Source organism: Methylobacterium oryzisoli (assembly GCF_046557895.1).
GTDB lineage: Bacteria > Pseudomonadota > Alphaproteobacteria > Rhizobiales > Beijerinckiaceae > Methylobacterium > Methylobacterium oryzisoli.
This window is the reverse complement of record NZ_JBKIBX010000010.1, coordinates 109,877-163,880: the sequence shown is the minus strand read 5'-3', so window position 1 is coordinate 163,880 and position 54,004 is coordinate 109,877. Positions and strand designations below refer to the sequence as shown.

Here is a 54,004-nt window from a genome sequence, read left to right as displayed (position 1 = left end):
GCTCAGCCCCGAGCAGGAGACCTACTTGCGCGCCGTGAAGACCTCGGGCGAGGCGCTGCTGACGCTCATCGACGGCATCCTCGATTTCTCGAAGATCGAGGCCGGGCGCCTCGACCTCGCGGCGGAGCCCTTCGACCCGGCGGTGCTGGTGGAAAACGTCGTCGAATTGCTGGCGCCCCGCGCCCAGGACAAGGGGCTGGAGATCGCCGCCGACCTCGGCCAGGACCTGCCGCTTCAGGTGATCGGCGACGGCGACCGGGTGCGCCAGATCCTCGTCAACCTCGCGGGCAACGCCGTGAAGTTCACGGAGGCCGGCGGCGTCGGCGTGACGGCGGAATGGTCCGACGAAGGCCTCGTGCTCGCCGTGCACGACACCGGACCGGGCATCCCGGCCGAACGGCTGCCGGCGCTGTTCGAGGAATTCGAGCAGGGCGACGGCAGCGCGAGCCGGCGCCACGAGGGCACCGGCCTCGGGCTCGCCATCACCCGGCGGCTGGTGGACCGGATGGGCGGGCGCCTTGCGGCGACCTCGCGGCTCGGCGAGGGAAGCTGCTTCCGGGTCGTGCTGCCGCTGCCTGCCGCGGGCGGCGCCCGCCCGGCCCCGCCGGCGCTGGAGGGGCGGCGCGTGCTCGTCGCGGCGCCCGACCTGTTCGAGGGGCCCTACCTCGCCCAGCGGGTCGCGCGGGCGGGCGCCGCGACGGTCGCGGCCGGCAGCGAGGCGGCGGCCCTCGCGGCCCTGCGGGAGGACGGCCCGTTCGACGCCGTGCTGGCGGACCGGGCGCTCGGGGACGAGGCGGTGCGGCGCATCGCGGGCGCCGCCCGGCAGGCCGGCGTGCCGCGCAGCCTCGTGCTGCTCTCGCCCTTCGACCGGCGCGACTTCGGCTCGCCCGCCGCCGCCGGGTTCGACCGCTACCTCGTCAAGCCGGTGCGCGCGGCCTCCCTCTACGCGCGGCTGAGCGAGGCGACGCAGCCGGCGCCCGGCCGCCCGGCCCGGCCCGCCGCCGGGTCGGCACGGCCGCGCCCCGGGCAGCCGCGGGTGCTGCTCGCGGAGGACAACGCCATCAACGCGCTCCTCGCCCGCAAGGCGCTGGAGCGGCTCGACGCGGCCGTGACCTGGGCGCCGGACGGTGCCGAGGCCCTGCGCCGGCTCGAAGCCGCGGCACGCGGCGAGGCCGAGGGCTTCGACCTCGCCCTCCTCGACATCCGCATGCCGTGCCGCGACGGGCTCGACGTCGCCCGCTCCCTGCGGGCGCTCGAACGAGAATGCGGCCTGCCGCCGCTGCGCCTCGTCGCCCTCACGGCGAACGTGCTGGCCGAGGATCAGGCCGCCGCCCGCGCGGCCGGCTTCGACGGCTTCCTGTCGAAGCCCCTCGACCTCGCGGCCCTGCCGCCGCTCCTCGACTCCCTGGTGCGGGCGGCGTGAGGCGCGGGCCAAGGACCCGCGGCGAAGAGCTTGCGGCCGCGGGCCGCCGGATTGACAGCGCGCGGGCTCGCGGGCGAGGAGAGCCGCATGGCCGCACCCGCCTCCCCCGACCGGACCCCCGATGCCGCGATCGCCTGGAGCGTGGCGGCGGTGACGCTCGCGACGGTGCTGCTCGCCAACCTCGTGCCGGCCGCCCACCGCGGCGGCGCATTGCCGGCCCAGGACCCGACCTGCCTCGAATGGACCGATTCCTGCGTGGTCTGCTCCCGGCAGGGCGAGGGCGTGGCCTGCTCGATGCCGGGCATCGCCTGCACGCGCGGCGCGCAGGAATGCACCCGCCGCTGACCGGGGCCGTCAGGCGCAGATCAGCGGCGCGTCAGCGCCGCATTGTGCGGATCAGCGGCGCCTCAGCGCCGCATGGCGCGGATCAGCGGCGCCTCAGCGCCGCATGGCACGGACCGAGCGCTCCACCGGCGTGTAGGCGATGCGGGCGTGCTCCTCGCAATAGGGCAGGCCCGCCTTCCGCTTGGCGCAGCAGAAGCGGAATTCGCGGCCGAGCGGGTCGCCGACCGGGAAGCGGCAGGACCATTCCTTGAGGAGCAGGATCGGGTGCAACGGCTCGGGCTCCGCCAGCGGCAGCGGGTCGTTGGCCGGCGCCTCGGTCTCCGTGGCGAGGTTCTTCCGGGCCAGTCCCAGGCGATGGATCTTGCCCATCACCGCGTTGCGGTCCTTGAGGCCGAGACGCTTGGCGATCTCCGTGCCCGTCAGGCTCTCGCTCCACAGCCGCTTCAGTTCCTCGATCCGTTCGTCCGTCCAGGTCGACATCGCCATCCCGTCGCTCACGCGTGGGATGACGTGTCGGGCATCGCCGGGCGGAGTTCCAGCGGGACGAGGCCAGCCTGGCGCGCTATCCACCGGGATTTACCGCTGCGGCACCGCCCCGAGGGGGCGGATCAGTCGTCCCGGTAGACGCGCTCGCGGCGCTCGTGGCGCTCCTGCGCCTCCAGCGACAGGGTGGCGATCGGCCGGGCCTCCAGCCGCTTGAGGGAGATCGGCTCGCCGGTCTCCTCGCAGTAGCCGTAGGATCCGTCCTCGATGCGCGACAGCGCGGAGTCGATCTTGGCGATCAGCTTGCGCTGCCGGTCCCGCGCCCGCAGCTCGATCGCCCGGTCGGTCTCCGACGAGGCCCGGTCGGTGAGATCGGGGTGATTCTCGTTCTCGGTCTGCAGGGCCACCAGGGTGTCCTGGGCCTCGCGCAGAATGTCCTGTTTCCAGCTCAGCAGCTTGCGGCGGAAGTACTCGCGCTGCCGTTCGTTCATGAACGGTTCGGCATCGCTGGGGGCATAACCGTCCTCGATCACGACCTTCGCCATCTCGCCCCTCGGCTCATCGCTGTTATCGCGGCCGTCGCCGTTTGGTGCAGGCGTATAATCGAGCCTGGGTGGCGCGACAACGTGCTGAAGATGTCACGCAAGGTTCGGGCCGGGACCGGCGCCGCTTCGGCGGCCACCTGCTGCAAATCGGCCACGAGTGTGGCCCCTCAGCCGCCTTTGACCAGGATGGCGATCGACTGTCCGAGCGCGGGCGCCTCGGGCCAGGGTGCATCGTCGCCGCTGATGAAGCCGACCGAGGCATAGCCGAGGCGTCTGGCCCAGACTTCGATCGCGTTGCGCTCGATGAACTGGTTGAGATGCGGCACTGTGCTGCGCTTCTGCGCCACCACGGTGTCGTCGAACACGGCCCAATGGAAATCCTTGGCGAATTCGAGAAAGGAAAACACCACACGGCCGCCCGGCCGAAGCACCCGATGCATGTCCTCCAGGTAGATGTAGGTCTCGGCGTGCAGGAGATGCGTGAACACGCTGAAGGCCGAGACCATGTCGGCGCTGGCATCGGGCGCCGGGATGCTGAGCGCGTGGTTGCGCACGAAGCGGTAATCCGGGCACTTGCCGCGGGCGTACTTGAGCAGGGTCTCGACCACGTCGATGCCGAGGTAGTCGATCCGCATCTCCGCCCGCAGGGCCATCGCGAGGCGGCCGGCGCCGCAGCCGAAATCGACCAGCGCGTCGCCGTCCTTGAGGCCGGCGTGGCGCACCACCGCCCGCTCCACCGCTCCGCCCGCTTCGAGGTCGCCGCCCACGGCCCGACGCATGGCCTCGTCGAGCGGGTAGCGCTTCACGAGCTTGCGGACGACGCGCTCGTAATCCTCCACGAAGTGAAACCGCGCCATGCCGTCGCCGCATCCTCGCCGCCCGCCCGTCGGGGCGCGCCGTTCTAGCAGGATCGATCGTCCGCGACAGCTTCGTCTAAAACTGGAAGTAGATGAACTCGAAGTTCGCGTCGTCGCCCACCCGCAGCAGGGCCGCGACGAGGAGGAGCGCCACGGCGGCGGCGAGCGCGGGCCGCGGCGTCAGGCGGTGCACCGCCGCCCAGGCGGTCGGCCCCACCAGGGCGACCAGGATCGCCGGCACGAAGGCGCGCCACTTGAAGCCGTGCCCCACGGGGGCGAACCCGAACAGGCCCTTGAACATCACCAGCGCCGCCTCGAAGTTTTGGGCGCGAAAGAGCACCCAGGTCAGCGCCACGAAGGCGAAGGTGATGAGCCAGCCGAGCGCCGCCGGCATCGGCAGCCCCGCGCGCCGCCACAGCACGCCGAGGCCGAGGCCGAGCCCGTGGGCCGCGCCCCAGGCCACGAAGGTGAGCCCCGCCCCGTGCCAGAGGCCGCCCAGCGTCATGGTGGCGAAGAGCGCGCCGAACTGGATCGCGAGCCCGTGCCGGTTGCCGCCCAGCGGCACGTAGAGGTAGTCGCGCAGGAAGCGCGACAGCGTCATGTGCCAGCGCCGCCAGAAATCGCGCAGCGAGGTGGCCCGGTAGGGCGCGTCGAAGTTCTGCGGCAGCACGATGCCGAACAGCAGCGCCAGCCCCAGCGCCATGTCGGTGTAGCCCGAAAAATCGAAGTAGATCTGGAACGTGAAGGCGAGCGTGCCCTGCCACGCCTCGATCACCGAGACCGCCCTCCCCTCGGCGGCGGCCTGGAAGACCGGGTTGGCGTAGGCGGCGAGCGGATCGCCGAGAAACACCTTCTTGGCGAGCCCGATGCAGAACAGCGTCAGCCCGCGCCCGATCCGCTCCCAGGCGTCCGGGCGGTCGTAGGGCGCCTCGTCGAACTGGTGGAGGATCTCGCTCCAGCGCACCAGCGGGCCGGCCAGCACCTGGGGGAAGAACGCGATGTAGAGGGCGTAGCGCGTCAGGTCCATCTGGGGCGCCCGTCCGGCCCGCAGATCGACGAGGTACATCACGTGATGGAAGGTGAAGAACGAGATGCCGAGCGGCAGCGCCCATGAGAGGCGCAGCGGGTCGAAGCCCGGGATCAGGCCGGCGAGGTCGGCGAGCAGGCCCGCGTACTTGAACAGGGCGAGCAGCGCGAGGTTGCCCGCGACCGCGAGCGGGATCAGCCACCGGCCGCCCCCTGCCCCGAAGCGGCGCGCCACCAGCCAGTTCAGCCCGACCGACAGGACGAGGAGCGGCACGAAGCGCGGGTCCCACCAGCCGTAGAAGACCAGCGACAGGACGACGAGGAGCGGCAGCCGCCATGCCGGCCGCGCCCGGGCCGCGAGCGCGTGCAGGGCGAGGGCGACCGGCAGGAAGCCGATGAGAAACGCGAAGGAGTTGAACAGCATGCGGGCCGGTCCGGGCGGGCGCCCTTGTGGGGGATCGGCCCGGGGGCGTCAACGGAAGGAGCGGCCTTCGCCTCACCCCGCGACGCCGAGCTTCGCCAGTTCCACCTCCGCCCGCAGCTCGATCTGGCCGATCAGGTCGTCGAGGCGCGGGTCGCCGCTGCCGCCCGCGCGCTCGGCGAGGCGGGCCGCGATGGCCTTGAGGTCGCCGGTATTCACCCGTCCGCCGAGGAGCGCGGCCTTGAGGCGGTCGAGGGCGTCGAGGAGGTCGTGGCCGCGCCGGGCGCTGCGGCGGCGGCGCTCGGCCGGGTCGTCGGCCTGGCTCTGGAGGGTGAGGATCGCGTCGAGCCCGGCGAGCGGCGCGGCGCTCCCCGCGCTGGTGGCGGCGCGGGCGGCGGGTTCGGCGCCCGGCGCGAAGCTCTGCGCTCCCTCCGTCGGGCGCTTCGCCCCGGCGGCGCCGGCGGCGTAGGTCGCGAAGCGGGGATCGACGCGCATGACAGGCCTGATTGCGGGAGGGGACCGGGCGTGAGACTCGCCCGTCATGGTGAACGAAGCGTAAAGCACCCGGCAGATCCTGCCGGGCCGGCGCTTTCGGCCGGGCACCAGGGGCCCCGGCGCGCCTGGTGCATTCGAGAAAATTGACGATGGTTCAGTGACTTGATGGAGCGCGGCGCGTGGCACGCTCCTGGCAGGGTGGGATCCTGCCTTCCGTCCCGGAACCATGCCCGATGCGTCTTCTCCTCCTCGCCCTGCTGTTCGCCGCGGCGCTCGTGCCCTCGGGGGCGCACGCCCTGTCGCGGGTGAAGGACCTCGCGACGATCGAGGGGGTGCGCCCCAACCAGCTCGTCGGCTACGGCATCGTGGTGGGCCTCAACGGCACCGGCGACACGCTCAACAACGTGCCCTTCACCCGGCAATCCGTGCAGGCGATGCTGGAGCGGCTCGGCGTCAATACCCGCGGGGCGACGATGCGAACCGCCAACCTCGCGGCCGTGATGGTGACGGCGAGCCTGCCGCCCTTCGCCACGCAGGGCACCCGCATCGACGTCACCGTCTCGTCGCTCGGCGACGCCAAGTCGCTGCAGGGCGGCACGCTCCTCGTCACGCCGCTGCTCGGTGCGGACGGGGAGGTCTACGCGCTGGCGCAGGGCTCGCTCGCCATCGCGGGGTTCCAAGCCGAGGGCGACGCCGCCAAGATCACCCGCGGCGTGCCGACCAACGGGCGCATCGCCAACGGCGCCATGATCGAGCGCGAGGTGGAGTTCAAGCTCAACCAGCAGCGCAGCCTGCGCCTGTCGCTGCGCAACCCCGACCTCACCACCTCGAAGCGGATCGCCTCGGCGATCAACGATTTCATGGGCGCCGACACCGCCGAGCCCACCGATCCCTCGACCGTCACCCTGCAGGTGCCCGTCCGCTACCAGGGCAACATGATCCGGCTCCTCACCGAGGTCGAGCAGCTCAAGGTCGAGCCCGACCAGACCGCGCGGGTCATCATCGACGAGCGCTCCGGCATCATCGTGATGGGGCGCGACGTGCGCGTCTCCACCGTGGCGGTGGCGCAGGGCAACCTGACCGTCACCATCACCGAGCAGCCGCAGGTGAGCCAGCCCGAGCCCCTGTCGGGCGGCGAGACCGTGGTGGTGCCGCGCACCGCCGTGAAGGTCGATACCGGCGACCGCAACAAGCTCGCCCTGGTGCGTGAGGGGGTGAGCCTGCGCGAACTCGTCGACGGGCTCAACGCCCTCGGCGTCGGCCCGCGCGACCTGATCTCGATCCTGCAGGCCATCAAGGCCGCGGGCGCCCTCCAGGCCGACATCGAGGTGATGTGACGGCCCTCCCCGCCCCTTTTCCCGCACGGAGAACCAGCACGATGGTTGCCCTCGCCCCCTTCGCGGCCACCGCCGCGCTCGCCGCCGGCAAGGCGCTCGCCGGCACGGTCGGCGCGGCGCTCAGCCCCGCGGCCTCGTCCCAGACCAAGGTCAGGAAGACCGCCCAGGACTTCGAATCGATGTTCCTGGAGCACACCCTCAACACCCTGAACGGCGGGTCCGGCACCGAGGGGCCGCTCGGCGAGAACGGCACCGGCGGGGGCGTCTACCGCTCGATGCTCAACAAGGAATACGCGGGCAGTATCGTGAAGAGCGGCGGCGTCGGTATCGGCGACCAAGTGATGCGCGAGATGCTGCGGATGCAGGAGGCGGCCCGTGGCGCCGCGGCCTGAGCCCGTGCGGGTGGCCGACCGCGCCACCGCCGACCGCCTGATCGCCGACACCCTGGGGCAGATGCGCGACCTCGCCGGGATCCTCGACCGCGAGAGCGCCCATGTCCGCGCCGGGCGCCTGCGCGAGGGCTTGGCCGAGGAGGAGCGCAAGGCCGCCCTCTCGTCCGCCTACATGCAGGGGCTGGAGGCCGTGAAGGCCAACGCGGTGGCGCTGGCCCGCCTCAGCCCCGGCGGCATCGCCGACCTGCGGGAGGCCCACCGCCGCTTCGCCGCGGCGGTCGAGACCAACCAGATCGTGCTGGCGACGGCCCGCAGCGTCTCCGAGAGCCTGATGAAGTCGCTCTCGGCCGACCTCGCCCGCGCGGCGCAGCCGCAGGTCTATGGCGGCCAGCGGCCGGCGGCCTCGCCCTACGGCGCGGTCCGCGCGACGCCGCTCGTCCTCTCGCGCAGCCTCTGAGGCCGCGGGGCTAAGCAGGTTTCGCAAAAGTGGCCGCCGGTTTTGCGATAAAAACCTGCGGCCAAACAAGAAGCTAAGCGGACGAAGCGTTGGCCTGCCAACGCAAGTCTGCTTAGCGCTCGGTCGAGCCGCCGTGCAGGCGGATGAAGGTCCGCACCGGGCCGAGTTCGGTCGGGGTGCGGGCGTCGATCGACAGGCGCCCGGAGGCCCCCACCGGCGACGGGGCCTCGCGGCCGGGGCGGCGCGGCGCGGTGCCGGCCTCCGCCCGCACCCGCCCGCCGATGCGCAGGCAGGTCTGCGTGCCGCCGAGCGCGGCAAAGCCCGGCCCTTGAGCGGCGCAGGGCGCGGGGATGCGCGGCAGGTCGAGGTCGAGGGCGGCGGCCGGTCCCGCCAGCACGGCGAGCCATGCCCCGAGACACCGCGCTCCGATCGATCCGCCCGCCATCGCCCGCTCCCGCGCCATGCTGGTGGTGTAGCAGGGATCCGGGCGGGGCGCAGTCACGCGTCCGCCTGCGGCGCGCCGCCGGAGAGCGCCCAGGCCACCGCCGCCTCGGCGTGGATCGCAGTGGTGTCGAAGAGCGGCACGGCGCTGTCCTCGGGGCGCACCAGCAGCATGATCTCCGTGCAGCCCAGGATGACGACCTCGGCGCCGCGCGCCACCAGCCGGGCAATCACCGCCCGGTAGGCCTCGCGCGAGGCTGGCAGGACGCGCCCCTGCACCAGCTCCTCGTAGATCACCCGGTGGACGAGGGCGCGGTCCTCCGCGTCGGGCACCAGCACCTCCAGCCCGTGTCGGGCGGCCAAGCGGCCCTTGTAGAAATCCTGCTCCATCGTGAAGGCGGTGCCGAGGAGGCCGATCACCCGCCGGCCGCTCGCCCGGATGCGCGCGGCGGTGGGGTCGGCGATGTGCAGGAGCGGCAGGGCGACGGCGGCCTGAACCTCGTCGGCGAGGCGATGCATCGTGTTGGTGCAGATCACCAGGAGGTCGGCGCCGCCGCGCTCCAGGCGCCGCGCCGCCTCGATCATCGCCGCCGCGGCGAGGTCCCAGCGGTCCGCGTGCTGCAGGGCCTCGATCTCGGCGAAGTCGAAGGACCACATCAGGCAGCGCGCGGAATGGTACCCGCCCAGCCGGTCGCGCACCGCCTCGTTGACGAGGCGGTAGTACACGGCCGAGCTCTCCCAGCTCATGCCGCCGAGCAGGCCGATGATTCTGTGCGACACCGCGATCCCTCCCGTCCCGTCCGACGGCTCGTCCGATGAAGTGGAGGCCGGTTCGTGGCGGACAATGCAAGCCCGTCGGAGACCGTGCACGGCGTCCGTTCCACCAGCACGGTCGACGGCGTGGTGGCTGGGAGTCGCAGGCCTGTCGGAGGCCTTGAAGGGGCGTTCTGCGAGCCCCTTCGTAGACATCTCAGGATCAGACTGCGTGAGCAATATAGTCACACGCACCCCTTTCCCGGACGACTGAAACGAAGTGGAAGGAGATCCGGGATCTAGCAGAGGACATGCCGCGCAGCGGCTCTGCTTTTGCACCGTTGCAGACAGGCGGACGCTTCGCGACGTCTTGCGCCGGATCCCGGATCTCCTTCCGCTGACGCTTCAGTCGTCCGGGAAAGGGTGGAGGATCGGCGCGGACCTGTCCCACCGCACAACGGGGCCGTGTGCAACGGCTTTGTCCCGTGCTCCGCCCTGAAGGGATGCCGCGCGAGGAGAGCCGGCGCGCCCGCCCCGCGGCGTCAGAGATAGTTCACCAGCGACATCTTAGAGAGCATCGAGGTGGTCTGGTAGCTCGCCTGGAGCTGGGTCTGGAGGGTGAGGAGCTTGGCCGCCACCTCCTCCACGTTCGCGTCCTCGATCTCGCCGATCGCGTCCTGAAGCACCTCCCGGGTGGCGCCGTTGTGGCTCTTCTGGCTCTCGATCCGGCTCGCCGCGAGGCTCAGCTCGGTGCTGATCTCCTCGATGGATTGCCGGCCCTCCGGCGGCTTGACCAGGGTCTTGAGGCGATCCGCGAAGGCGCCGAAGCGGGCGTTGTCGCGATCGGAACTGGTGAAGGTGACGCTCGCCAGCACGGCGATGCCGGCGAGCGCGTCGCGCAGGGCCGGCTCGTTGGCCTGCACGCCGACCGCCACCGCCTCGCCCGACGAGACCTGGAGCGTGGCCGTGCGGCGGGCGTCGGGCGCGGTGTCGTCGCCCTTGTACCAGATCAGCGTGCGGCCGGACGGATCGGCCGCGTAGCCGGCGGCCTGGCCGGTGGCGTCGAGGACGACGCGCCGGGGGCTGAGGCCCGGCGAGCCCGATCCGGCGAAGAAGTCCGACGCCGCCCGCGCGGCGGAACTCGCCGCGAGATCCGTCTGCGCGGCGGTGTCGAGGGCGCCCGACAGGGCGGCCGAGAGGTTGGCCGTGGTCTCCGCCACGGTGGTCCCGAGCGCGAAGCTGCCGGTCGCGGCGGTGCCGGGAGCGGCGGCCGTGAGCGTCAGCGTGCGGCTCGTCCCGTCGCGCAGGCCGAGCGTGATGCGCACCGTGTCCCCGACCCGGGGCTGGTCGGCGACCGTGACCGCGACGCTCGCCGGCGTGCCGCCCGTGAGGGCGGCGGAGGCGCCGGGCGGCGTCGCGCTCTGGACGCCGACCGGGACGCGCCCGGCCAGCGCCGCTTCGAGGTTGTCCGCGCTCTCCGCCGCGCTCGCGCCGATCCGGAAGGTGCCGGTCGCGCCCGCCGCGGGTGCGGTGCGCGCCATGAGGTCGACGAAGCCCTGGCTGCCGTCGGGGTTCTGCACGGTCACGCGAACGAGGTCGCCGTCCCGGGGCTGGCTGGCGAAGGCCGCCGCGAAGGCCGGCGCGGTGCCGGGGACCGGCAACGCCGTCAGCGCGGCCGGGTTCGAACTCGCCGCCCCGGTGATCGTGAAGCCGAAATTCGTCCGCACGGACGGGTCCGCGCTCTCCGACAGGGTCACGACGTTCGCCGCGCGGGAGAGCGCGAGGCGGCCCGTCGCGGGGCTGGCGGTGCCGAGATCCGCCCGGCCGCGCTCGGCGATGACCGCCCCGACCCCGTCGCTGCCCGTCGCCGGATCGCCGTTCAGGATCCGGGTCACGGTCTCGACCGGCGGGCGGTCGGTCTCGCGCCCGCCGAAGATGTACTGGTCGGCCGCGCTCTGGTTGAGGGCGTCCAGCATCCCGCCGAGCCGCCCCGTCGCGATGTTCTGCAGGCTGGCGCGCGCGCTCGCTCCCGAGGAGGCGACGGTGTTGCCGATCTCGCTCCAGGTCTGCGAGGCGAGGCTCGCCGCCTGCTGGATGCTGGCGCTGGCGAGCTTGAGGCGCGTCGTGCCGGCCTCGATCGCCGCGTCGTAGCCGTCGAGCGCGCTGATCTGGGCGCGGGCGCTGAGGCTGGTGGCGCGGCCGGCGCCGAGGCCGCCATAGGTCTCGGAGACGCGGCCCGTGGCGAGCTGTGTCGAGAGGCCGTCGAGCTGGCCCTTGAGGCCGAGCAGGCGGCGGGTGTTGAGGTCGCTCGCGGCGGTGCCGGCCGCGTAGGGGGCGATGGTCATCGGCTCAGATCCGCATCAGGGTGTCGAGCATCTCCTTGGCCGCGGTCAGCACCCGGGCGTTGGCGCTGTAGGCGGATTGGAGCTGGATCAGCTTGGACATCTCTTCGTCGATGCTCACGCCGGACTGTTCGGCGAAGCGGCTCTGCGCGGTCGAGAGCGCGATCTGCTGGCCCTCGTCGAGCTGCTGGGCCTGGGCCGCCGCGGCGCCCTGCGCGTCGATGATCGCCTGCGCGAAGGACTGGACGCTGGCGCTGAAGGGCGCGCTGACGCCGCCGATCCCGCTTGCCGCCGAAAAAGTGCGCTTGGCGCCCGTGAGCGCGTCGTAGAGGAATTGCGGCCGCGTGGCGTCGCCGGACGGGGTGCCGTCCTGGTAGGTCACGAGGGCCGAGGTGTCGGCGCTGATCCGCGGATTCACCACCAGGCGCTGGGCGAGACCGGTGAGGTGCGAGCCGCCCTCGAACGAGCCGGTGTAGACGCCGTTGGCGAACCCTGAATCGACGAAGAGCGGCAGCTCCAGGCTGCCGCTGCGGGTGTCGGAGGGACTCGTCGGCACGGTGATCGACGCGGAGGCGCCCGTGAGCGTGACGCCGCCCGACAGGATGCGCACCGCGCCGGCACCGCCCGCGACCGCGCTCACCGTGAAGCCCGGCCCCAGCGCGGCGCCGATGCGGCCGGCGAAGCTGGCGGGACCGCCCGAGATGTCGAAGGTCACCACGAGGGCGGTCGGGTCGTCGGTGAGGGCCGGATCGATCGTCGCCGGGGCGTCGCCGGTGGTCGGCACCAGGAGGACGTTGCGCGGGCCCGAGGCGGTCTGCACGCCGAGCGTGACGGCGTTGCCGGCCTGGAGGCCGGTGAGGTCGATGTCGAAGCCGCTGCCGCCCGCGCCGCTCGCCGCGGTGCCGGCCACGCCGCGGTCGCTCAGCGCCCGGGCGAGCCCGGCCGCGAGGTCGTCGAGCTGGCGCTGGGCCTGGGCCAGGGTGTCGTCCCGCAGGCCGATGCCGGCGGCGATCGAGCCCGAGCGGATCGCCTGGTCGGCGATCAGGTCGATGCGGGTCCCGGCGGGCGTCGTCGCCGTCACGGTGCCGACGCCGCGCGCGGCCGGGTCGGTGGAGTAGATCGCCGCGGGGCCGAGCTGGCTGCGCGCGTCGAAGCTCAGCTGCGTGGCCGAGCCGTGATCCACCAGGGTGACGCCGGAACTCGTCAGCACCGACACCGAGCCGTCGCTCGCCGCATTCGTCTGCACGTCCATGTACTGGGCGAGCTGGGTGATGCGCTGGTCGCGCTGGTCGAGGAGCTCCGCGCCGGTCGCCGCGCTGCCGACGCTGCCCGTGGCGCCGACGATCTTCACGTTGAGGGCGGCGATCTCCTTGAGCAGGGTGTTGGCCGCCGAGACGTCGCTGGCGAGCTGGGCTTCGAGGCCGCCGCGCAGATCCTGCACGCCCTGCGCGATCCCGGCGATCCGGCTCGTCAGGCGCGAGGCGTCGCTGACGACGGCCGTGCGGTTGGTGGCCGCCGTCGGGTTGGCGGCGAGCGTCTGGAGCGAGCGGGTGAAGGCGTTGACCGCGCCGTCGAGCGAGGCCTCGCTGCCCGGCGTGCCGTAGAGAGCATCGATCTGTTTCGTGATGCCGGCGACGAGGTCGGTGTAGGCGGCGCCCGAGGTCTCCAGGCGCAGCTGCTTCTGCGCCGCCGCATCGAGCACCCGGTTGACCGTGCCGGTGGCGACCCCCGCATTGCCCGACTGGGTGACGGGCGTGAGGGTGCGCTTGACGTAGCCCGCCGTGCCCGCGTTGGCGATGTTCTGGGAGACGATGCCGACCTGGGCCTGCGTCACCTGCAGGCCCGCGGTCGCCGTGCTCAGCGCGTTGAAGGTCATCGCACCCGTCCTCGCCCCCGCCCGGCCGCATCATGGCGCGTCGGGGTTGCTTCTTCGTCTCGCTGATCGCGCGGATTGCGACCGATCCGGGACAGGTTCAGCGGATGATGTTGATGAGGTCGGACATCATCTGCTGGGCGGTCGACATCACCCGGGTGTTGGCCGAGTAGGCCTGCTGGGTGATGATGAGCTTCGAGAACTCGTTGGCCGTGTCGGTGTTCGATTGCTCGACGTTGCCGCCGACCACCGTGGTGCCGTTGAGGCCGGTCAGCGCCTCCCCGGATTCGAAGGTGCGGGCGTAGTTGCCGTAGGAATCGGGCTTGAGCGCATCGGGCGCGTTGAACCGCACGATGCCGATCTGCGCCAGCGCGAGGCTGTTGCCGTTCGAGTAGGTGCCGGTAAGCTTGCCGTCGCTCGTCACCGCGAGCGAGTTGAGGCTGCCCGCCGCGTAGCCGTTCTGCTGCAGCGTGTCGGTCTTCACCTGCCCGTTCGCGGCGCCGTACTGGGTCAGGCCGCCCGCGCCGAAGTTCAGGCTGACGGTGCCGAGATTGGTGCCGTCCACGGTCAGGTTCGGGATCGGCAGCGAGCCGCCGACGGGCGAGGTGAGCTGGCCGTTGCCGTTGAAGGTGAAGGCGGTGCCGGCGTTCCGCCAGGTCGAGGCGGCGGAGGTGTCGCCGTTCTGCGAGGCGTAGAACAGGTTCCAGGTGTCGGGCGTGCTGGCGGCCGTGTCGGCATCGGCGACCTTGGCCCAGCGCAGCTGCAGGTTCACGGGCGAGCCGGTGGACGAATAGGTGGTGAGCGAGCCGCCCGAGACGCTCGATCCGAGGAAGGTCGAGGTGTCGGCGCTGGCGACCGTCAGGGTGCCGGTCGCGGTGCCGCTCGTCACCCGCACGTCGCCCCCGGGCAGCGCCGCCAGCGTCGAGGCGCCGCTTGTCGAGGGCGTGCTCGGCAGGTTGGCCGCGTAGGAGATGGCCGTCGTCGCGCGGGCCGGCAACGTCTGGTTCGGGATCTGGATGACGCCCCCGCTCGTCGCCTGCCCGGTCGCCGGGTCGAGGCTCTGGCCCACGAGGTAGGAGCCGGCGCCGTTGACGAGGTAGCCGTCCTTGTCGACCGCGAAGTCGCCCCGGCGGGTGTAGAGGTCGCCGCCCGTGAAGCCGCGCTGGTTGGCCGCATCCGTCGTGGCGGTCCGCACCACGAAGAACCCGTCCCCGTTGAGCCCCATGTTGGTGGAGACGCCGGTCGCCGTCAGGTTGCCCTGGATGGTGTTGGTGAGCTGCGAGAAGGCACCCACCGACCCGCTGGTCTGCTTCTTGACCGGCTCGTCGGCGACGAGATCGACGAAGCTCGTGTCGATCCGCTTGTAGCCGGTGGTCTGGGAGTTGGCGATGTTGCCCGAGATGTTGTCGAGCGAGAACGCCTGAGCCCTGAGGCCGGTGACGGCGGTCTGCAGCGCGTTGAAGATGTCCATCGTGACGGTTCCGAAGCTCGAGCCGGAAGCCCTGCCGCAAGCCCGGTGCCACGCCTAAGTCGTTGATGGCATTGCGGCTCTGAGGCGGATGCGCGGCACGAACTGCCGGGCCGCCCGTGCGAGCCGGCAAAAGCTGCCGCCCTCCCGCGATGCGGCGGGATCGAGGCATGCCGTTTACGCGCTGTTGAGTGCGAGCCCGTATCAGGGGCGGTGGACCCGCGCCGGGAGGGGGCGATGCGCAACAAACGGAACAGCCTCATCCATCTGATCTATTTCTCGCGGGCGCTTCTCTCCGCCGACGCGACGGCCCGCGCGCGCGAACTCGCCGAGATCGCCCGCCAGGCGCAGAAGCGCAACGAGTTCTCGGTCATCACCAGCTTCATGATCGTGGAGCAGGGCTACTTCCTGCAGGTCCTGGAGGGCGAGCGCTCCTCGGTCCAGGACACCTTCGCGCGCATCGCCAACGACCGGCGCCACCGCGACGTCCAGATCGTGGAATGGCGCGAGATTGTGAAGCGCGAGTTCATGACCTCCTTCAACACGGCGCAGCGCACGCCCGCCAGCGAGGCGCTGTTCCAGAAGGCGAATCTGCAGCCGATGCTGCAGCGCGGCACCCCGAAGGCCGCGATCATCTACGGTCTCGCGCGGGCCCTGCAGGCCGACACGATGGCCAAGCAGGGTATCGATCATCTCTTCGTCTGACCTCGCGCGCATTCGCGGGCCGGCCTCACCTGTTAGATCCGCGCCGCGTAGCCATTCCTCAATGTTTTTGGTGTCGCATGACACTCACTCCGCTGCTCTCCCTCCGGGGCAGCGCCTCGAAACCCGGTCCGGTCGAGCTCCATGAACGACGTGCCTCCGATCCTCATCGTTGACGATCAGGTGAAGCTGCTTCGCCTCGTTACCGAACTGATGAACCGTCTCGGATTCCCGGAGGTGGACGGCGTGTCGGACGGGCCGCTGGCGCTGGAGCGGCTACGGGAGCGCAAGTACGGGCTCGTGATCGCCGATCTCGACATGGAGCCGATGGACGGCATCCAGCTCCTGCGCGAGATCCGGGCCGACGACGCGCTGATGAACACGCCCTTCATCCTCACCGAGACCTCGTTCAGCTTCGAGGACATCAACCTCGCGCACCTCGCGGGGGCCGACGCCTTCATCCTCAAGCCCTTCGACCTCGCCCTGCTCAAGACCAAGCTGAAGCAGGTGCTCAACGGCCGGCCGCGCAAGCGCGAGACGCCGGTCACGCCGGTATCGAGCCTCTCGGTCGACTTCCCGATGCTCGGCAAGCTCTGAGCGGCGGGGCGAGGCGCGCAGGCCGTGCTCGGGCGCAGCGCCCGGTCGCCCCCCGTACTCGGCGCACCCGCCGCGCCGCGGCGAGGAGCCATCCGGTCCTCGATCGTTCCGATTCGCGCAAGAGTGTCCGTCCGGATGCGGCCATTCCGGTCCGGGCCGCGGCGGACTACGTCTGGACGATCCGTGCGGCACGCGCGACCGGACCCGGATCACCGCCATGCACCGCTTCCTCGACACCCTGTTCACCCCCGCGGTCCGGGCGCAGCAGGAGCGCCTGGGCTCGCCTTTCGCGCGGATGCACGCCCACCCGGACGAGGTGCCGGCGGACGCCCATCTCGGCGTGCCCGAGGCCGAGTTCCTGGCCGCGCGGGACAGCTTCTATCTCGCGAGCGTGACCGAGACGGGCTGGCCTTACATCCAGCACCGCGGCGGGCCGCCCGGCTTCGTGCGGGTGCTCGATCCCGACACCCTCGCCTGGGCCGAGTTCGCCGGCAACCGCCAGTACATCTCCCTCGGCAACGTCTCGGCCGACGACCGGGTCTCGCTGTTCTTCATGGATTACGCGGCCCGCCACCGGCTCAAGCTGATCGGCCGACTGGCGATGCACGACGCGGCCGAGCGTCCCGACCTCGCCGCCGCGACGAATCCGGGGCTCTACCGCGGCCGCGTCGAGCGGGTGGCGCTCCTGCGCGTCGCCGGCTTCGATTGGAACTGCCCGCAGCACATCACACCGCGCTTCACCGCCGCGGAGATCGAGGCGGCGATGGAGCGGCGGCGTCGGGAGCTCACGCCGGAGTGAGAGGCCCCGGCCGCTACTGGGCGGGGGGGAAGAACTTCGGATCGAGGGCCGCGAGCGCGAGGAGCGGGGCGGGCATCACCACGCCGGCCGCGCGCATCTGCCGGGCGGCGGCGCGGCAGGCCTTCACGTCCCGGGTGGCCGCCGCGGCGTCCACCTGCTCGATCATCGCGGGCGTCGGCTTGCCCGCCGCGGGCGGGGCCGCGGCGCCCGAGGGGGCGGCGGCCTGGGCCTGCCCCTGGGGTCCCGGCGCGCCGGGACCGGTCTGGGCCACGGGGCCGCTGAGGCCCGATTTCTGCTGCGTCTCCCCTGCCCCGGCCGAGGGCAGCTGCGCCTGGCCGCCCTGCGGCGCCTGCACGGCGACCGCCTGCTGCGGGGGCGGCGCGGCGGGCTGCGGCGGCGCGGGCGGGCGCACGAAGGCGACGAGTTCCCGGCAGAGATCCGCCGGAATGCCGCGGGGAGCGGGCTCGCCCGGCTGCTGCGCCAGGGCGGCGGCCGGCAGAAGGAAGGCTGCCGCCGCGAGCGCGGCGCGCACCGATATGACCATGATCATCTCCCTGGCGGAGTCAACGGGGCTCACGAGCCGGCCGTGCCCTTGTGGCCGTCCGCCGCCTCCTTGACGTCGCCGGTCCAGCGCGGGCCGACGAGGTTGGTGCCGGGATGCGAGACCCGGGCGCCCGAGGTCGAGAAGGCCTCGTAGGCGTATTGCTGGTTCGCGCTGAGGAGGTACGACGCGCCCACAGCGAGCGCCACGGCCACCACGACGGCCACCGCGAAGGCTTTCATCTCACACCCTCCTGCCGGACGACCGGCCCTGCCTCATTCCGCCGGCACCTGACCGCGGCCGAGCTGCGGCCCGCTCGCGGTCTTGGCCAGCTGCTCCTTCACCCACAGGTCGTGGTGCACCTTCGCCCAGGCCAGATCGACCTCGCCGCTGCCCATGGCGTCGTAGGCCCCCTCCATGCCGAGGCTGCCGATGTAGATGTGGGCGAGGATCGCCGCGATGAACACCACGCCGATCAGGGCATGCACGCCCTGCACGATCTGCATCCCGTTGATGTCGGTCGCCGCGAAGGGAAACAGCATCATCAGCCCGGTGGCGCCCATGGCGAAGCCGAAGCCGATCACCATCCAGAACACCACCTTCTGGCCGGCGTTGAAGCGCTCCGCGTGCGGGTGCTCGTCGCCGAGGAAGCCGCCGCCCTGGCGGATCCACTGCACGTCGATGCGGTTGGGGATGTTGTCGCGGACCCACACCACCAGCATGAACACCACGCCGAGCATGAACGGCCAGGCGAGATAGACGTGGGCGTACTTGGCCCATTGCGACAGGGCCGCGAAGGCGTCGGGCCCGATCAGCGGCATCAGCAGCCGCTTGCCGAAGATGTAGTTGAGGCCCGAGAGCCCGAGCACGATGAAGCAGGTCGCGGTCATCCAGTGGGTGAACCGCTCGAAGCCGTTGAAGCGCAGGAGCTTGCGCCCGGATTCCTCGGCGTGATCCAGGCGGATGCGCCCGCGCGTGAAGTAGAACAGCGCGAGCGCCGCGATCATGCCGAGGATCGCGAGCCCGCCGATCCAGGGCAGCCACGATTCGCGGAAGGCGCGCCATTCGCGGCCCTGCGGCTGGATCAGGTTGGCCGCCTTGGCGTCCGGAATCGAGACGCGTCCGCCGATGGTGGGCGCTTGGCGAAACAGCAGATCCTCGTTCACCGAGGAGGCGGTGGGGTTGGGCGCGCCGTCCGGCGCGTTCACCGCGTGGGCCGGCTGGGTCAGGCCGACGGACGCCCAGACGAGGGCGGCCATCGCGAGGGTCCCGAGATGCGACGGCTGGCGCATGGCGCGTTCCTTATCAGACATCGTCAGATCGCGATGGTCTCGCGGTAGGCCGTCTTCCAGCCCCAGGCGCCCGAGCCGTAGCCGCGCTTGATCACCCGCTCCTTGTAGATCTGGGCGATCATCTCGCCGTCCCCGGCGAGCAGGGCCTTGGTCGAGCACATCTCGGCGCAGAGCGGCAGCTTGCCCTCGGCCAGGCGGTTCGAGCCGTACTTCTCGTACTCGATGGTCGAGAGATCGGCCTCGGGCCCGCCCGAGCAGTAGGTGCACTTGTCCATCTTGCCGCGCGAGCCGAAATTGCCGACCCGCGGGTATTGCGGGGCGCCGAACGGGCAGGCGTAGAAGCAGTAGCCGCAGCCGATGCACAGGTCCTTGGAGTGCAGCACCACGGCGTCCGCCGTGGTGTAGAAGCAGTTCACCGGGCACACGGCCGCGCAGGGCGCGTCCGTGCAGTGCATGCAGGCCATCGACACCGAGCGCTCGCCCGGCTTGCCGTCGTTGAGGGTGATGACGCGGCGCCGGTTGATGCCCCACGGCACCTCGTGCTCGTTCTTGCAGGCGGTGACGCAGGCGTTGCACTCGATGCAGCGGTCGGCGTCGCAGAGGAACTTCATTCGAGCCATGGCGAAGGCTTTCTTCCCTTAGGCCGCACGGATCTGGCAGAGGGTGACCTTGGTCTCCTGCATGCCCGTGACGGGATCGAAGCCGTAGGTCGTGACGGTGTTGACGCTCTCGCCGAGCACCACCGGGTCGGTGCCCTTCGGGTAGTAGGCCCGCATGTCCTGACCCTGGTACCAGCCGGAGAAGTGGAACGGCATCCAGGCGACGCCCTTCGCCACGCGCTCGGTGACCAGCGCCTTCACCTTGGTCTTGGCGCTGTTCTCCGGCCCCAGCACCCAGACGAACTGCCCGTCCTTGATGCCGCGCTCGGCCGCGTCCTGGGTGTTGATCTCCACGAACATGTCCTGCTGGAGCTCGGCCAGCCACGGGTTCGAGCGCGTCTCCTCGCCGCCGCCCTCGTATTCCACGAGACGGCCGGACGAGAGGATGATCGGGAAGTCCTTGGCGATGCCCTTGTCGACCACCGCCTTCTGCACCGAGAAGCCGAGGTTCGGCATGCGCAGCTGGCGCTCGTCGGGCCGCGTCGGGTACTTGGCGATCAGGTCGGTGCGCGGCGAGTAGATCGGCTCGCGATGCACCGGCACCGGGTCGGGCAGGTTCCAGGCATTCGCCCGCGCCTTGCCGTTCCCGAACGGGCTCACCCCGTGCTCCAGGCAGACCCGCTGGATGCCGCCCGAGAGGTCGGTGGCCCAGCTCACGGCGTCGACGGTGTTGCCGCCGATGCGGGTGATGACCGCCATCTCCTCGGCGGTCAGGTCCTTGTCCCAGCCGAGCTTCTTGAACACCCCCATGGTGAATTCGGGGTAGCCGTCCGTCAGGTCGGAGCCGAGCGAGAAGGAATCCTCGGCCAGCAGCGTCTGGCCGTTGCGCTCGGTGCCGAACCGCGCCCGGAAGGTGCCGCCGCCGTCCTTCACGTGCAGGTTGGTGTTGTAGAGGAGGTGGCTGCCGGGATGGCGGATCTCCGGCTTGCCCCAGCAGGGCCAGGGCAGACCGTAATAGTCGCCGCCCACCTCCGGGTCGTCCTTGGGCGCGCGCAGCGTCACGAGGTCGAACTTGTGCTGGTTCTTCATGTGCGCCTTGAGCCGCTCGGGGCTCTGGCCGCAATAGCCCGTCGACCAGCCGCCGCGGTTGATCTCCCGCAGCAGGTCCTCGGCCTCCGGGACGCCGTCCTTCAGCTTGGTGTTCTTGAACATCCGGTCGGCGAAGCCGAGCTTGGCGGCGAGCCGGTAAATCACCTCGTAGTCGGTCTTCGACTCGAAGGCCGGCTTCACGATCTCCTCGCCCCACTGGAGCGAGCGGTTCGAGGCGGTGCGCGAGCCGTCCATCTCCAGCGAGGTGCAGATCGGCAGCAGGTAGGTGTTGTCGCGCCGCGCATCCATCGCCGCGAAGGTGGTCGGGTGCGGATCCGCCACCACCAGCAGGTCGAGGGCGTTCATGCCCTTCACCGCCTCGGGCAGGCGCGTGACGGTGTTGCCGCCGTGGCCGAACACCATCATGGCCTTGATGATCGAGCGCTGGTCGATCTGGTCGGCCGGCAGGGTGACGGCGTCGAACCAGCGGGTGGAGGTGAGACCGGGGGTCTCCATGTTCTCCTTGCGCGAGCGCGCCTTGCGCCCGCCCACCGACGGCACCTCATCGAAGCGCGACTGCAGCCACTCGTACTCGACCTCCCAGACCCGCGCCCAGTGCTTCCAGCCGCCCTCGACGAGCCCGTAGTAGAGCGGCAGCGACGTCACATCGAGGCCGAGGTCGGTGGCGCCCTGCACGTTGGTGTGGCCGCGGAAGATGTTGGCGCCCGTGCCCGGCTTGCCGACGTTGCCGGTGGCCAGGCACAGGATGCACAGCGCCCGCACGTTGGCGGTGCCCACCGTGTGCTGGGTCACGCCCATGCACCAGATCAGGGTGGCGGGTTTTTCCTTGGCGAAGAGCTCGGCCACGCGCCGGAGCTGCGCGCCCGGCACGCCCGAGACGCGCTCCACCTCGTCGGGCGTCCACTTGGCGACCTCCTTGCGGACGTCCTCCATCGCGTAGACGCGGCTCTTGATGAACTCGCGATCCTCCCAGCCATTCTCGAAGATGTGCCAGAGGATGCCCCAGATCACCGGGATATCAGTGCCCGAGCGCAGGCGCACGTACTCGGTGGCGTGGGCGGCCGTACGGGTGAAGCGCGGATCGATGACGATCAGATTGGCGCGGTTGATCTCCTTGCCCGACAGCACGTGCTGCATCGAGATCGGATGCGCCTCGGCGGGGTTGCCGCCGAGGATGATCATCGTCTTGGCGTTGCGGATGTCGTTGTAGGAATTGGTCTGGGCGCCGTAGCCCCAGGTGTTGGCGACGCCCGCCACCGTGGTGGAATGGCAGATGCGGGCCTGATGGTCGACGTTGTTGGTGCCCCAGAAGGCGCCGAGCTTGCGAAAAAGGTAGGCCGCCTCGTTGGTGAACTTGGCCGAGCCGAGCCAGTAGACCGAGTCGGCGCCGTTCTTCTCGCGGATGACCTTCAGCTTCTCGCCGATCTCGTCGATCGCCTGGTCCCAGGAGATTCGCTGCCATTCCCCGTTGACGAGCTTCATCGGGTACTTGAGGCGCCGCTCGCCGTGCACCAGCTCGCGGATGGCCGCGCCCTTGGCGCAGTGGGTGCCGCGGTTGATCGGGCTCGCCCAGGACGGTTCCTGGCCGACCCAGACGCCGTTGACGACCTCGGCCGTCACCGTGCAGCCCACCGAGCAGTGGGTGCAGATGTTCTTGCGGATCACCGTCTCGGGGCCGATCGCGGAGGAACCCGCGGCCCGCGCCTCGCGCACCGCGCCGAGCCGCAGCGAGCCCGCCGCAGCGAGCCCGCCCGCCACGAGGCCGGATCGCCGCAGGAAGCTGCGCCGGTCGAGGGTCTGGGGCAGGCCGGCCACGACCGCCTGATGCTTCGCGCGGCTCGCCTCGCCGCTCTTGCGCTTGGTCAGCATGGCGATCTCACTTCTTCAGCGTCTCGTAGCCGTTGGTGCGGTAAAAGGCCTTCACGTGGTCGCTCTCGCGATAGCGGGCCTTGGTCTCGGCCGAGCCCGGGTCGTAGGCCTGGGCCTCGGTGGTGGAGAGCGGCGACACGAGGACCCCTGCCGCCGCGACGGTGCCCCCGCCGAGCGCGCGAAAGAATTGCCGCCGACCGACTTGGTCCTTCCTGTCCTGTGGCATCCTCGCTCTCCTGGATCCTTGCATCATGCCTCTCGCCGCGCCCTCAGGCGTCCATCGCGAAGGCTTCGGTCTCGATCCTCACGAAGGTGCGCCCGAGGGCGCCCACCGCGCGGTAGAAGGGTGTCGCGGCGGACGCCTCGACGTCGGAAAACAGCCGGCCCGCCCAGGGCTTGAGGTGCCGGTCGAAGAAGTGCCGCTCGCCGCCTTCCGGCGCCGGGAAGCGGCCGGCTGCGAGCCCCGCCATCACGTCGAACAGGATCGCGATGTGATCCTCCGGCTCGCTCAAGCCCGGGTCGCGCTCGATGCCGAGGGCCATCAGGTCCTCCCGCACCCGCGCCAGCGGACGCTCGTTGAGGAAGCCGGTCAGGTAGTAGGAGGCGTAGGGCAGGATCTTGCCGCGGCCGACCCCGATGAAGAGGTCGAAATAGTCGCGGTCGACCGCGTGCAGGCCGGCCCCGGCGGCGGCGAGCGCGAGCGCCGCATGGGCGCGGCCGAGCGGGCTGTCGCCCCCCTCCAGGCCGCGCAACGCCGCGATGAGATCCAAGCTCGGCGGCCGGCCGAGCACCGCTGCGAGAAGGTCGTACTGGCGCGCGCGCAGCACGTCGATCTCGTCGACCATCGGCGTCTCGTCAGCCACCAACTCGCTCACACCCAGGGCTCGGTCATCACACGCGTACCCGACCGCACGCATTTCCACCCTCGCATCGCGGTCGCATCGCCGCGTTAGCACCGTCCACCTTATACGGAAGTCCACCCCCCGCAATGCTACTTTTTAACGTGTCAAATCGGAATCGCGCCGCCATGACGTCGTTGCCGCAGGGGGTTAGCGCCCGGCTGCGGCGTTTCCGCCGGCTCGGGCCGCCGAACCTCGCCGATCTCGGAAGTGTTCCGCAGCGGCAGGACTGTCGGCTCGGGCAGAACGACGCTGCCGGGGGCGTCTGCCCGCGCTGATTGCACCTGGGAATCCGGAAGTTCGTCTGGTTCTTTTTTGGTCTGGTCGGGATTATCTCGCTCGCTATGCCGTGGGGCTTCGGGCCCCGGCTCGCCGAGGATGCGCGCGACCATCTCCTCGACCCGCTCGCCCGACAGGAGCGGTCCGCTGCCGGGTACGTCGCCCGGAACGTTCCAGTCCCAGGCGTATTCGCGGGCCTCGCTGACGAAGTCCCGGATCGCCGGATCGAGCGACCACATCCGCCGCAACGCCGCGTTGCGCAGAACCGCGGGAACGCCCTCGCGCAGGAACTGCGTCAGGTCGGTCTCGGCCGTCAGCGCGTCGAGGGCGGGCAGCCGCGCCAAGTCCTCGGCGGACAGGTCCTCGGCGGGCAACTCCGTGGTGGCCGCCGCCTCGGGCGCGGCCGTGGTCTCGGGCCGGGAGACCGTCGGGGCCGGCTCGGGCCGGGCCGCCTCGCGCTTGCGCCGCGACCAGCGCGCCAGGAAGTCGCCGCCGCTCATCGGCTCTCGTCCCGCCGGGCGCGCCGGGCCAGGGCCTCGGGATCGGCCCGGTCGCGCTTGCGCTTCTCGAACGGACGCTCGACGTGGTGGGCGGCGTAGTAGGCGCCGAGCCACGCCTGCATCTCGGGCGGCATCGCCACCGCCTCCACGATCTCGCCGATGCCCTCGGCCAGCGCCTCGCCTTCGTAGGGGTCGGCCGTGACGGCGGCGATCTCGTAAGCCTCGGGCCCCACCTCGCGCAGGGCGACCCAGAGCGAGGGCTGGGCCGAGGCGAGGTTGTCGCCGTAATGCGAGGTCTCGGCCGGGTGCAGCTCCACCGTGTGGGAGCCCGCGTAGTAGGTCTCCTCGTCCTCGCCCACCGTCAGCCGGGTCCAGGGCGCCGTGCCGGGGATGCCCGGCAGCGCCGCGACCGGCAGCCACGCATGGCTCGCCCACGGCCCCTTGAGCCGGCGCTTGGCGACGACGATGCCGATCTCGAACTGCCGCGCGATCATGCGGCGTCTCCCTGGAGCGGCAGCCCGGCGACGAGGTTCTGCGGCTTCAGCGTCACGCGCCGGTCGGGCGTCATCGCCAGGAGCAGGTAGACCGGATGCGTGCCCACCCGCGGATCGACGCCGTCGGCTTGGGCGAAGGTGAGCGTGAACAGCGCCAGCACCCGGGCGCGCGCGTCCTCGTCCACCGCCTCGCCCCGCCAAAGGGCGTTGCCGATCCGCGTCGCCTCCGCGTCGAGGCCCACGAACCAGCGCCAGTCCCGGTCCTCGATCCCGGCGCGGGGCGTCACCTGCACCTCGCGGTGCAGGAGATGGCGCACGAACGCCTCGATCACCCGCGCCAGGCCCTCGCGGCTGCGCGGATCGGAGCCGAGGTTGAGCGCCATCGTGAAGGCGTCGGACCGGCTCCAGTAGGTCCAGGCGTTGTCCGCCGTCAGCACGTCGAGGTCGCTGACCGGCTCGCGGCCGAGCATCGCCACCAGGGGCGAGGGCTGCGCCAGCCCCTCGGCCATCGCGATAATCTCGGCATCCGCGAGCAGCAGCGTGCCCTCCCCCGTCGAGGCGATCTGGGGCCGGAAGAAGAGTTCGCCCGCCCGCAGCACGAACGGGTCCTCGCAGCCGTCCAGCGCGTTGCGCAGGATCAGGTGGACGAGCTGGTTGAGGAACAGCGCCGGGGTGCCGCCCGTTCCGCGCCGCACGATGTCAAGATAGGCCGCCTCGATCGACCGCGCCGCCAGCAGCCGGTCGCGGAAGGCGAGCACCACCTCCCAGTTCTCGCGCGCATCCGCGTCCGCGATGGCAGCGATCTCGGCGGCGGCGACGGCCCGGCGCGGCGCGGCCATCAGCCCGGCATGCAGCGCGCGCTCGGCCGCGCAGGCCTCGGGCGGCGGCACGAGTTCGGCGCGCGCCAGGTAGGCGAGCAGCAGCTCGTCGGTGACGGCGAGCCCGCCGCCCTCGGTGCGCCGGGCGAGATGGTGGCCGCTGGAGACCCAGAATTCCGTCACGTCGATCGGCTCCCCATCAGCCCCACGAGGTCGACGTGCTCCTCGGGCTCGTCGCTCTCGAAGAAGTCGAAGGCGCGGGCGTAGGCGTGCTGCCGGTCGGCGCCGGGCACCGCCCCCTCGCGCGGGCGCAGCAGCCGGAACTGCTCGCGGATCTCACCCTCCTCCAGGCTGCGGTGGAGCGCCAGCACGGTGTTGACCGGCGGCTGGCACAGGGAGGCGGCGACCGCGATCTCTTCCCGCGCCGCCGCCCGGGCGTCGTCCAGACTCGGGGCGCCGAGGCGGCTTTGGATCTGCACGGCCAGCGCCTCGACGGCGGCGTCGCGCTCCGCCTCGCTCGCCTCGCTCACCACCACCAGGGTCGAGAAGCCGAAGGAGGCGATGCCGAGGAAGCCTGAGCGGAAGGCGACCCGCTCCTTGGGGGTGAGTTTTTTCGGATCGGCGTCGAAGAACAGGAAGGAGCCGGTCACCGCCCACTCGCCGGGCTCGGCGGCCCGCGCGAAGACCAGGGTGTCGGAGGCGTCGAGGCGCAGGGTCCGGGGCAGCTTCAGGCCGGTCACAGGCGGGGCGCTCCCGTCGCGGGATCGAGCCACGCCGGTGCGGCCAGCGCCTCCCGCAGCGACAGGCGGCTCAGGCCGCGCGCCGAGGTGACGAGCGCGTCGCCGGTCTCGTCGAGGGCGGCCCGAGCCTCCGGCAGCGGCGTCAGGTAGGCGAGGTAGCGCGTGCCCGCGGCCTGGAAGCCGTCCTCCTCCAGCACGGACAACCCCTTCATCAGGTACTGGGCGAAGCTCTCGGCGAGGGCGGGGCCGATCCCGGGGGGAAACGCCTCCTCTTCCAGCGAGGTCGAGCCGGGCGTGTGGCCCGGATCGCCCGCGTGGCGCTTCGCGGCGATCAGCATCGCCGAGAAGACCAGCCAGTCCGGAACCGCCTCCTCGGGGCAGCCCTCCGGCGGGGCGAGGCGCCCGCCGCCGAGGCGCGCCCCGTCGAAGCGCAGCGTGTCGGCCCAGTCGAGGCCGAGCGGCTTGTCGGGCGGCGCGTGGCTGCCGAGCGCGTCGGCGAGCGCGCCCATGCCGATCAGGAAGGCGCGCCGGGCCTGGGCCAGCGGCTCGGCGGGGGCGAGCACCACCGCGACCGCGATCAGCGCCTCGCTCGCCGCGTAGACCAGCGTGCCGGCCGCGTCCTCGGCGCGAGCGCGCCGGCAGGCCTCGGCGTGGACGGCCGTGGGCTCGGCCACGGTGACCAGCGTGAAGGGCGGGGGGAGAAGGAGGGAGGGCTCGGCCGCGGGGGCGGCGCTGATCGGGGTCATGGTGTTTCGGGCCTGCGCCCACATGTCGGTTCGCTGCTTTTGAACAATTCCTATATACGGGGCCGGAATGCCCGCAATGGGGCATTTGCTCCCGCCGCCGAGGATGCCCCCGTGTCGAACCGCGTGGTTTTCGCCTGTTCCTGCGAGGGAACGATGCCCGTCGACGCGGAGGCGATCGCGCGCGGCTGCGGCGTGCGGCCGGAGACGGGCGATCAGCTCTGCGGGCGCGAGCTCGACCGGGTGCGCGCGGCCTTCGCGGCGGGCGGCCCCGTCACGGTCTCCTGCACCCTGAAGGCGCCGCTCTTCGACGAGGTGGCGGAGGAGGTGGGCGCGCAGGAGCACGTGGCCTACGCCAACATCCGCGAGGCCGCCGGCTGGTCGCGGGAGGCCGCGCAGGCCGGGCCGAAGATGGCGGCCCTGCTCGCCGCCGCGGCCGAGCCGCTGCCACCGGTGCCGGTCGTCACCCTGGAGAGCCAGGGCGTGGTGCTGGTCTACGGCCGGGACGAGACCGCCATCGCGGTCGGCCGGCAGCTCGCCGACCACCTCGACGTGACGGTTCTGCTCACGCGGCCGGGCGAGGTCGCGCCCCCGCGCCGGGACGAGTTTCCGGTGCTGCAGGGCACGGTGCGCAGTGCCACCGGGCATCTCGGCGCCTTCTCGCTCGCCATCGACGACTACGCGCTGCCCGCCCCCTCCTCGCGCGGGAGGCTGGTGTTCGGGCCGGCGCGCAGCGGGGCAACCTCCACCTGCGACCTTGTGGTGGACGTGACCGGCAACCCGCCGCTGTTTCCGGCGCACGACCTGCGCAGCGGCTACCTGCGGGCCGATCCGCGCGATCCGGCGGCAGTGGCGCGCGCGGTGTTCGAGGCCTCCCACCTCGTCGGCACCTTCGACAAGACCCGCTACATCGACTTCCAGACCGGGCTCTGCGCCCATTCGCGCTCGCGCATCACCGGCTGCACCCGCTGCCTCGACGTCTGCCCCACCGGCGCGATCGCGCCTGCGGGCGACACGGTGGCGGTGGACCCCTTCGTGTGCGCGGGCTGCGGCACCTGTGCGTCGGTCTGCCCGACCGGGGCCGCCGCCTACACGCTGCCGGCCGCCGACGCGCTGATGCGCCGGCTGCGCACCTTGCTGCGGGCCTACCGCGCCGCCGGCGGGACCGAGGCGGTGGTGCTGCTGCACGACGGCGAGCACGGCGCCGACCTGATCGAGGCGCTCGCCCGCTCAGGCGACGGCCTGCCGGCCCGGGTGCTGCCGCTCGCCGTCAACGAGGTGACGCAGGTCGGCCTCGAGACGATCACCGGCGCCTTCGCGTTCGGGGCCGTGGCGGTGCGGCTGCTGGCGCGGGGCAAGCCGAAGCACGACCTCGCGCCGCTCCACCGGACTATCGCCCGGGCCGAGGCGATCGTGCAGGGCCTCGGCTACGGGCCGGCGGACGGGCGCCCGGTCGTCACGGTGACCGAGACCGACGATCCCGACGCGCTCGGCCGCGACCTGGAAGACGCTGCGCGCGGCACCGCCACCGCGACCCCGGCCGGCCTCGTGCCGGAGGGAGATGCCCGCAGCGTCCTGCGCACCACCCTGCGGGAGCTGCACCATGCCGCGCCGCGGCCCGTGGACCGCATCGCCCTCGATCCCGGCGCGCCCTTCGGCGGGCTCGAGTTCAACACCGAGGCCTGCACCCTCTGCCACGCCTGCGTCGGCGCCTGCCCGACCGGCGCGCTCGCGGACGACCCCGACCGGCCGCGCCTGACCTTCGCCGAGAGCCTGTGCGTGCAGTGCGGCCTGTGCGCCCGCACCTGCCCGGAGGACGTGATCACGCTCGCGCCCCGCCTCGACTTCGCGGCCTGGAGCGCGCCGCGCGTCACCCTCAAGGAGGAGGAGCCGTTCGAGTGCGTGACCTGCGGCAAGCCCTTCGGCACCCGCAGCACCATCGAGCGCATCATCGGGCGCCTGCAGGACAAGCACTGGATGTTCGCGGGCACCGCCGGCCGGTCGCGCATCCGCGCGCTGATGATGTGCGACACCTGCCGGGTCTCGCACGTCGTGACCGAGGGCTTCGACCCGCATACCGCGCCGGGGCCGAAGACCACCGAGGACTACCTGCGCGAGCGGGGGTGAGCCCTCCGGCGCGGTTGCGATCGGAGCGCTTGCCGACGTGCGGGGATCCCCGCTCGTGCGGGTATCTCCTCTCCCCGCACGCGCAGGCCTGTCCGGGGAAAATTCCTCGACAAGGATGGCGCGGGGAACCCTTCTCCCGTGCGGGAGAAGGGCAGGGATGAGGGTCCCAGGAGGGTGCCGCAGTGAAACTGAAACGGTGGTGAGGGGAGCGGAACGGGTCAGGACCAGCAAACAGCCTCAGTGCTGGCAGCGGGCAGCGTCCCGCCTTCTTGCGGCACCCTCCCGGGACCCTCACCCCTGCCCCTCTCCCGCACGGGAGAGGGGTTCCTTGCGCCATCGATTTTCCCCGGACAGCCATGCCGCACGCGGGGAGAGGAGAATGCCCACGCTCTGAGGCATGAATCGGCTGATCCGCGACCATGAGATCGGCGCCTCCGCCCTCCGCTGCCGCCTCTTTGGACTGGCCGCTGCCGGTCCGCCGCGCGATGAAGGGGGCGCCCGGCCCGCACGGGGCGGCGCCACAGAGAGGATGCGGATGCCGACCCATCACGAGATCCCGGCCACGCCGGACACCATGGTGCTGGGCGCCTTCGATGCCCGCTTCCCGCCGGTCCTGACGGTGGAGTCGGGCGACACCGTCACCCTGCATTCCTTCCCGGCGGGGGGCGCGCGCTCTCTGCATCCGGACCCGGCCCGCAACCCGCCCGACTACCTCGCGGCGATCGAGGCGCTGTCGCCCGGCTATGGCCCGCACTTCGTCACCGGCCCCGTCCACGTGCGCGGCGCCCTGCCCGGCGACGTGCTGCAGGTCGACATCCTCGACCTCAAGCTGCGCCAGGACTGGGGCTTCGTCGCCATCATGCCGCTGCTGGGCACCCTGCCGGACGAGTTCACCGAGTACGAGATCATCCACCCCGACATCGACGCCGCGCGCGGGGTCGCCGTGCTGCCCTGGGGCACCGAACTGCCGCTCGACCCGTTCTTCGGCGTGCTCGCCACGGCGCCGCCGCCGGCCTGGGGCCGGGTGGCGTCCCCGGTGCCGCGCGCCTTCGGGGGCAACATGGACAACAAGGAACTGAAGGTCGGCGCCACCCTCTACCTGCCGGTCTTCAACGAGGGAGCGGGCTTTTACGCGGGCGACGGGCACGGCGTGCAGGGCGACGGCGAGGTCTGCGTGACGGCGCTGGAGACCGGACTCACCGGCACCTTCCGGCTCACCGTGCGCAAGGATCTCGGCCTCACGTGGCCCTTCGCCGAGACCCCCACCGACCTGATGGCGATCGGTCTGCACGAGAGCCTGGACGAGGCGATGCGCCAGGCCGTGCGCGAGATGGTGCGCCACGTCTGCGACCGCACCGGCCTCTCGCGCAACCAAGCCTACATGCTGTGCTCGCTCGCCGGGAACCTGCGCATCACCCAGACGGTGGACGGCAACAAGGGCGTGCACATGCTGATGCCCAAATCCGCCCTGCCTCCCATGCGAGCGTGAGCCTCCGCCCGGCGGCCTCCTCCGGTATCCTGCCCGGCCCCGAACCGGGAGGAGACCATGATCGATCCCCTCATCGCCCTCGGCGTCCTCACGGCCACTGCCGTGACGGACGCCGCCTACGTGTTCTTCAACGCCGCCGTGGTGGCGCGACGGCGCATCCCGGCCGCGAACTGGAGCGCGATCTGGTACCTGCTCTCCGCCTTCGCGGTGATCAAGTACACGGAGAACGTCGTCTACGTCGCCTTCGCGGCGCTCGGCTCCTGGCTCGGCGCCTACGCCTCGGTGACGTGGCTGGTGCGCCCCGGCCGTCCGGACCCGCACCCACCGGCCTGACCGGCTATCGGTCCGCGATCCTCGTCACCGGCGGCCCGAACAGCACCGTGTGCATCAGGCGGCCGGGCAGCAGCGTGAACAGGCCGGTGATCACCAGGCCGCCCGCGAACAGCCCGATCATCGCCCAGCGGTGGGCCGCGACGCGGCGCATCCGCGCGTAGCGGACCGCGCGCCAGAGCAGCACCAGCGTGGCCACGGACAGGACGTGGATCCAGCTGAACGGGCCGACCTGCCGCAGGCCGGAGATCCAGAAGGAGCTGAGCGCCACCACCGCCATCAGCCCTACCCAGAGCCGCCCGACCAGCCGGTGCCGGGGCGTGCCGCGCCGGATGGCGAACTGCGCGAACCCGAGGACAAGCGCCCCGACCGCCGCCGCGACGTGGAGCTGGATCACCGGCGGGGCGGCGAGGAGCGGGGCGAGGGTCATGACGGCGCCTCGGACGTGGCGTATGTTGGCAGACGCAACATAGGAGGAATGTGGGCATTGTCAACATCGGGCGGCGCCAAGGCGGCCTATCACCATGGCGACCTGCGCCGGAGCCTGCTCGCGGCCGCGCGGGCGCTGCTGGACCGGGGCGGGCCGGATGCCGTGACCCTGCGGGAGGCGGCGCGCGCCGCGGGCGTGTCGCACAACGCGCCCTACCGCCACTTCCCGAGCCGGGACGCGCTGCTCGCCGCCGTGGCGACGGAAGGATTTTTGGCGCTGCGCGCGCGGCTCGCGGCGGCGCGCGAGGCTGCACCCCCGGCCGGCCGGCTCGTCGCGATCGGCCGGGCCTATCTCGGCTTCGCCGCGCAAGAGCGGGCGGCCTTCCGGCTGATGTTCGGCGGCGCCCTCGATCTGGCCGCGCATGCGGAGCTGCGCGAGGCCGCCGAGGCCGCCTTCACGGTGCTGCGCGACACCGTGGCGGAGGGGGCCGACGCGGCCTCGGTGGAGGGCGCGACGGTGCGCGCCTGGGGGCTGGTGCACGGCCTCGCCACGCTGGTGGCGGACCGGCAGATCACCCCGGAGGCCGCCGAGGCCGGGCTGGCCTGACCACTGCCAGAAGGTCGCATCTCGACAGGCGCCGGGCGCTGCCTAGATCGTCGGCATGCTGCCGCGCCTCCTCCTCGTCCCGTCGCTCCTCGGCCTCGCCTGCGCCTTCGAGGCGCGCGCGCAGGCGCCCGTCCGCAACGCCCTGAAAGGGACCTGCGAAAAACTGATCCTCGGCGGGCGCGACAGCAGCGCGACCTGCACGGACGAACTCGTGAACACCGTACAGGGCCGGCGCACCTCGTTCGACTTCAGCGCCAGCGACGGGACGGTGGTGAGCTTCAGCGGCACCGGCGCCCCGCAGGGTCCGCAGGAGGAATTCGGCGTCGAGGCCTCGCAGCCCGTGAGCGTGCTGATCCTCACCGCGAAGTCGCCGCAGGGCGACGTGATCCGCGACACGCTCTCGACGGTCGGCACCTGCCGCTTCCCGCCCACCGGTCCCGGCACGTCGACGGTGACCTGCACCGCCGACACCCAGCGCGGGCGCTTCGAGGCGACCTTCACCACGCAGGCGGACGCCCCGAAGCCCTGACGGCGCGCCTCAGGCGAGGTCGAACCGCAATTCCCCGAGTTTCTCCAGCCGGCTGACCACCTTGTCGCCGGGCTTCAGCCACACGCGCTTGTCCTGCGGCAGCCCCAGGATCACGCCCTGCGGCGTGCCGGTGAAGAAGATGTCGCCGGGCTTCAGCGTCATCACCTTCGAGGCGAAGCTGATCAGCTGCTTGCAGTTGAAGATCATGTCGTTGGTGTTCCAGTCCTGGCGCACCTCGCCGTTGACGACGGTCTCGATCCGCAGGTTGTTGGGATCGCCCACGAGGTCGCTGGTGACGAGGTAGGGCCCGAGCGGCGCGAAGCCGTCGCAGGTCTTGCCGATCATGAACTGCGAGGTGAGCCTCTGCAGGTCGCGGGCGCTGAAGTCGTTGCCGGTGGCATAGCCGGCCACGTAGTTCAGGGCCTCCGCCTCCGGCACGTCGCGGCACTCGCGGCCGATCACGATCACCAGCTCGGTCTCGTAGTCGAACTGCTTGGCGGCCTTCACCGGCAGCTTGATGGTGCCGCCGTGATGGTTGAGTGAGTTGTTGTACTTGTTGAACAGCGGCGGGTCCTTCGGCACCGGGGTCCCGGTCTCGGCCGCGTGCGTCCGGTAGTTGAAGCCCATCATGATGATCTTTTCGGGCCGGGTGACTAGCGGCGCGAAGGAGACCGTCTCCTCCTTGGCGTAGAGGGCGGACGTGCCGCGCTCGCGCGCCGCCGCCACGAGCCGGGTCAGCGTCTCGCCGCGGCCGTTCTGCAGCAGGTCGTCCACGTCGCGCGGCGCCGGCAGGCCGAGCGCCTCGCCGGCCGCCACCGCATCGAGGATGCCGCGGTCGGTCTTCACCCCGAGCCGCGGCCCGTCCGACCCGCGCAGGTTGAGGAGCGTGAGGCCGCGCGGCATGGCGAAGGCTTCGGGGGCCGCAGCGGCGGCGGGGCCGGCCGTGCCGGTGGCGGCGGCGGCGAGGCCGGCGGCGGTGCCGGCGAGCATCTGGCGTCGGTTGGTGGGCATGGCGTCCTCCCGGTGCGGTCGAGGTCTCGTGGCCTCGGTCCGGAAAGCCTATCACGCCATTCCGTGCCGGCGAGTCGGGCCGGCGCATAGGTTTCGCGCGCGCCGGGCGGACTGGTGCACGGCTATTCCACTTCGGCCGATGCCTTGTATCAGTCGAACCGGTCACCGGTTCGGCGTATGATGCTCAGGCGCCCGCCGCCCGCGCCACTGCGCGCTTGACCACCTGCTGCACCTCGCCGTTCGACAGGAAGAGGTCGTGGTTGATCAGGCCGCTGCCGTATTCCGAGGCATCGGCGACGCGCACGCCGAGCTCTTCCAGCCGCTCGCGATCGGCGGCACCGGCCCGCAGCACGCCGCCCGCGATGGTGCTCGACAGGCCGAGCGCCCGGTCGCGGGTGGAGGAGATCACGGTGATCTTCGCGGCCGCCGGCCCCAGCCGCTCGATGCCCTTCGCAAACAGGTCGATGTCGATGTCGGGCGCGGCCAGCACTACGGCGCCGATCCGCGCCATCGCCCCCTCGCCCGCATCCGCGCGCAGCATGCGCAGCGTCTCCAGGGTGAGGAGCGTGCCCATCGAATGGGCGACGATGTGGATGCGCCCGCCGCCCGCCGGGCCGGCCAGCGCCCGCAGCAGGTCCTCGAGCGCGTCGCGCGACCACAGCGCGCTCTCGCGGTCGTAGCCGTAATCGAAGGTCGAGCCGGCGGAGGGCCACGTGAACAGCCCCGAGACGCCGCGGAAGCGGATCCCGTCCGAGAGCTGCGCGGCGCTGAGTGCGGCCGTCTCGAAGGATTCGCGGTAGCCGTGGACGTAGAGCAGGACGTCGCGCCCGAGCGTCGCGTCCGCGAAGGCGGTGGCCGCGCCCGGGCCGCTCTCGACCCGCGGCGCCGCGACGAGGCGCCAGTCGCCCGTCACCACGGACGAGACCTTGCCGATCAGCGAGCGGTCGGGCGCCGACAGGCGCAGTTCGGCGAAGCTCAGGCCCCGGCCGCGTTCCTCGGTGAAGAACGGGGCGGCGCGCGGGTCCTTGGCGGGACGCCGGGTGGTGGCGACAAGGAGCAGCGGGCTGACGTCGAGGGCCGATTGTTTCTCAGGCGCCGTCAGCGCGCCGGTGACGAGCCCCTCGCCGAGGCAGCCGCCGGTGCCGAGCCCCGCCAGGGAGGCCGCGGCGAGCCGCAGGATTCCGCGCCGGGTCGGCTCGACGGGCAGGATCGGGGCGCGTGGCAAAGGTCTCGTCTCCGCGGGGCGTCGGCGCGTGATGACCCCTGATCTTGGCCGCGGCGGGGCAGCGTCCGCATCGGCCGCCCACCCGTTGCCCGGAAAGCACGGGCGGCGGGGCGTGGATTGCGCCCAATGGCCGGTGCGCCGCCCCTCGACGGCGGCGGGCCGACCCGGCAGAAAGGCCCGATGACGCGCGTGCCGGCCCCCGACCTCGACCAGCTCCTTCAGGGCAACCGGGCGGCCCTCGCCCGGGCGATCACGCTCGCCGAATCGAAGCGGCCGGACCACCGCGCCGCGGCGCGCGACCTCCTCGACCGCGCCCTGCCCCACACCGGCCAGGCGGTGCGGGTCGGCATCACGGGCGTGCCCGGCGTGGGCAAGTCGACGACCATCGATGCGCTCGGCGCCAACCTCACGGCGCAGGGCCACCGGGTGGCGGTGCTGGCGGTCGATCCGAGTTCGACCCGCACGGGCGGCTCGATCCTCGGCGACAAGACCCGGATGGCGCGGCTCGCCGTCGATCCGAACGCCTATATCCGCCCCTCGCCCTCCTCCGGCACGCTCGGCGGCGTCGCGGCCAAGACCCGCGAGACCATGCTGCTGTGCGAGGCCGCGGGCTTCGACGTGATCCTGGTCGAGACCGTGGGCGTCGGGCAGTCCGAGACGGCGGTGGCGGACCTCACGGACTTCTTTCTCGTGCTGATGCTGCCGGGGGCCGGCGACGAATTGCAGGGCATCAAGAAGGGCATCCTCGAACTCGCCGACATGATCGCGGTCAACAAGGCGGATGGCGAGGAAGGGTCGCGCCGCGCCAAGGCCGCGGCGGCCGAGTACCGGGCGGCGCTCCACATCCTCACGCCGGCGAGCGCCACCTGGACGCCCCCCGTGGTGACGGTCTCGGGGCTGGCCAACCAGGGCCTCGACGCGCTCTGGGCGGCGATCCTCGACCACCGCGCCAAGCTGACGGCGACGGGCGAACTGGCGAGCCGGCGCCGCGCGCAGGACGTGAAGTGGATGTGGGCCATGGTGCACGAGCGCCTGCACCAGCGCCTCGTCGGCACCGCCGCGGTGCGGGCCAGGACCGCGGAGGCCGAGCGAGCGGTGGCGGCGGGCGAGCGCTCGGCCGCGGCGGGCGCGGACCTGATCGCCGAGCTGATCGGGCTGTAGGGGCTGGACCGCTTCGGTCCGGTCGTCCTGCGTCAGGTCGTCCGGCCGGCGCCGAGGAGGCGGTAGATCTCGGCTTGCATGACGCAGCCGGCGGTGAGGCCGATGGCGGACAGGCTGCCCTCCAGCACCGCCGTGAGGAGCGGCCCGTCCACGCCGAAGAGCCGCGCCAGGCCGGCGAGCAGCAGCGGCCCGATCAGGGCGGCGCCGATCAGCGGCAGCATGACGGTGAGCGTCAGCAGGGCGAGCGACCAGAAGTGGCCGCGCGTCGCCGCGAAGGCGCCGGACAGGGACAGGCCGGGATCATCGATCGCGATGGCGGGGGCGACCGTGCACAGGCGCACGTGGAGGATGGTCAGCAGGAGGAAGGCCGCGACCGACGCGAGCGCGAGCGAGAGCGGCGACATCGAGGACGCCAGCCGGAGGTACAGCATGAACGGCAGCGCCCAGGCGATCGACCACGCCAGGGCCAGCGACAGTCTCTCGCGCTGCGCCAGGATCTCTCGCAGCGCCTCCGGCCGCCCGAGGAGGGCGAAGCGGGTGACGGCCAGCCCGAAGGGTGTGAGGAGGATCGCCTCGGCGGCGGGCACGAGCGCGAGCCGGCCCGACACTCCCCCGTCCGGGCCGCGCAGGGCCTGCTGGAGGAAGAACCAGGCGATCTCGACGGCGAGCGCGAAACCCAGGCCGAACGGCATCACCCGCGCGACGCGCAGGGTCGTGTGCCACGTGAGGGAGACGGTGGAGCGGATCCGCATCGCGCTGCCCATCTGGTCCCGCCCCGGCCGCCGCAGGGCGCCCGAACGGCAGCGCCCGCCCGGATCGCTCCGGGCGGCCGCCACTATGCCGTAGGGTCAGGTCCGGTCAATGCCGGACCGCAACCTTACTTCTTGTCGCCCTGACGGGCCTTGAGGGCCGCGCCCAGGATGTCGCCGAGCGAGGCGCCCGAATCGGCCGAGCCGTACTGGGCGATCGCCTCCTTCTCCTCGGCCATCTCCAGGGCCTTGATGGAGAGCTGCACGCGGCGCGCCTTGCGGTCGAACTGCGTGACGCGGGCATCCACCTTCTCGCCCGCCGCGAAGCGCTCGGGGCGCTGGTCGCCGCGGTCGCGGGCGATCTCGGCCCGGCGGATGAAGGTCGACAGGTCGGTGTCGACGATCTTCACCTCGATGCCGGAATCCTTGACCTCCAGCACCTCGCAGGTGACGACCTGACCCTTGCGGATCTCCCCCGCATCCGCGAAGGGGTCGCCGGCGAGCTGCTTGATGCCGAGCGAGATGCGCTCCTTCTCGACGTCGACGTCGAGAACCTGGGCGCGCACCACGTCGCCCTTCTTGAACTCGTCGATGACCTGCTCGCCCGGACGGTTCCAGTCGAGGTCCGAGAGGTGGACCATGCCGTCGACGTCGCCCTCGAGGCCGATGAACAGGCCGAACTCGGTCTTGTTCTTGACCTCGCCCTCGACCTCGGAGCCCACCGGGTGCTTCTCGGAGAAAGCCTCCCAGGGGTTCTGCAGGGTCTGCTTGAGGCCGAGCGAGATGCGGCGCTTGACCGGATCGACCTCCAGGATCTGCACCTCGACCTCCTGAGAGGTGGAGACGATCTTGCCCGGATGGACGTTCTTCTTGGTCCAGCTCATCTCCGAGACGTGGATCAGGCCCTCGATCCCCGGCTCCAGCTCCACGAAGGCGCCGTAGTCGGTGATGTTGGTCACGCGGCCCTTGAGCTTGGCGTTGACCGGGTAGCGGGCGGCGATGCCCTCCCACGGATCGGCCAGCAGCTGCTTGATGCCGAGCGAGATGCGGTGCGTCTCGTGGTTGATCTTGATGATCTTGACCTTGACGGTCTGACCGATGTTGACGACCTCGGACGGGTGGTTGACGCGGCGCCACGCCATGTCCGTGACGTGCAGCAGGCCGTCGATGCCGCCGAGGTCCACGAACGCACCATACTCGGTGATGTTCTTGACCACGCCGTCGATGACCTGACCCTCTTCGAGGTTGGCCACCAGCTCGGAGCGCTGCTCGGCGCGGCTCTCTTCGAGGACGGTGCGGCGCGACACCACGATGTTGCCGCGGCGGCGGTCCATCTTGAGGATCTGGAACGGCTGCGGCGTGCCCATCAGCGGGGTCACGTCGCGCACCGGGCGGATGTCCACCTGGGAGCGCGGCAGGAACGCCACGGCGCCGTCGAGGTCGACCGTGTAGCCGCCCTTGACCTGGTTGAAGATCGTGCCGGAGACGCGCTCGTTGTTCTCGAACGCCTTCTCGAGCTTGACCCAGCTCTCCTCGCGGCGGGCCTTGTCGCGCGAGATGACGGCCTCGCCCAGCGCGTTCTCGATCCGGTCGACGTAGACCTCGACCTCGTCGCCGACGGCGATCGGCTGGTCACGGCCGGGGCCGGTGAATTCCTTGAGGGCGACGCGGCCTTCGGTCTTCGCGCCGATGTCGATGACGGCGACGTCCTTCTCGATCGCCACCACCCGGCCCTTGACCACGGAGCCTTCCGTGATCTCGTGCTCGCGGAAGGATTCTTCGAGGAGGGAGGCGAAGTCCTCGCGGCTCGACTCGTAGGCGCTCTGCAAACCTGCGGACATTGAAACTCCTTGATATCGCCCCCGCCTCTCGGGTCGGGGACGGCGCCGGCGGCTCGTGTGACGGGCCGCCCCCGCCCGCCGGTGGTTTTTCCGCCGCGTGGGCGAAAAGACCGCGCGCCCTCGAAGGGGCGTGCCGGCGCAAGATCGGCGAACGGGAACGTTCTTCCAAAAAACCCGGCGGCTTCCGCCGAACGCGAAAGAGGGGCTTTGGCCGCCCCTCTCGTTCGCCGTCGTGCAAGATGCCGTCGGATCGTGGCGCCTTATCTCAAAAGCGCCGTTCAAGCAAGGTTGTAGGGTCAGAGATCGTCGTCGTCCTCCTCCTCGCCCCGCCGCAGCGGCTTGAGGCGGGCGAAGACGGAATCCGCGTCGATCTTCTCGTCGCGGCCCGGGCGGCCGTGCCGGGCGTCGTGGTGCTCCTCGGGCTCGGGCAGCACCGAGAGTTCCGGCGGCATCAGGGTCGCGCCGCCATCCGCGGTCTCCACGGCCGGCCGGTCCTTGGCGGCGCGCTGCACCTCGAAGTCGAGGTCGATCTGCGTGCACAGGCCGAGCGTCACCGGGTCCATCGGCTGGAGCGAGGCCGAGTTCCAGTGCGTGCGCTCGCGGATCTGCTGGATCGTCGACTTGGTGGTGCCGACGAGGCGCATGATCTGCGCGTCCTTCAGCTCCGGGTGGTTGCGCAGGAGCCAGAGGATGGCGTTCGGCCGGTCCTGGCGGCGCGACAGGGGCGTGTAGCGCGGGCCCTTGGTGCGCTTCACCTCGGGCAGCTTCACCTTGGACACCGCCACCTTCATGCGGTGGCTGGGGTTCTTCTGGGCCTTCTCGATCTCCTCGCGGGTGAGCTGGCCGGTGGAGACCGGGTCGAGGCCCTTGATGCCGCTCGCCACCTCGCCGTCCGCGATGCCCTTCACCTCCAGCGGGTGGAGCTTGCAGAAATCCGCGATCTGATCGAAGGCCAGCGACGTGTTCTCGATGAGCCAGACGGCCGTCGCCTTGGGCATCAACGGTCCCTGGGACATGAATCACCTCCAGACGCGCCCAGGCCCTGCCGGGCGCCACCCCGTCGGCGCGACGCCGGCCGACGGACACGAATGACGACCCCTCCTTCGCGCGGCAGGAACCACCGGGCGGCGCCGCGGCGGCACCGCCGACATCCCGGATCGACCCGGAACGTCCCGTCTCACGCTGTGAGGGAGAGGCCCAATATAGGCGCGTCGCGGCCCCGCGCAAACCGGATTTCGCCTGAGCCTGATCTGCTCACCGCGGAAAAGCCGGGCCGGCGCGGCCGGGGCCGCGCCCGTGCGGCCTCAGACGAACAGGCTCGACACGCTCGATTCGTCCGCGGTGCGGCCGATGGCTTCGCCCAGCAGCGGGGCGATGGTGGCCACGCGAATGTTGCGGGCGAGCTTCACGGCGGCGGTGGGCTGGATGGAATCGGTGATCACCAGTTCCTTCAGCTTCGAGGAGGCGATGCGCGACACCGCCCCGCCCGAGAGCACCCCGTGGGTGATGTAGGCGTAGACGTCCTTGGCGCCCTGCGCGAGCAGCGCTTCCGCGGCGTTCACCAGCGTGCCGCCGGAATCGACGATGTCGTCCACGAGGATGCAGGAGCGGCCCTCGACCTCGCCGATGATGTTCATCACCTCCGACTCGCCCGGGCGCTCGCGGCGCTTGTCCACGATGGCGAGGGGCGCATCGATGCGCTTGGCGAGCGCGCGGGCGCGCACCACGCCGCCCACGTCCGGCGACACCACCATGCGGTCGGAGGGATCGAGCCGCTCCTTGATGTCGCGCACCATCACGGGGGCGGCGAAGAGGTTGTCGGTGGGGATGTCGAAGAAGCCCTGGATCTGGCCGGCATGCAGGTCGAGGGTCATGACGCGGTCGGCGCCCGCCTCGGTGATCAGGTTGGCGACGAGCTTGGCCGAGATCGGGGTGCGGCCCGAGGTGCGCCGGTCCTGGCGGGCATAGCCGAAATACGGGATCACCGCGGTGATGCGCCGCGCCGAGGAGCGGCGCGCGGCGTCGATCATGATGAGCAGTTCCATCAGGTGATCGTTGGCCGGGAACGAGGTCGACTGGACGATGAACACGTCCTCGCCGCGCACGTTCTCCTGCAACTCGACGAAGATCTCCATGTCGGCGAAGCGCCGGACGGAGCAGAGGGCGAGCGGACGCTCGAGGTAGGCCGCGATCGCCTCCGCCAGGGGACGGCTCGCGTTGCCGGCGACGATCTTGATCGAGGATTTCATCGTCATTCCATGGGTCCGCCCGCCGAGAGGTGCCCGGCCCGGCGCGACGCGCCCGGCTCTTATCAGCGCTGCCGAGGCGTCACAACGTCTTCATCGCGCCCGCGCCCGGGCCTGCGCTCACGGCTGCAGCAGCCTGTGCAGATGAACGATGAAGTAGCGGGTGAGCGCGCTGTCCACCGTCTGCTGCGCCTTGGCCTTCCAGGCCACGGCGGCGCTGGCGTAGTCGGGGAAGATGCCGACGACGTCGAGCTTCGACAGGTCGCGGAAGGTGATGCCGTCGAGGCTCTGGAGTTCGCCGCCGAAGACGAGGTGGAGGAGCTGGGTCGGTTCCGCGGCCTTCGGCCCGGCATCCTGCGTGCTCATGCGTGTCGTCTCCCGTCTGCCCGGGCGGCGCGGTGCCGCCCGCGGGCGACGGGGTTGCAAGCGGCGGGCCGTCCGTCAAGCCATGCAGGCCGCCTGCGGCGCCGCGGCCCGGGACACGTCGAACCCGCCTCGCCCGGTGCATCGGCACGTCAGGTGCGGGAGGGATTCGCCGCGGACGGCAGCCCGAGGCTGCGGGCGCCATGGCGCGAGATCACCACCCGCATGCTGCTCCTGCACACGGCGGGCCTCGGCGACGACATCGCCAACGCCGATGACGCCCGGCTCGCCCGCGAGCGCGGCCAGCCGACCGTCACCAGCGGCACCCGGGCCTCCCTGATGGCGCCGCTCCTGTTCGATCCGGCCTCGATCGAGGGCTATCTCGCCTTCGAGACCACGGTGTACCGCAGCCTGTGAGCCCGGCACGGCTCAGGCCGCGCGGTGCGGCTCAGGCTGCGGCGCGGCCCGGGCGAGCGGAGCCGTGCCGTGCGCGCCCCGCGCGGGGCCTCAGCCGCCGAGCTGCGCCCGCGCCTCGCCGAGCGCCTTCCGGCAGCCGGCCTCGTCGCCCTTCTTGGCCGCCTCGCGGGCCTGATTGAGGCTTGCTCGCGCCTGCATCACGCCCGTGCCGGTTCCGGCCTCCGCGGCGGCCTTGGCCTCGGACGATCCCGGCTCCGGGCCTTTCGGCAGGGCGGACGGTGCGGTGTTCTGGGCCTGGGCCTGTTCGCCCTGCGCCTCGCGCCGGCTCGACACCTCCTTGCTGGCCGTGGAGGTGGAGATCACGTCCCGCGTCTGCTCGCTGAGGCGCGGTTCGAAGGCGGCGATCTCCTGCTCGCAGGAGGCGGCGGCCGGGAGCGCCGCGAGCGTCCCGATGAGGCCGGCGGCGAGGGAAAGACGAAGAATCATCGGGGAGACCTCGTGTGGCGGGCGGACGTCCGCTCAACCCGGGGGCGGCGGAGCAGTTCCGGCCGTGCGGCGCGGGGGGCGCCGCACGGCGGCTGCGCTGCTCAGTCGGTCACGGTGGGCACGAACATCTGGCGGGCGTACCACGGCAGCGCGGCGATGCTCACGATCTCCGGCGTGCCGGAAAAGATCTTGCCCAGCACGCCGCCCGACGCCTCGAAGCTCACGCTCTTCGCCCGGTCGATGGAACTGCCGGGACTGCGGATCACGAAGGTGCCCTGGTCGACGCGGTAGTTGCGGCGCACCTTCGGGTCGGCGGCCGAGACGTTGCGCGAGTCGAACTGGCTGCGGTTCGGCTGGCCGGCCTCGTAGGCGATCCGCAGGTTGAGGCGCTCGCCGCCCTCGCCCGTCACCGTCCAGCTCTCCTCGACGGTCTTGGCGGCGTTCTGCCCCTGGACGCTGCGCGCGAGCGCGACCTGGGCGGGCTTGCCGGTGCGGTAGTAGCCGGGCACGGCCTGCGCGCCGCCGTAGACGACGACGATGCCGAAAGCGTTCTCCTGCCCGCTCTTGGCCGGCACGGAGAGCACCGCGAAGGTCTCGGGCGCCCCGGTCGGCTTGCCGTCCGCCCCGAGCCCGAGCAGGGTCTCGGAAAATACCGCCGAGAGGTTGGCGCCCTTGGCCGGACCCTGCGCGATGGGGCTGACCGTCCATCCGGCCGGGAGCAGGGACTGGGCGACCTCGTCCGGGATCTTGAAGGTGACGACGGTGCGGATCTCCTGACTGAAGCCGGCGGGCGTGCCGAGCGGGTCCGGCGGCGGAGTCTGCGCCGCGGCCGGCGCCAGGACCGCTTGAGGCGCCAGGCAGGCGAGAGCGAGGACAGAGGCGGCGATCAGTCTGCGCATGAATTCCTCCACACCGGATGCCCCGATTCCGGTCGGCCGGGACCCGCTGCCCCTGCGTGCGGTTGGGCTCCCTCCGAACGTTGAGAGGCATCCCCGGGCGTATCCCGGCGCGCGGGCGCGCGTCAGACTCCGATCAGCCCGGTAAGACTGTTCTGACTGAGTTCAGGACCAATCAAGATACCCCTCGGGACTAATCAGACGCACAGTTTCGGCAAGAAGAAAGCCGCCCTGCACTGGCAGGGCGGCTTCCCGAAGCCGAGACGTTCGGCCGTGGCGTCCGTCAGGCGCTGAGCTTGTCGCGCAGCGGCAATTGCCGGATGCGCCGTCCGGTGGCGGCGAAGACCGCGTTCACGATCGCGGGCGCCACCGGCGGCACGCCGGGCTCGCCGACGCCGCCGAGCGGCTTGGCGTAGTCCTGGCCGGGCAGCAGGTGGACGTTGATCGTCTTCGGCGCGGCGTCGATGCGGGTCAGCTCGTAGGTGTCGAGGTTGTCCTGCACGGTGCGGCCGTTCTTGAAGCTGATCTCGGCCGTGAGCGCGAGACCCATCCCCATCACCACCGCGCCTTCGAGCTGCGAGCGCACCCGCTCGGGGTTCACCTGCGGTCCGCAATCGACCGCGATGTCGACCCGGTGCACGGTGATCTCGCCCTTCGGTCCCACCTCGACCTCCGCGGCGGCGGCCGTGTAGGTCACGAAGCTGTAGTGGCCGGCGATGCCGAGGCCCCTGCCCTTCTCGACCTTGCGGCCCCAGCCGATGCCGCCCGCCGCCGCCTCGATCACCCGGCGCAGGCGCCCGGTGTCGATCGGGTAGCGCGCCGGATCCTCGCCGTAGTTCCAGGCGTCACCGATCTTCACCGGATCGATGATCCGGGCCGGCCCGATCAGGTCGAGCAGGTAGTCCTTCGGGTCGCGGCCCGCCGCATGCGCGAGTTCGGCCACGAAGGACTGGATCGCGAAGGCGTGCGGGATGTTCGACACCGACCGGAACCAGCCGATGCGCACGTGCGCGGGCGCGCTCGGGTTCTCCATTCGCAGGTTCGGGATCGCGAAGGGCGTGTTCACGAGGCCCATCCCGAGTTCGATCGGGATCTCGTGATCCGCCCCGGCCGCGAAGATCGAGCCGATCGTCGGCGCGACGCTGCGGTGCAGCCACGCCACCGGCATGCCCTTGGCGTCCAGCCCCGCCTCCAGCCGCTCCACCGAGACCGTGTGGTAGTAGCCGTGGTGGAGATCGTCCTCGCGGGTCCAGGTCAGCTTGACGGGCGCGCCGTCCATCGCCTTCGAGCAGAGCGCCGCCTCGACCACGTAGTCGGGCTTCGACTTGCGCCCGAAGCCGCCGCCGAGCAGCGTCACGTGGACCGTCACCGTGTCGGCGCCGACGCCCAGCCGCTTGGCGACGCGGTCGCGGGTCGCCTGCGGCGCCTGGGTCGCGGCCCAGACCTCCACCTTCCCGTCGCGGATCCGCACCGTCGCGGCCGGCGGCTCCATCGGGGCCTGGACGAGGTGCGGGATGTAGTATTCCGCCTCGACGCGCTTGGCCGCGCCCTTCATGGCCGCGTCGACATCGCCCTCCTGGCGCACCACCTTGCCGGGCTTGCGCGCGGCCTCCTCCAGCTGCGCCCGGTAGGCGTCGGAATCGTAGGAGGCGTTGGGGCCGTCGTCCCAGGTGATCTTGAGCGCCTCGCGGCCCTTGATCGCCGCCCAGGTATTTTTGGCGATCACCGCGACGCCGCCGAGCGGCTGGTACTCCACCGGCGGGGCCGGCGGGTCGATCGGCACCACCTTGACCACGCCCGGGACCTTCAGGGTCTCGGCCGCATCGAAGGACTTCACCGTGCCGCCGAACACCGGCGGGTGGGCGACCACCGCGTACAGCATGCCGTCGAGGCGGGTGTCGAGCCCGTAGATTGCCCGGCCCGTGGTGATGTCGTGGTTGTCGACGAGGCCGACCTGGCCCTTGCCGATGTACCGGAAGGCCGAGGCGTCCTTGAGCCGGACGGCGTCGCCCCGCGGCACCGGCATGCCGCTCGCGGCCTTGGCCATCTCGCCGTAGCCCGCCTGCCGGCCGGACTTGGCGTGGCGCAGCACGTGGTTCTCGGCCGTGACCTCGGCGGCGGGCACCCTCCATTCCTTGGCGGCGGCGGCGATCAGCATCGCGCGGGCCGCGGCGCCGGCGTGGCGCATCGGCATGAAGAAGTGGCGCAGCGAGCGCGAGCCGTCCGTGTCCTGGTTGCCGAAGCGCGCCTCGTCACCCTCGGCCTGGGCCACCTTCACCTTGGCCCAGTCGGCCTCCAGCTCGTCGGCGACCACGAGGGCGATCGAGGTGCGCACCCCCTGCCCCATCTCGGAGCGGTGGCAGGTGACCGTGACGGTGCCGTCCGGCGCGATGGCGACGAACAGGGTGGGATCGTCCCGCCAGCCGTTCGGCATGGCGTCGGCGCCGAACTTGGTCTCGGCCGCGCGGGCCGGCGGCGTGCGCAGGTTGAGCGCCAGCACCAGGGCGCCGGCGCCGCCGAGCAGGCCGCGGCGGCTGACGTTCGACAGGGCGGAGGCGGGCTCCGCGGCGGTGATGGGCGAGAAATGGTTCACAGGCGCTCTCCCTGGGCCTTCGGGGTCACGCCGGCCGCCTGCTTGATGGCGGCGCGGATGCGCGGATAGGTGCCGCAGCGGCAGAGATTGCCGCTCATGGCCGAGTCGATGTCGCCATCGGTGGGCTTGGGCGAGTCCTTCAGCAGGGAGGCCGCCTGCATGATCTGGCCGGTCTGGCAGTAGCCGCACTGCGCCACGTTGAGGTCGCGCCACGCGGCCTGGAGCGGGTGGTTGCCGTCCGGCGACAGGCCCTCGATCGTCACGACCGGCTGCCCGTCCGCCGCCGAGACCGGGGTCTGGCAGGAGCGCACGGCGCTGCCCCCGACATGGATGGTGCAGGCCCCGCAGGCCGCGATGCCGCAGCCGAACTTGGTGCCGACGAGCCCGAGTTCGTCGCGCAGATACCAGAGGAGCGGCATCTCCGGATCGCCGTCATAGCCCCGCTCCTGGCCGTTCACGTTGAGCTTGATCATCATCGCCCTCCGGCTCTGGGCCCGCGGCACGCCGCGCGGGCACGATCCCGGTCGCAGCGCAGCGGTCCCGATCAGACTGATTCCAGACTGGGCGTCGTTAGGCCGGGGGAGCCGGCCGCCGCAACCGCGCCAAGCGCGGTCCGGCCTTGCACCGACCGCAGGAACCTTGTCGTCGTGCAGACATCTGGCTCTCGGTCTGCGCGCGGAAAGGGGGTGTGATCGGGAGTGACAATCAGGACGTGCGATCGCGGCGCAGCAGGACCCGCAGCACCACGATTCCCGCCAGCGTGCCGAGGCCGGCGCCCAGGCTGCTCGCCGCGAAGTCGATGGCCTGCGCGGTCCGCCCCGGGATCCAGCGCTGGCCGATCTCCAGCACCCCCGCGAGCGCCACCAGGGCGACGAAGAGGTGCCAGGCGGACAGGCGCGGCAGCCCGAGCGCCAGGACCGCCGCCGTGCCCGCATAGGCCACGACGTGCTCGATCTGCCCGGCGAGGCTGGTGCGGACCTCCCACTCCTTGGGAATCCAAGAGAGCCAGATGACGGCGAGCAGGCAGGCGCCGCCGGCGGCGAGCGCGGCCTTGCGCAGCATCAGGACCGTTCGGGACATGCCTGCTCCAGCGGACGGGGATCCCCGGGTCCATCGGCCGGATCGCGGCGGATGTCCAGAGCGCGGCGGGATCACTCGATTTTGAACGGATTCGTTTGCGGGGCCTTGCGAGACGCCGTGCTCGGGTGGCGTTCCGGCCTCACGCCGCGGATGGACCTCGCCCGATGCAGATCCTCGAACTTCAGGACCGGCTGTGCGCCCTCGAAGCGCTCACGACGCAGCTCCTGCGCACGCTGCGGAAGGCGAAGCTCCTCGACGGCGAGCAGGTGGACCTGCTCCTCGACACCGTGGAGGAATTGATGACGGGCCGAGCCGGCGCCGCCTTCGCGGCCCAGCAGCTCGCCGAGGCGGCGAATACCGGGCCAGTGATCTGGGAGGAGCCGGCGGACGCCCACGTCCGCAGCGCCTTCCGGCACATGCTCTACGCGGACGGCGCCCGCCACGACGCCTGACCGGTTCCGGTCGAACCGGCTTCGGCCTCAGCCGAACAGATGCGTCAGGACGCTGCCGAGCACCGCCAGGAAGGTGAGTTTGGAGATGAAACCGATGTCCTCGATGCGCTCGCGCATGGCTGCCTCTGTTCGTGAACCTTGATGACCCTGTGGATGTCTGTGAGATAGACCGGGCGTGGCCGGGACGATGTGCGCCCCGGCACGAATAAAGACGGTGGACGCCTTTTGGTTCACTGGACGTGAACCATCGTGGTGAATGGTCGCGCTTCAGCGCGGCTGTGGCGAAAGCGCCTGCGCGGTCTTGGCGGCGCGCACGAGTTGCAGGAACTCCGACCGGTAGCCGTAAGGGTCCTCGCCGCGGGCCGACAGCGCGAGCCGCAGGACGTCGTCGAGGGTGAAGCGCCCGGTGTGGCGCCCGCCGCGCAGGATCTCTCCGAAGCCCGCCACCGCGGCGGCGAAGCGCGCCTCCTGCGGCGCATCCTCCAGGCGCGCGGCCGCGCGGGTGCGGTCCACCACCGTGTCGAGGAGCGCGCTCGTGTCGGAATCCGGCCGCTTGTAGCGGATCGCCACGTGGGCGATTTCCCTGGCGGCCTCCTGGGTAGCCTCCTGGGCGGCTTGGCCGGGCCGCTCGCCGTAGCGCAGGTCGCCGAGCAACCGCGGCCCGCCCGCCGGCACGATCTCGTAGAGCGCCGTGACGGTCTGGCCGGAGCCGACCTCGCCCGCGTCGACCGTGTCGTTGGCGAAGTCCTCCCGGTCGAGGAGCCGGGTCTCGTAGCCGATCAGGCGGTACTCGGCCACGGCGGCCGGGTTGAACTCGACCTGGATCTTCACGTCCTTGGCGATCGGGATCAGGGTCGCCGTCGCCTCCTCGACCAGCACCTTGCGGGCCTCGTTCGCGGTGTCGATGTGGGCGGCCGCCCCGTTGCCGTTCTGGGCCAGCGCCTGCATCAGCGCGTCGTTGAGGTTGCCCATGCCGAAGCCGAGGACGGACAGGAAGATGCCCTTCTGCCGCTCGCGCTCGACGAAGCCCTTCAGCTCCTCCTGATCGGTGATGCCGACGTTGAAGTCGCCGTCCGTGGCGAGCATCACCCGGTTGACGGCCTGCGGGTCGAAATTGGCCTGCGCCAGCGCGTAGGCCTGCCGGATCCCCTCCCCGCCCGCCGTGCTGCCGCCCGCCGTCAGGCCCTCGATGGCGGCGAGGATCCGGGCCCGCTCGCTCGCGGGGGTGGGTTCGAGCACGGTGCCGGCCTGCCCCGCATAGGCGACGATCGCGATCCGGTCGCGCGCGTCGAGCCGCGTGAGCAGCATCGCCAGCGCCTGCTTGACCAGGGGCAGCCGGTTCGGCGGGCTCATGGAACCCGAGGTGTCGACGAGGAAGACGAGGTTGGCCTTCGGCCGCTCCGCCGGCTGGACCGCGTAGCCCTTGATGCCGACGTGCAGGAGCTGGCGCCCCTCCGCCCAGGGGCTCGGAAACAGCGCGGTCGTCACCCGGAACGGCTCGGCGGCGCTCGCCGGCCCCTCGTACGCGTAGGGGAAGTAGTTGATCAGCTCCTCGGTGCGCACGGCGGCCTTGGGCGGCAGCACGTTGCGGGCGAGCGCGGCGCGCACGACGCCGTAGGAGGCGGTGTCGACGTCGATCGAGAAGGTCGAGACCGGCGCCGCGCGCACCGCCCGGAAGGCGTTTTCCGGGCCGTTCGCGAAGCGGTCGCGCCCGATCGGCTCCGGGGCTGGCGCCGGCTCGGGCCGGGCGGGCTGCGCGAGCCGGCTCTCGGCGACGCCGAGCGAGCGCGACCGGGCGGCATTCGTCCCGGCCGGCGGACGCGCCGGCGCCGGTGCAAATGCGAGCGGCGGCGGCGGGGCCGCGAGTTCTGACATCGGCTGGAGGCCGGACTCGAACCGTTCGCGCGCGGGCGCGGCTGGTGCGACGGGCGCGGCGGTGATGGCGGGCGTGACGGGCGCCTCCTCCGGCGCGGTCGCCGCCGGGGGAACCGGCGGCGGCGCATCGTGCGTGACCCCGACCGGTGCGGGCGGGCGGGCATCCCGCTCGGCCAGGATGGTCCAGGCGGCGGGCAGGGCGACGGCGGCGGTGAGGGCGGCGGCCAGAGCGGTGCGGGTGCGGGGCATGAGCGGCGTCCATCGTGAAGCGTGACGCTCCGTGGGACGCCGGGCGGCCGCGGATCCTTGGCCCTTGCCGTCCTGCGCCTCGAACCGCGCGAGGGCGGTCCGGACGGCTCTCTCGCGGGCCTCGGGCGAGGGCTCGGGCGCGGCGGGGAGTTCGAAATCAGGCGCCATGTCGGTCGTTTCCGGAGGGCTTGAGCAGGCGCCGCGCTTCGTGCAGGCGCCAGGAGATGGTGGATTCGGCAACCCCGAGGGCGGCCCCCGCCTCGGCGTGGGTCAGCCCCTCGCCGACCACGAGCACGACCGTCTCGCGCAGGGCCGGGTCGAGGCTGGCAAGCGCGCTCGCGAGCCACGTGCGCCGGTAGAGATCGCGCCCGTCCGGCGGTCGCGCGAGGCCGACCAGCACCGCGAGCCCGCCGCGCAGCCGCGACAGGCGCGCCCCGCGGCGGTGATGGTCGTGGCAGGCATTGACCACGATGCCGAACAGCCACGTCGAAAACTTCGCCTCGCCCCGGAATCCGCGGATCCGCTCGACGAGGGCGCAGCAGACCTCCTGCACGATGTCCTCGGCGTCGTCGCGCGTGCCGGTGAGGCGCCACGCGATCCGGTGCATGCGGTCGTAGTGGCGCCGCAGCAGCGCCTCGAAGGCCGCCCGCTCGCCCGCCACCGCCCGGGCGACGAGGCCGGCATCGGGGTCGGGCGGATCCGTCGCCGGTGCGGAATCCGGCGGCAGGTCGCGGAGCGGCATGGCATTGTCCCGCATGCGGTCGATCCCGGCGGCCCCCTGCCGCGGCGTCGGCATCCCTCACCGCCGGTCCGCGGCGAAGGATGCTCAGCCCTTCGGACGCGGCCCGGCGGCGAAAGCTTGGACGATTTTCTCGCGCATCCCGAGACCCTCCGGTGTTCGCCCGCGCACCGGCCGCGCTGGCGTTTCGACGGGAGCGGTTTACATGACGGTCGAGGGCGCCTCCCGCGCCCGCGTGAGGAGTACCGGGCCGTGGCGATCACCCGTGAGGACGTGCTGAGGGCGCTGTCGGGCGTGACGGTGGGCCGGGAGGGCACGCCGCTGCCGCAGACCGGACGCCTGTCCGAGATCGTGGTCGATCCGGCGAACCGGGTGATGTTCTCGATCGCGATCGAGCCGTCCGAGGCCAAGGCGTTCGAGGCGGTGCGCCAGGCGGCCGAGATGGCGGTGCTGAAGATCGGCGGGGTCAAGAGCGCGCTGGCGAGCCTCACGGCCGAGCGCGGCCCCGCCCCGGCGGCGGCGCACCGCCACGCGGCACCGGGTGCCGGACCCGGCGGGGCACCCGGCGCGGGACCGCGGCCCGGCCCGGCGCTGCCGGGCGTGCGCCACATCGTGGCGGTGGCCTCCGGCAAGGGCGGCGTCGGCAAGTCCACCACCGCCTGCAACCTCGCGCTCGCCCTCAAGGCGCGGGGGCTCAAGGTCGGGCTGCTCGACGCCGACATCTACGGCCCCTCGGTGCCGAAACTCTTCGGCCTCGACCGCAAGCCCGAGACCGTGACCACGCCCCAGGGCCAGCGCATCGTGCCGCTCGACGGCTACGGCATGCCGGTGATGTCGATCGGCTTCCTGATCCAAGCGGACACCGCCATGATCTGGCGCGGGCCGATGGTGCAGTCGGCCCTGACGCAACTTCTGCGCGATGTCGTCTGGGGCGAACTCGACGTGCTGATCGTCGACATGCCCCCCGGCACCGGCGACGCGCAGCTCACCCTCGCGCAGGCGACGCCGCTCGCGGGCGCGGTGATCGTCTCGACGCCGCAGGATCTCGCGCTCATCGATGCGCGCCGGGGCGTCGCGATGTTCAAGCGCGTCGAGGTGCCGATCCTCGGCATCGTCGAGAACATGGCGACCTTCATCTGCCCGCATTGCGGCACTGCCTCCGACATCTTCGGGCATGGCGGCGCCCGCCACGAGGCGGAGCGCCTGGGCGTGCCGTTCCTCGGCGAGGTGCCGCTGACCATGACGATCCGCGAGACCTCCGATGCCGGGCGTCCGGTGGTGGCGGTGGATCCCGACGGCCCGCAGGCCGCCCTCTACCGCGAGATCGCCGGCCGGCTCTGGGACAACCTGTCGGGCGGCTCGCCCGGCCGCGCGGCGCCCCGGATCGTCATCGAGTGAGCCCGGCCCCGCCGACCCTCGGGGTGATCCTGGCGGGCGGCCTGTCGCGCCGGATGGGCGGCGGCGACAAGCCCCTGCTGCGGCTCGGCGGGCGCACCCTGCTGGAGCGGGTGGCGGAGCGCCTGCGCCCGCAATGCGCGGCCGGGCTGATCCTCAACGCCAACGGCGATCCCGCGCGCTTCGCGGCATTCTTCGACGGCCCGGTCGTGCCGGATTCGGTGGCCGAGACTCCGGGTCCGCTCGCGGGCGTGCTCGCCGCCCTCGACCATGCGGCGGCGCATCGCCCGGACGTCGCCTTCGTGGCGAGCGTGGCGGGCGACACGCCCTTCCTGCCCCCCGACTTCGTGGCCCGGCTGCACGCCGCGCGCGCGGCTGCCGGCACCCGGCTCGCCGTCGCGGCCTCGGGCGGGCGCGCCCACTACGTCGACGGCCTCTGGCCGGTGGACCTGCGGGAGGACCTGCGGGCGGCCCTCGTCGGCGAGGGCCTGCGCCGGGTCGGCCAATGGATCGCCCGCCAGGGCGCCGCCGAGGCGGAATGGCCGGACCGGCCGCTGGATCCCTTCCTCAACCTCAACACGCCGGAGGACGTGGCGCTCGCCGAGGGCTTGCTGGGACGGGAGGCGCCCTGATCCCGAGCCGGGCTCTGCCCTCAGCGCGGAGCCTCCCCGGCCGTCGTGACCGGACGCGGCGCCGGTCCCTGCACGCCGAAATGGTCGGCGAGTTGCGCGCCGGTGTAGCTCTCGGTGAAGCTGTCGGGTTTCTCCGGCAGCATGGTGGCGTTCCAGGCGCGCCAGGACGCCTCCAGCCGGGCGAAATCCTCCGGCCGGCGCGTCTTCAGGTTGGCCCGCTCCAGCGGATCGGCGGCGACGTCGAACAGGAAGGTGTTGTCGCGGATCTTGAGGTACTTGAGGTCGCCCTCGCGCATCGCCGCCTGGGCATTGGCCCGGTAGCGCCAGAAGAAGCTGCGCGGACGCTCCGGCGCTTCCCCGGTGAGGATCGGCAGGAGGTCGAGACCGTCCGACGGGTAGGCCGGATCGGGACTCGCGCCCGCGGCGGCAAGCAGGGTCGGCAGCCAGTCCATCGTGATCATCGGCTGGGCCGAGACCACGCCCGCCGGCAGCCGCCGCGGCCACGACACGATCGTGGGGATGCGCAGGCCGCCCTCCAGCAACTCGGTCTTGCGCCCGCTGAAGGGCCACGTGTCGGAAAAACGCTCGCCGCCGTTGTCGCTCGTGAACACCACGATCGTGTCCTGGGCGATGCCGTGCGAATCCAGGGCGTCGAGCACGCGGCCGATCTGGGTGTCCATCTCGGCGATGATGCGGTGGTAGATGGCCCGGGTGCCGCCGTCGAAATGGCGCAGGTTGCTCCCGGCGATGCGCCGCGATTCGGCCTCGTCCTCGGGCGTCTCCCACGGCCAGTGCGGCGCGTTGAAGTGCAGGCTCAGGAAGAACGGGCGCCCGGCGCGCACCATCGTCCCGATCGTCTCCACCGCCCGCCGCCCGAGAAGGTGGGTGGCGTAGCCGACCTCCTCGATCCGCACGTCGCCGTCCCAGAGGTCCGGCTTGTCGTCGGTGCCGCGGTGGCTGAAATAATCGATCGTGCCGCCGCGAAAGCCCCAGAAGGTGTCGTAGCCCCGCTGCAGCGGCCCGAACTCGGCCACGGCGCCGAGGTGCCACTTGCCGACGAGCGTGGTCCCGTAGCCCGCCCGGCGCAGCAGGCCCGGCAGGGTCGGGTGATCGGTGGGGAGCCCGCCGGTGAAGCGCGTCGTGATCGGCTCCTCCAGCCCCAGCGGCAGCCGATACTGGTAGCGGCCGGTGATCAGGGCCGTGCGGGTGGCCGAGCAGACCGCCGAGTTGGCGTAGCCCTGCGTGAACCGAATGCCCCGGGCGGCGATGCGGTCGATGTGCGGCGTCCTGAGGTCGGGGCGACCGTAGCAGCCCACATCGGCGTAGCCGAGGTCGTCCGCCATGATGAACACGATGTTGGGCGGACCGGCCGCCCGTGCCTCCCGGCGTCCGGCAAGCGCCGACGCTGCTGCCCCGGCGACCGCGCTGCCCAGCACGCGCCTGCGCGTGACATCTTTGTACCCCACCATCGTACGGCCTCCTCCCTGTCCATCGTCAGTGCGCAGCGACACCGGTGTTCCGCACCGATGCGCCGAGCGCAATATCTGGCTTATCCGTTTCGATGTCAGATAGAACACTACTGCTCAAGTTGGTCCCCGATCCGGTGTGACGATACCGAACATCAATTCGGGCTCGTCGAAGAGGCTCAGCAATTCTGTAAGCTTCTCTCCGTTGCCCTCGATCTTGATCTGGCCTGCCTTGACGGCTTGATCGATACTTGTTTCACGGAGCAGGACGGCATTGAGTAGTTGACGAGATAGAATAAGAGTGGCGTCGGCTTCGTTCATAAGCTTGTTGGCTGTGTACGTAAGCGCGGAGTTCTCAAGATTCAAGGCATAATTTTGCGAAGTGTCGGTAAATTTCCAGTTGAGGGCAATTTTCTTTCCCTCGGCGCGTTCGCCATTGAGACGGACGGCCAGATAATCGAAGATCATGTCGGTCGTGAGCGCCTTGATGGTATCAGGGCTGCCGACCCGAACCGCAGGGGGGTGTGCTCGCCCGTTGCGCAACTCATACGCACCGGCAAGGTATTCATTTCGCCAAATGGCTGACTCGCTTTGGTAGGCAAGCTGTTCGAGAGCTGATGCTTCCAGATCTTTCGCGTCCTGATTCGCAGGATCGGCATAAACGACCTGGTTCATCACCTGAGCTACCCAACGGTATTCGCCATTGGCGTACTCTTCGCGTGCTCGTCTGATGACTGCTTCAGCGCCGCCCATATACTCGACGTACTTCTTTGCAGTGGCAGTCGGCGGCAGAGGGTTGAGTTCGGCTGGGTTGGAGCTGTAAAATCCGAGATACTTCTGGTAAACGCCTCGTACGTTATGGCTGAGCGTCCCATAGTAGCCGCGTGCAAACCATTCCCCAGACAGGGATTTCGGAAGCCTGAGGCGCTCCGCGATTTCCGTTCCGACGTAGCCCTGGTTCAGCAGACGCACTGACT

Annotated in this window: 57 protein-coding genes (2 of these 57 cut by a window edge); 18 read left to right on the top strand and 39 right to left on the bottom strand. The window is 71.6% G+C overall.

Going from position 1 to position 54,004, the window contains the following annotated elements:
• Both ACKUB9_RS12570 and ACKUB9_RS12565 read left to right on the top strand, forming a co-directional pair.
• Positions 1–1,423, top strand: the 3' portion of a protein-coding gene (locus tag ACKUB9_RS12570) for an ATP-binding protein (RefSeq protein ID WP_407522380.1). 695 nt of this gene lie to the left of the window's left edge; the window shows 1,423 of its 2,118 coding nt (coding positions 696–2,118); its start codon lies off the left edge, out of view; the stop codon is at positions 1,421–1,423.
• An 87-nt stretch (positions 1,424–1,510) separates the two neighbouring features.
• Entirely contained in the window at positions 1,511–1,768 is a 258-nt protein-coding gene (locus ACKUB9_RS12565) for a hypothetical protein (RefSeq protein ID WP_407522378.1), read from the top strand.
• 93 nt (positions 1,769–1,861) lie between these two features.
• On the opposite strand, the gene ACKUB9_RS12560 is transcribed toward ACKUB9_RS12565, so the two are convergent.
• The 5 genes from ACKUB9_RS12560 to ACKUB9_RS12540 all read right to left on the bottom strand — a co-directional run bounded on the left by ACKUB9_RS12560 (position 1,862) and on the right by ACKUB9_RS12540 (position 5,595).
• Complete coding sequence (locus ACKUB9_RS12560; RefSeq protein ID WP_407522376.1) at positions 1,862–2,254, bottom strand: GcrA family cell cycle regulator; 393 nt, start codon at positions 2,252–2,254, stop codon at positions 1,862–1,864.
• 122 nt (positions 2,255–2,376) lie between these two features.
• Positions 2,377–2,796: an RNA polymerase-binding protein DksA gene (gene dksA, locus ACKUB9_RS12555; protein ID WP_407522374.1), complete on the bottom strand. Its 420-nt coding sequence runs from the start codon at positions 2,794–2,796 to the stop codon at positions 2,377–2,379.
• Positions 2,797–2,963: 167 nt separating this feature from the next.
• Positions 2,964–3,653, bottom strand: coding sequence for a class I SAM-dependent methyltransferase (locus ACKUB9_RS12550; protein WP_407522371.1), 690 nt, complete (start codon positions 3,651–3,653; stop codon positions 2,964–2,966).
• Between the two features lie 76 nt (positions 3,654–3,729).
• A complete protein-coding gene (locus ACKUB9_RS12545; protein WP_407522369.1) occupies positions 3,730–5,103 on the bottom strand; it encodes an MBOAT family O-acyltransferase in 1,374 nt (457 codons plus the stop codon).
• A gap of 72 nt (positions 5,104–5,175) precedes the next feature.
• Entirely contained in the window at positions 5,176–5,595 is a 420-nt protein-coding gene (locus ACKUB9_RS12540; RefSeq protein ID WP_407522367.1) for a flagellar assembly protein FliX, read from the bottom strand.
• A 233-nt stretch (positions 5,596–5,828) separates the two neighbouring features.
• Between ACKUB9_RS12540 and ACKUB9_RS12535 the strand changes: the two genes are divergently transcribed.
• The 3 genes from ACKUB9_RS12535 to ACKUB9_RS12525 are packed head-to-tail and all read left to right on the top strand — an operon-like array spanning position 5,829 to position 7,781.
• The gene (locus tag ACKUB9_RS12535; RefSeq protein WP_407522365.1) at positions 5,829–6,932 is read left to right on the top strand and encodes a flagellar basal body P-ring protein FlgI; all 1,104 of its coding nucleotides are present in this window, start codon (positions 5,829–5,831) and stop codon (positions 6,930–6,932) included.
• A 41-nt stretch (positions 6,933–6,973) separates the two neighbouring features.
• Positions 6,974–7,324, top strand: a complete 351-nt coding sequence (locus tag ACKUB9_RS12530) for a rod-binding protein (RefSeq protein WP_407522363.1) — start codon at positions 6,974–6,976, stop codon at positions 7,322–7,324.
• On the top strand, positions 7,308–7,781 hold the full coding sequence (locus ACKUB9_RS12525; RefSeq protein ID WP_407522361.1) for a hypothetical protein: 474 nt from the start codon (positions 7,308–7,310) through the stop codon (positions 7,779–7,781). The genes ACKUB9_RS12530 and ACKUB9_RS12525 overlap by 17 nt, the downstream gene beginning before the upstream one ends.
• A gap of 112 nt (positions 7,782–7,893) precedes the next feature.
• Here the strand turns inward: ACKUB9_RS12525 and ACKUB9_RS12520 are convergent, their stop codons facing one another.
• The 5 genes from ACKUB9_RS12520 to ACKUB9_RS12500 form a co-directional block, all read right to left on the bottom strand.
• Complete coding sequence (locus tag ACKUB9_RS12520) at positions 7,894–8,283, bottom strand: porin (protein ID WP_407522359.1); 390 nt, start codon at positions 8,281–8,283, stop codon at positions 7,894–7,896.
• Positions 8,280–9,002 carry an aspartate/glutamate racemase family protein gene (locus ACKUB9_RS12515; RefSeq protein WP_407522357.1) on the bottom strand — a complete coding sequence of 241 codons (723 nt, stop codon included), beginning with the start codon at positions 9,000–9,002 and terminating at the stop codon, positions 8,280–8,282. Before ACKUB9_RS12515 ends, ACKUB9_RS12520 begins: the two co-directional genes overlap by 4 nt.
• 515 nt (positions 9,003–9,517) lie before the next feature.
• On the bottom strand, positions 9,518–11,320 hold the full coding sequence (locus ACKUB9_RS12510; protein ID WP_407522355.1) for a flagellin: 1,803 nt from the start codon (positions 11,318–11,320) through the stop codon (positions 9,518–9,520).
• Between the two features lie 4 nt (positions 11,321–11,324).
• Complete coding sequence (gene flgK, locus ACKUB9_RS12505; protein ID WP_407522353.1) at positions 11,325–13,193, bottom strand: flagellar hook-associated protein FlgK; 1,869 nt, start codon at positions 13,191–13,193, stop codon at positions 11,325–11,327.
• Between the two features lie 97 nt (positions 13,194–13,290).
• Entirely contained in the window at positions 13,291–14,661 is a 1,371-nt protein-coding gene (locus tag ACKUB9_RS12500; RefSeq protein ID WP_407522351.1) for a flagellar hook protein FlgE, read from the bottom strand.
• Between the two features lie 234 nt (positions 14,662–14,895).
• Here ACKUB9_RS12500 and ACKUB9_RS12495 point away from each other — a divergent pair, with 234 nt between their 5' ends.
• From ACKUB9_RS12495 to ACKUB9_RS12485, 3 genes are all read left to right on the top strand, one after another.
• Complete coding sequence (locus ACKUB9_RS12495; RefSeq protein WP_407522349.1) at positions 14,896–15,363, top strand: BLUF domain-containing protein; 468 nt, start codon at positions 14,896–14,898, stop codon at positions 15,361–15,363.
• Between the two features lie 141 nt (positions 15,364–15,504).
• Positions 15,505–15,957: a response regulator gene (locus tag ACKUB9_RS12490; protein ID WP_407522347.1), complete on the top strand. Its 453-nt coding sequence runs from the start codon at positions 15,505–15,507 to the stop codon at positions 15,955–15,957.
• Between the two features lie 217 nt (positions 15,958–16,174).
• The gene (locus tag ACKUB9_RS12485) at positions 16,175–16,756 is read left to right on the top strand and encodes a pyridoxamine 5'-phosphate oxidase family protein (protein WP_407522345.1); all 582 of its coding nucleotides are present in this window, start codon (positions 16,175–16,177) and stop codon (positions 16,754–16,756) included.
• A gap of 13 nt (positions 16,757–16,769) precedes the next feature.
• Here ACKUB9_RS12485 and ACKUB9_RS12480 read toward each other — a convergent pair whose 3' ends face one another.
• The 12 genes from ACKUB9_RS12480 to ACKUB9_RS12425 all read right to left on the bottom strand — a co-directional run bounded on the left by ACKUB9_RS12480 (position 16,770) and on the right by ACKUB9_RS12425 (position 26,643).
• Complete coding sequence (locus ACKUB9_RS12480; RefSeq protein WP_407522343.1) at positions 16,770–17,300, bottom strand: hypothetical protein; 531 nt, start codon at positions 17,298–17,300, stop codon at positions 16,770–16,772.
• Between the two features lie 29 nt (positions 17,301–17,329).
• Positions 17,330–17,539: a hypothetical protein gene (locus ACKUB9_RS12475; RefSeq protein ID WP_407522341.1), complete on the bottom strand. Its 210-nt coding sequence runs from the start codon at positions 17,537–17,539 to the stop codon at positions 17,330–17,332.
• Positions 17,540–17,572: 33 nt separating this feature from the next.
• Positions 17,573–18,589 (bottom strand): formate dehydrogenase subunit gamma, encoded by a 1,017-nt coding sequence (locus ACKUB9_RS12470; protein WP_407522340.1) that lies wholly within the window; start codon positions 18,587–18,589, stop codon positions 17,573–17,575.
• Positions 18,590–18,612: 23 nt separating this feature from the next.
• Positions 18,613–19,209, bottom strand: a complete 597-nt coding sequence (gene fdh3B / locus ACKUB9_RS12465; protein ID WP_238235168.1) for a formate dehydrogenase FDH3 subunit beta — start codon at positions 19,207–19,209, stop codon at positions 18,613–18,615.
• An 18-nt stretch (positions 19,210–19,227) separates the two neighbouring features.
• Complete coding sequence (locus ACKUB9_RS12460) at positions 19,228–22,167, bottom strand: formate dehydrogenase subunit alpha (RefSeq protein WP_407522337.1); 2,940 nt, start codon at positions 22,165–22,167, stop codon at positions 19,228–19,230.
• A 7-nt stretch (positions 22,168–22,174) separates the two neighbouring features.
• Complete coding sequence (locus ACKUB9_RS12455) at positions 22,175–22,393, bottom strand: formate dehydrogenase (RefSeq protein WP_407522335.1); 219 nt, start codon at positions 22,391–22,393, stop codon at positions 22,175–22,177.
• Positions 22,394–22,436: 43 nt separating this feature from the next.
• Positions 22,437–23,012, bottom strand: a complete 576-nt coding sequence (locus ACKUB9_RS12450; RefSeq protein WP_407522445.1) for a TorD/DmsD family molecular chaperone — start codon at positions 23,010–23,012, stop codon at positions 22,437–22,439.
• A 161-nt stretch (positions 23,013–23,173) separates the two neighbouring features.
• On the bottom strand, positions 23,174–23,845 hold the full coding sequence (locus tag ACKUB9_RS12445) for a DUF3306 domain-containing protein (RefSeq protein WP_407522333.1): 672 nt from the start codon (positions 23,843–23,845) through the stop codon (positions 23,174–23,176).
• Positions 23,842–24,339 (bottom strand): DUF3305 domain-containing protein, encoded by a 498-nt coding sequence (locus tag ACKUB9_RS12440; RefSeq protein WP_407522331.1) that lies wholly within the window; start codon positions 24,337–24,339, stop codon positions 23,842–23,844. Before ACKUB9_RS12440 ends, ACKUB9_RS12445 begins: the two co-directional genes overlap by 4 nt.
• Positions 24,336–25,340 carry a DUF6352 family protein gene (locus tag ACKUB9_RS12435; RefSeq protein WP_407522329.1) on the bottom strand — a complete coding sequence of 335 codons (1,005 nt, stop codon included), beginning with the start codon at positions 25,338–25,340 and terminating at the stop codon, positions 24,336–24,338. The genes ACKUB9_RS12440 and ACKUB9_RS12435 overlap by 4 nt, the downstream gene beginning before the upstream one ends.
• Positions 25,337–25,897, bottom strand: a complete 561-nt coding sequence (locus ACKUB9_RS12430) for a DUF6505 family protein (protein WP_407522327.1) — start codon at positions 25,895–25,897, stop codon at positions 25,337–25,339. The genes ACKUB9_RS12435 and ACKUB9_RS12430 overlap by 4 nt, the downstream gene beginning before the upstream one ends.
• Positions 25,894–26,643 (bottom strand): biotin/lipoate--protein ligase family protein, encoded by a 750-nt coding sequence (locus ACKUB9_RS12425; protein WP_407522325.1) that lies wholly within the window; start codon positions 26,641–26,643, stop codon positions 25,894–25,896. Before ACKUB9_RS12425 ends, ACKUB9_RS12430 begins: the two co-directional genes overlap by 4 nt.
• Positions 26,644–26,796: 153 nt before the next feature.
• Between ACKUB9_RS12425 and ACKUB9_RS12420 the strand changes: the two genes are divergently transcribed.
• From ACKUB9_RS12420 to ACKUB9_RS12410, 3 genes are all read left to right on the top strand, one after another.
• A complete protein-coding gene (locus ACKUB9_RS12420; protein WP_407522323.1) occupies positions 26,797–28,767 on the top strand; it encodes a 4Fe-4S binding protein in 1,971 nt (656 codons plus the stop codon).
• Between the two features lie 535 nt (positions 28,768–29,302).
• Positions 29,303–30,256 carry an acetamidase/formamidase family protein gene (locus ACKUB9_RS12415; RefSeq protein WP_407522321.1) on the top strand — a complete coding sequence of 318 codons (954 nt, stop codon included), beginning with the start codon at positions 29,303–29,305 and terminating at the stop codon, positions 30,254–30,256.
• Positions 30,257–30,313: 57 nt separating this feature from the next.
• Complete coding sequence (locus tag ACKUB9_RS12410; protein ID WP_238240552.1) at positions 30,314–30,589, top strand: hypothetical protein; 276 nt, start codon at positions 30,314–30,316, stop codon at positions 30,587–30,589.
• A gap of 4 nt (positions 30,590–30,593) precedes the next feature.
• Here the strand turns inward: ACKUB9_RS12410 and ACKUB9_RS12405 are convergent, their stop codons facing one another.
• Complete coding sequence (locus ACKUB9_RS12405; RefSeq protein ID WP_407522319.1) at positions 30,594–31,016, bottom strand: DUF2306 domain-containing protein; 423 nt, start codon at positions 31,014–31,016, stop codon at positions 30,594–30,596.
• 48 nt (positions 31,017–31,064) lie between these two features.
• Here ACKUB9_RS12405 and ACKUB9_RS12400 point away from each other — a divergent pair, with 48 nt between their 5' ends.
• Entirely contained in the window at positions 31,065–31,622 is a 558-nt protein-coding gene (locus ACKUB9_RS12400) for a TetR/AcrR family transcriptional regulator (RefSeq protein ID WP_410825818.1), read from the top strand.
• Positions 31,623–31,677: 55 nt separating this feature from the next.
• Positions 31,678–32,151, top strand: coding sequence for a hypothetical protein (locus ACKUB9_RS12395; protein WP_407522315.1), 474 nt, complete (start codon positions 31,678–31,680; stop codon positions 32,149–32,151).
• 9 nt (positions 32,152–32,160) lie between these two features.
• Here the strand turns inward: ACKUB9_RS12395 and ACKUB9_RS12390 are convergent, their stop codons facing one another.
• Positions 32,161–33,162, bottom strand: coding sequence for a fumarylacetoacetate hydrolase family protein (locus tag ACKUB9_RS12390; RefSeq protein WP_407522313.1), 1,002 nt, complete (start codon positions 33,160–33,162; stop codon positions 32,161–32,163).
• A 184-nt stretch (positions 33,163–33,346) separates the two neighbouring features.
• Positions 33,347–34,372, bottom strand: coding sequence for an alpha/beta hydrolase (locus ACKUB9_RS12385; protein ID WP_407522443.1), 1,026 nt, complete (start codon positions 34,370–34,372; stop codon positions 33,347–33,349).
• Between the two features lie 195 nt (positions 34,373–34,567).
• Between ACKUB9_RS12385 and meaB the strand changes: the two genes are divergently transcribed.
• Complete coding sequence (gene meaB, locus ACKUB9_RS12380; RefSeq protein WP_407522441.1) at positions 34,568–35,548, top strand: methylmalonyl Co-A mutase-associated GTPase MeaB; 981 nt, start codon at positions 34,568–34,570, stop codon at positions 35,546–35,548.
• Between the two features lie 32 nt (positions 35,549–35,580).
• Here meaB and ACKUB9_RS12375 read toward each other — a convergent pair whose 3' ends face one another.
• The 5 genes from ACKUB9_RS12375 to ACKUB9_RS12355 form a co-directional block, all read right to left on the bottom strand.
• On the bottom strand, positions 35,581–36,312 hold the full coding sequence (locus tag ACKUB9_RS12375) for a hypothetical protein (protein ID WP_407522311.1): 732 nt from the start codon (positions 36,310–36,312) through the stop codon (positions 35,581–35,583).
• Between the two features lie 113 nt (positions 36,313–36,425).
• On the bottom strand, positions 36,426–38,138 hold the full coding sequence (gene rpsA, locus ACKUB9_RS12370; protein ID WP_407522309.1) for a 30S ribosomal protein S1: 1,713 nt from the start codon (positions 38,136–38,138) through the stop codon (positions 36,426–36,428).
• 296 nt (positions 38,139–38,434) lie between these two features.
• Positions 38,435–39,154 (bottom strand): DUF1013 domain-containing protein, encoded by a 720-nt coding sequence (locus ACKUB9_RS12365; RefSeq protein ID WP_407522307.1) that lies wholly within the window; start codon positions 39,152–39,154, stop codon positions 38,435–38,437.
• 288 nt (positions 39,155–39,442) lie between these two features.
• Positions 39,443–40,387 carry a ribose-phosphate pyrophosphokinase gene (locus ACKUB9_RS12360; RefSeq protein ID WP_407522439.1) on the bottom strand — a complete coding sequence of 315 codons (945 nt, stop codon included), beginning with the start codon at positions 40,385–40,387 and terminating at the stop codon, positions 39,443–39,445.
• Between the two features lie 117 nt (positions 40,388–40,504).
• Entirely contained in the window at positions 40,505–40,750 is a 246-nt protein-coding gene (locus ACKUB9_RS12355; protein WP_407522305.1) for a DUF4170 domain-containing protein, read from the bottom strand.
• A 153-nt stretch (positions 40,751–40,903) separates the two neighbouring features.
• On the opposite strand from ACKUB9_RS12355, the gene ACKUB9_RS12350 reads away from it, so the two are divergent.
• On the top strand, positions 40,904–41,164 hold the full coding sequence (locus tag ACKUB9_RS12350; protein ID WP_410823386.1) for a hypothetical protein: 261 nt from the start codon (positions 40,904–40,906) through the stop codon (positions 41,162–41,164).
• A 90-nt stretch (positions 41,165–41,254) separates the two neighbouring features.
• On the opposite strand, the gene ACKUB9_RS12345 is transcribed toward ACKUB9_RS12350, so the two are convergent.
• The 5 genes from ACKUB9_RS12345 to ACKUB9_RS12325 all read right to left on the bottom strand — a co-directional run bounded on the left by ACKUB9_RS12345 (position 41,255) and on the right by ACKUB9_RS12325 (position 46,219).
• Positions 41,255–41,650, bottom strand: coding sequence for a hypothetical protein (locus ACKUB9_RS12345; RefSeq protein WP_407522301.1), 396 nt, complete (start codon positions 41,648–41,650; stop codon positions 41,255–41,257).
• Positions 41,651–41,751: 101 nt separating this feature from the next.
• Positions 41,752–42,549 carry a hypothetical protein gene (locus tag ACKUB9_RS12340; RefSeq protein WP_407522299.1) on the bottom strand — a complete coding sequence of 266 codons (798 nt, stop codon included), beginning with the start codon at positions 42,547–42,549 and terminating at the stop codon, positions 41,752–41,754.
• Positions 42,550–42,829: 280 nt separating this feature from the next.
• A complete protein-coding gene (locus ACKUB9_RS12335) occupies positions 42,830–45,139 on the bottom strand; it encodes a xanthine dehydrogenase family protein molybdopterin-binding subunit (protein ID WP_407522297.1) in 2,310 nt (769 codons plus the stop codon).
• Positions 45,136–45,612, bottom strand: a complete 477-nt coding sequence (locus ACKUB9_RS12330) for a (2Fe-2S)-binding protein (RefSeq protein WP_407522295.1) — start codon at positions 45,610–45,612, stop codon at positions 45,136–45,138. The genes ACKUB9_RS12335 and ACKUB9_RS12330 overlap by 4 nt, the downstream gene beginning before the upstream one ends.
• Positions 45,613–45,844: 232 nt before the next feature.
• Positions 45,845–46,219 carry a VanZ family protein gene (locus tag ACKUB9_RS12325; protein WP_407522293.1) on the bottom strand — a complete coding sequence of 125 codons (375 nt, stop codon included), beginning with the start codon at positions 46,217–46,219 and terminating at the stop codon, positions 45,845–45,847.
• Positions 46,220–46,383: 164 nt separating this feature from the next.
• Between ACKUB9_RS12325 and ACKUB9_RS12320 the strand changes: the two genes are divergently transcribed.
• The gene (locus ACKUB9_RS12320; RefSeq protein ID WP_407522291.1) at positions 46,384–46,671 is read left to right on the top strand and encodes a hypothetical protein; all 288 of its coding nucleotides are present in this window, start codon (positions 46,384–46,386) and stop codon (positions 46,669–46,671) included.
• A 267-nt stretch (positions 46,672–46,938) separates the two neighbouring features.
• Here the strand turns inward: ACKUB9_RS12320 and ACKUB9_RS12315 are convergent, their stop codons facing one another.
• Positions 46,939–48,795, bottom strand: coding sequence for a vWA domain-containing protein (locus ACKUB9_RS12315; RefSeq protein ID WP_410823422.1), 1,857 nt, complete (start codon positions 48,793–48,795; stop codon positions 46,939–46,941).
• Positions 48,796–48,952: 157 nt separating this feature from the next.
• Positions 48,953–49,552, bottom strand: a complete 600-nt coding sequence (locus tag ACKUB9_RS12310; RefSeq protein ID WP_407522287.1) for an RNA polymerase sigma factor — start codon at positions 49,550–49,552, stop codon at positions 48,953–48,955.
• Between the two features lie 234 nt (positions 49,553–49,786).
• Between ACKUB9_RS12310 and ACKUB9_RS12305 the strand changes: the two genes are divergently transcribed.
• Together ACKUB9_RS12305 and mobA are read left to right on the top strand one after the other, a co-directional pair.
• On the top strand, positions 49,787–50,932 hold the full coding sequence (locus ACKUB9_RS12305; RefSeq protein WP_407522285.1) for an Mrp/NBP35 family ATP-binding protein: 1,146 nt from the start codon (positions 49,787–49,789) through the stop codon (positions 50,930–50,932).
• Positions 50,929–51,561, top strand: a complete 633-nt coding sequence (mobA, locus tag ACKUB9_RS12300; protein ID WP_407522283.1) for a molybdenum cofactor guanylyltransferase MobA — start codon at positions 50,929–50,931, stop codon at positions 51,559–51,561. The genes ACKUB9_RS12305 and mobA overlap by 4 nt, the downstream gene beginning before the upstream one ends.
• Positions 51,562–51,581: 20 nt before the next feature.
• Here mobA and ACKUB9_RS12295 read toward each other — a convergent pair whose 3' ends face one another.
• Together ACKUB9_RS12295 and ACKUB9_RS12290 are read right to left on the bottom strand one after the other, a co-directional pair.
• Positions 51,582–53,030 carry a sulfatase family protein gene (locus tag ACKUB9_RS12295; protein WP_407522281.1) on the bottom strand — a complete coding sequence of 483 codons (1,449 nt, stop codon included), beginning with the start codon at positions 53,028–53,030 and terminating at the stop codon, positions 51,582–51,584.
• 114 nt (positions 53,031–53,144) lie between these two features.
• A protein-coding gene (locus tag ACKUB9_RS12290; RefSeq protein WP_407522279.1) for an alkyl/aryl-sulfatase crosses the window boundary here: on the bottom strand, positions 53,145–54,004 show its end. It continues 1,135 nt past the right edge of the window; only the last 860 of its 1,995 coding nucleotides appear in the window; its start codon lies beyond the right edge, outside the window; it ends in the stop codon at positions 53,145–53,147.

Coding starts and splice junctions, on each gene's coding strand:
- rpsA (WP_407522309.1), bottom strand. CDS start 38,138: ATGTCCGCAGGTTTGCAGAGCGCCTACGAGTCGAGCCGCGAGGACTTC.
- ACKUB9_RS12390 (WP_407522313.1), bottom strand. CDS start 33,162: ATGCCCACCAACCGACGCCAGATGCTCGCCGGCACCGCCGCCGGCCTC.
- dksA (WP_407522374.1), bottom strand. CDS start 2,796: ATGGCGAAGGTCGTGATCGAGGACGGTTATGCCCCCAGCGATGCCGAA.
- ACKUB9_RS12315 (WP_410823422.1), bottom strand. CDS start 48,795: ATGCCCCGCACCCGCACCGCTCTGGCCGCCGCCCTCACCGCCGCCGTC.
- ACKUB9_RS12455 (WP_407522335.1), bottom strand. CDS start 22,393: ATGCCACAGGACAGGAAGGACCAAGTCGGTCGGCGGCAATTCTTTCGC.
- ACKUB9_RS12450 (WP_407522445.1), bottom strand. CDS start 23,012: ATGGTCGACGAGATCGACGTGCTGCGCGCGCGCCAGTACGACCTTCTC.
- ACKUB9_RS12535 (WP_407522365.1), top strand. CDS start 5,829: ATGCGTCTTCTCCTCCTCGCCCTGCTGTTCGCCGCGGCGCTCGTGCCC.
- ACKUB9_RS12320 (WP_407522291.1), top strand. CDS start 46,384: ATGCAGATCCTCGAACTTCAGGACCGGCTGTGCGCCCTCGAAGCGCTC.
- ACKUB9_RS12545 (WP_407522369.1), bottom strand. CDS start 5,103: ATGCTGTTCAACTCCTTCGCGTTTCTCATCGGCTTCCTGCCGGTCGCC.
- ACKUB9_RS12445 (WP_407522333.1), bottom strand. CDS start 23,845: ATGAGCGGCGGCGACTTCCTGGCGCGCTGGTCGCGGCGCAAGCGCGAG.
- ACKUB9_RS12560 (WP_407522376.1), bottom strand. CDS start 2,254: ATGGCGATGTCGACCTGGACGGACGAACGGATCGAGGAACTGAAGCGG.
- ACKUB9_RS12565 (WP_407522378.1), top strand. CDS start 1,511: ATGGCCGCACCCGCCTCCCCCGACCGGACCCCCGATGCCGCGATCGCC.
- ACKUB9_RS12425 (WP_407522325.1), bottom strand. CDS start 26,643: ATGACCCCGATCAGCGCCGCCCCCGCGGCCGAGCCCTCCCTCCTTCTC.
- ACKUB9_RS12360 (WP_407522439.1), bottom strand. CDS start 40,387: ATGAAATCCTCGATCAAGATCGTCGCCGGCAACGCGAGCCGTCCCCTG.
- ACKUB9_RS12460 (WP_407522337.1), bottom strand. CDS start 22,167: ATGCTGACCAAGCGCAAGAGCGGCGAGGCGAGCCGCGCGAAGCATCAG.
- ACKUB9_RS12485 (WP_407522345.1), top strand. CDS start 16,175: ATGCACCGCTTCCTCGACACCCTGTTCACCCCCGCGGTCCGGGCGCAG.
- ACKUB9_RS12490 (WP_407522347.1), top strand. CDS start 15,505: ATGAACGACGTGCCTCCGATCCTCATCGTTGACGATCAGGTGAAGCTG.
- fdh3B (WP_238235168.1), bottom strand. CDS start 19,209: ATGGCTCGAATGAAGTTCCTCTGCGACGCCGACCGCTGCATCGAGTGC.
- ACKUB9_RS12340 (WP_407522299.1), bottom strand. CDS start 42,549: ATGCGCAGACTGATCGCCGCCTCTGTCCTCGCTCTCGCCTGCCTGGCG.
- ACKUB9_RS12470 (WP_407522340.1), bottom strand. CDS start 18,589: ATGCGCCAGCCGTCGCATCTCGGGACCCTCGCGATGGCCGCCCTCGTC.
- ACKUB9_RS12295 (WP_407522281.1), bottom strand. CDS start 53,030: ATGGTGGGGTACAAAGATGTCACGCGCAGGCGCGTGCTGGGCAGCGCG.
- meaB (WP_407522441.1), top strand. CDS start 34,568: ATGACGCGCGTGCCGGCCCCCGACCTCGACCAGCTCCTTCAGGGCAAC.
- ACKUB9_RS12540 (WP_407522367.1), bottom strand. CDS start 5,595: ATGCGCGTCGATCCCCGCTTCGCGACCTACGCCGCCGGCGCCGCCGGG.
- ACKUB9_RS12480 (WP_407522343.1), bottom strand. CDS start 17,300: ATGGTCATATCGGTGCGCGCCGCGCTCGCGGCGGCAGCCTTCCTTCTG.
- ACKUB9_RS12395 (WP_407522315.1), top strand. CDS start 31,678: ATGCTGCCGCGCCTCCTCCTCGTCCCGTCGCTCCTCGGCCTCGCCTGC.
- ACKUB9_RS12420 (WP_407522323.1), top strand. CDS start 26,797: ATGCCCGTCGACGCGGAGGCGATCGCGCGCGGCTGCGGCGTGCGGCCG.
- ACKUB9_RS12415 (WP_407522321.1), top strand. CDS start 29,303: ATGCCGACCCATCACGAGATCCCGGCCACGCCGGACACCATGGTGCTG.
- ACKUB9_RS12330 (WP_407522295.1), bottom strand. CDS start 45,612: ATGATCAAGCTCAACGTGAACGGCCAGGAGCGGGGCTATGACGGCGAT.
- ACKUB9_RS12495 (WP_407522349.1), top strand. CDS start 14,896: ATGCGCAACAAACGGAACAGCCTCATCCATCTGATCTATTTCTCGCGG.
- ACKUB9_RS12500 (WP_407522351.1), bottom strand. CDS start 14,661: ATGGACATCTTCAACGCGCTGCAGACCGCCGTCACCGGCCTCAGGGCT.
- ACKUB9_RS12510 (WP_407522355.1), bottom strand. CDS start 11,320: ATGACCATCGCCCCCTACGCGGCCGGCACCGCCGCGAGCGACCTCAAC.
- ACKUB9_RS12475 (WP_407522341.1), bottom strand. CDS start 17,539: ATGAAAGCCTTCGCGGTGGCCGTCGTGGTGGCCGTGGCGCTCGCTGTG.
- ACKUB9_RS12355 (WP_407522305.1), bottom strand. CDS start 40,750: ATGAGCACGCAGGATGCCGGGCCGAAGGCCGCGGAACCGACCCAGCTC.
- ACKUB9_RS12325 (WP_407522293.1), bottom strand. CDS start 46,219: ATGTCCCGAACGGTCCTGATGCTGCGCAAGGCCGCGCTCGCCGCCGGC.
- ACKUB9_RS12440 (WP_407522331.1), bottom strand. CDS start 24,339: ATGATCGCGCGGCAGTTCGAGATCGGCATCGTCGTCGCCAAGCGCCGG.
- ACKUB9_RS12530 (WP_407522363.1), top strand. CDS start 6,974: ATGGTTGCCCTCGCCCCCTTCGCGGCCACCGCCGCGCTCGCCGCCGGC.
- ACKUB9_RS12365 (WP_407522307.1), bottom strand. CDS start 39,154: ATGTCCCAGGGACCGTTGATGCCCAAGGCGACGGCCGTCTGGCTCATC.
- ACKUB9_RS12310 (WP_407522287.1), bottom strand. CDS start 49,552: ATGCGGGACAATGCCATGCCGCTCCGCGACCTGCCGCCGGATTCCGCA.
- ACKUB9_RS12345 (WP_407522301.1), bottom strand. CDS start 41,650: ATGATTCTTCGTCTTTCCCTCGCCGCCGGCCTCATCGGGACGCTCGCG.
- ACKUB9_RS12375 (WP_407522311.1), bottom strand. CDS start 36,312: ATGGGCAGCGCGATGCGGATCCGCTCCACCGTCTCCCTCACGTGGCAC.
- ACKUB9_RS12410 (WP_238240552.1), top strand. CDS start 30,314: ATGATCGATCCCCTCATCGCCCTCGGCGTCCTCACGGCCACTGCCGTG.
- ACKUB9_RS12405 (WP_407522319.1), bottom strand. CDS start 31,016: ATGACCCTCGCCCCGCTCCTCGCCGCCCCGCCGGTGATCCAGCTCCAC.
- flgK (WP_407522353.1), bottom strand. CDS start 13,193: ATGACCTTCAACGCGCTGAGCACGGCGACCGCGGGCCTGCAGGTGACG.
- ACKUB9_RS12550 (WP_407522371.1), bottom strand. CDS start 3,653: ATGGCGCGGTTTCACTTCGTGGAGGATTACGAGCGCGTCGTCCGCAAG.
- ACKUB9_RS12400 (WP_410825818.1), top strand. CDS start 31,065: ATGTGGGCATTGTCAACATCGGGCGGCGCCAAGGCGGCCTATCACCAT.